The organism is Vibrio sp. AK197 (assembly GCF_053903115.1).
On sequence record NZ_CP096430.1, the window covers coordinates 2,362,521 to 2,420,191 of the forward strand.

General features: G+C 45.7%; 57 protein-coding genes (2 of these 57 cut by a window edge). 10 read left to right on the forward strand and 47 right to left on the reverse strand.

The window, feature by feature from the left end; genetic code table 11:
- The 20 genes from glnB to rpsB all read right to left on the reverse strand — a co-directional run.
- Positions 1-28 carry the start of a nitrogen regulatory protein P-II gene (gene glnB / locus M1D72_RS18020; RefSeq protein ID WP_390188947.1) on the reverse strand. The gene continues 311 nt to the left of window position 1, outside the view, so 28 of the gene's 339 nt are visible here — the first part of the coding sequence; the start codon lies at positions 26-28; the stop codon falls past the left edge of the window.
- Between the two features lie 101 nt (positions 29-129).
- The gene (locus tag M1D72_RS18025; protein WP_456296087.1) at positions 130-444 is read right to left on the reverse strand and encodes a c-type cytochrome; all 315 of its coding nucleotides are present in this window, start codon (positions 442-444) and stop codon (positions 130-132) included.
- A 40-nt stretch (positions 445-484) separates the two neighbouring features.
- Positions 485-1,816: a tRNA lysidine(34) synthetase TilS gene (tilS, locus tag M1D72_RS18030; protein ID WP_456296088.1), complete on the reverse strand. Its 1,332-nt coding sequence runs from the start codon at positions 1,814-1,816 to the stop codon at positions 485-487.
- A 139-nt stretch (positions 1,817-1,955) separates the two neighbouring features.
- Entirely contained in the window at positions 1,956-2,915 is a 960-nt protein-coding gene (gene accA, locus M1D72_RS18035) for an acetyl-CoA carboxylase carboxyl transferase subunit alpha (protein ID WP_390188944.1), read from the reverse strand.
- A 43-nt stretch (positions 2,916-2,958) separates the two neighbouring features.
- Positions 2,959-6,435, reverse strand: a complete 3,477-nt coding sequence (dnaE, locus tag M1D72_RS18040) for a DNA polymerase III subunit alpha (protein WP_456296089.1) — start codon at positions 6,433-6,435, stop codon at positions 2,959-2,961.
- 79 nt (positions 6,436-6,514) lie between these two features.
- Positions 6,515-7,132 carry a ribonuclease HII gene (gene rnhB, locus M1D72_RS18045; protein WP_456296090.1) on the reverse strand — a complete coding sequence of 206 codons (618 nt, stop codon included), beginning with the start codon at positions 7,130-7,132 and terminating at the stop codon, positions 6,515-6,517.
- Positions 7,133-7,142: 10 nt separating this feature from the next.
- Complete coding sequence (lpxB, locus tag M1D72_RS18050; protein WP_456296091.1) at positions 7,143-8,285, reverse strand: lipid-A-disaccharide synthase; 1,143 nt, start codon at positions 8,283-8,285, stop codon at positions 7,143-7,145.
- A gap of 109 nt (positions 8,286-8,394) precedes the next feature.
- Entirely contained in the window at positions 8,395-9,183 is a 789-nt protein-coding gene (gene lpxA, locus M1D72_RS18055) for an acyl-ACP--UDP-N-acetylglucosamine O-acyltransferase (RefSeq protein ID WP_456296092.1), read from the reverse strand.
- 1 nt (position 9,184) lies between these two features.
- The gene (fabZ, locus tag M1D72_RS18060; protein WP_390188938.1) at positions 9,185-9,637 is read right to left on the reverse strand and encodes a 3-hydroxyacyl-ACP dehydratase FabZ; all 453 of its coding nucleotides are present in this window, start codon (positions 9,635-9,637) and stop codon (positions 9,185-9,187) included.
- 104 nt (positions 9,638-9,741) lie between these two features.
- Positions 9,742-10,767, reverse strand: coding sequence for a UDP-3-O-(3-hydroxymyristoyl)glucosamine N-acyltransferase (gene lpxD, locus M1D72_RS18065; RefSeq protein WP_390188937.1), 1,026 nt, complete (start codon positions 10,765-10,767; stop codon positions 9,742-9,744).
- Positions 10,768-10,770: 3 nt separating this feature from the next.
- Positions 10,771-11,280: an OmpH family outer membrane protein gene (locus M1D72_RS18070; protein WP_456296093.1), complete on the reverse strand. Its 510-nt coding sequence runs from the start codon at positions 11,278-11,280 to the stop codon at positions 10,771-10,773.
- 14 nt (positions 11,281-11,294) lie between these two features.
- Entirely contained in the window at positions 11,295-13,706 is a 2,412-nt protein-coding gene (bamA, locus tag M1D72_RS18075) for an outer membrane protein assembly factor BamA (protein WP_456296094.1), read from the reverse strand.
- 39 nt (positions 13,707-13,745) lie between these two features.
- Positions 13,746-15,104: a sigma E protease regulator RseP gene (gene rseP / locus M1D72_RS18080; protein ID WP_456296095.1), complete on the reverse strand. Its 1,359-nt coding sequence runs from the start codon at positions 15,102-15,104 to the stop codon at positions 13,746-13,748.
- The gene (gene ispC, locus M1D72_RS18085) at positions 15,101-16,309 is read right to left on the reverse strand and encodes a 1-deoxy-D-xylulose-5-phosphate reductoisomerase (protein ID WP_390188932.1); all 1,209 of its coding nucleotides are present in this window, start codon (positions 16,307-16,309) and stop codon (positions 15,101-15,103) included. Before ispC ends, rseP begins: the two co-directional genes overlap by 4 nt.
- Before the next feature lie 51 nt (positions 16,310-16,360).
- Positions 16,361-17,203 carry a phosphatidate cytidylyltransferase gene (locus M1D72_RS18090; protein WP_390188931.1) on the reverse strand — a complete coding sequence of 281 codons (843 nt, stop codon included), beginning with the start codon at positions 17,201-17,203 and terminating at the stop codon, positions 16,361-16,363.
- Between the two features lie 16 nt (positions 17,204-17,219).
- Entirely contained in the window at positions 17,220-17,972 is a 753-nt protein-coding gene (locus M1D72_RS18095; protein WP_390188930.1) for an isoprenyl transferase, read from the reverse strand.
- A 99-nt stretch (positions 17,973-18,071) separates the two neighbouring features.
- Positions 18,072-18,629: a ribosome recycling factor gene (frr, locus tag M1D72_RS18100; RefSeq protein WP_390188929.1), complete on the reverse strand. Its 558-nt coding sequence runs from the start codon at positions 18,627-18,629 to the stop codon at positions 18,072-18,074.
- 97 nt (positions 18,630-18,726) lie between these two features.
- Complete coding sequence (pyrH, locus tag M1D72_RS18105; RefSeq protein WP_390188928.1) at positions 18,727-19,458, reverse strand: UMP kinase; 732 nt, start codon at positions 19,456-19,458, stop codon at positions 18,727-18,729.
- A gap of 201 nt (positions 19,459-19,659) precedes the next feature.
- The gene (gene tsf, locus M1D72_RS18110; RefSeq protein ID WP_456296096.1) at positions 19,660-20,502 is read right to left on the reverse strand and encodes a translation elongation factor Ts; all 843 of its coding nucleotides are present in this window, start codon (positions 20,500-20,502) and stop codon (positions 19,660-19,662) included.
- 131 nt (positions 20,503-20,633) lie between these two features.
- Positions 20,634-21,362, reverse strand: a complete 729-nt coding sequence (rpsB, locus tag M1D72_RS18115) for a 30S ribosomal protein S2 (protein WP_390188926.1) — start codon at positions 21,360-21,362, stop codon at positions 20,634-20,636.
- A 364-nt stretch (positions 21,363-21,726) separates the two neighbouring features.
- Between rpsB and map the strand changes: the two genes are divergently transcribed.
- From map to M1D72_RS18130, 3 genes are all read left to right on the forward strand, one after another.
- Positions 21,727-22,605, forward strand: coding sequence for a type I methionyl aminopeptidase (gene map / locus M1D72_RS18120; protein WP_456296097.1), 879 nt, complete (start codon positions 21,727-21,729; stop codon positions 22,603-22,605).
- A 107-nt stretch (positions 22,606-22,712) separates the two neighbouring features.
- Positions 22,713-25,337 (forward strand): bifunctional uridylyltransferase/uridylyl-removing protein GlnD, encoded by a 2,625-nt coding sequence (gene glnD / locus M1D72_RS18125; protein ID WP_456297427.1) that lies wholly within the window; start codon positions 22,713-22,715, stop codon positions 25,335-25,337.
- A gap of 118 nt (positions 25,338-25,455) precedes the next feature.
- Positions 25,456-25,839, forward strand: a complete 384-nt coding sequence (locus tag M1D72_RS18130) for a DUF3461 family protein (RefSeq protein WP_390188924.1) — start codon at positions 25,456-25,458, stop codon at positions 25,837-25,839.
- A 71-nt stretch (positions 25,840-25,910) separates the two neighbouring features.
- Here the strand turns inward: M1D72_RS18130 and pgpA are convergent, their stop codons facing one another.
- The 14 genes from pgpA to M1D72_RS18200 form a co-directional block, all read right to left on the reverse strand.
- Positions 25,911-26,426: a phosphatidylglycerophosphatase A gene (pgpA, locus tag M1D72_RS18135; protein WP_456296098.1), complete on the reverse strand. Its 516-nt coding sequence runs from the start codon at positions 26,424-26,426 to the stop codon at positions 25,911-25,913.
- 8 nt (positions 26,427-26,434) lie between these two features.
- Entirely contained in the window at positions 26,435-27,403 is a 969-nt protein-coding gene (gene thiL / locus M1D72_RS18140; protein ID WP_390188922.1) for a thiamine-phosphate kinase, read from the reverse strand.
- A 108-nt stretch (positions 27,404-27,511) separates the two neighbouring features.
- Entirely contained in the window at positions 27,512-27,979 is a 468-nt protein-coding gene (gene nusB / locus M1D72_RS18145) for a transcription antitermination factor NusB (RefSeq protein ID WP_456296099.1), read from the reverse strand.
- Positions 27,979-28,449 carry a 6,7-dimethyl-8-ribityllumazine synthase gene (gene ribH, locus M1D72_RS18150; protein WP_390188920.1) on the reverse strand — a complete coding sequence of 157 codons (471 nt, stop codon included), beginning with the start codon at positions 28,447-28,449 and terminating at the stop codon, positions 27,979-27,981. Before ribH ends, nusB begins: the two co-directional genes overlap by 1 nt.
- Positions 28,450-28,597: 148 nt before the next feature.
- Positions 28,598-29,710, reverse strand: a complete 1,113-nt coding sequence (gene ribBA, locus M1D72_RS18155) for a bifunctional 3,4-dihydroxy-2-butanone-4-phosphate synthase/GTP cyclohydrolase II (RefSeq protein ID WP_456296100.1) — start codon at positions 29,708-29,710, stop codon at positions 28,598-28,600.
- A gap of 61 nt (positions 29,711-29,771) precedes the next feature.
- Positions 29,772-30,428, reverse strand: coding sequence for a riboflavin synthase (locus M1D72_RS18160; protein ID WP_456296101.1), 657 nt, complete (start codon positions 30,426-30,428; stop codon positions 29,772-29,774).
- Between the two features lie 7 nt (positions 30,429-30,435).
- Positions 30,436-31,530 (reverse strand): bifunctional diaminohydroxyphosphoribosylaminopyrimidine deaminase/5-amino-6-(5-phosphoribosylamino)uracil reductase RibD, encoded by a 1,095-nt coding sequence (gene ribD / locus M1D72_RS18165; RefSeq protein ID WP_456296102.1) that lies wholly within the window; start codon positions 31,528-31,530, stop codon positions 30,436-30,438.
- Between the two features lie 10 nt (positions 31,531-31,540).
- Entirely contained in the window at positions 31,541-31,990 is a 450-nt protein-coding gene (nrdR, locus tag M1D72_RS18170; RefSeq protein WP_390188916.1) for a transcriptional regulator NrdR, read from the reverse strand.
- Between the two features lie 125 nt (positions 31,991-32,115).
- On the reverse strand, positions 32,116-33,366 hold the full coding sequence (locus M1D72_RS18175) for a glutamate-5-semialdehyde dehydrogenase (RefSeq protein ID WP_456296103.1): 1,251 nt from the start codon (positions 33,364-33,366) through the stop codon (positions 32,116-32,118).
- 20 nt (positions 33,367-33,386) lie between these two features.
- Positions 33,387-34,520 (reverse strand): glutamate 5-kinase, encoded by a 1,134-nt coding sequence (gene proB / locus M1D72_RS18180; RefSeq protein WP_390188914.1) that lies wholly within the window; start codon positions 34,518-34,520, stop codon positions 33,387-33,389.
- A gap of 133 nt (positions 34,521-34,653) precedes the next feature.
- Positions 34,654-35,043 (reverse strand): sigma factor-binding protein Crl, encoded by a 390-nt coding sequence (crl, locus tag M1D72_RS18185; protein WP_390188912.1) that lies wholly within the window; start codon positions 35,041-35,043, stop codon positions 34,654-34,656.
- A gap of 102 nt (positions 35,044-35,145) precedes the next feature.
- Complete coding sequence (gene frsA / locus M1D72_RS18190; RefSeq protein ID WP_456296104.1) at positions 35,146-36,393, reverse strand: esterase FrsA; 1,248 nt, start codon at positions 36,391-36,393, stop codon at positions 35,146-35,148.
- Between the two features lie 103 nt (positions 36,394-36,496).
- On the reverse strand, positions 36,497-36,961 hold the full coding sequence (gene gpt / locus M1D72_RS18195; protein ID WP_390188910.1) for a xanthine phosphoribosyltransferase: 465 nt from the start codon (positions 36,959-36,961) through the stop codon (positions 36,497-36,499).
- A 60-nt stretch (positions 36,962-37,021) separates the two neighbouring features.
- The gene (locus M1D72_RS18200) at positions 37,022-38,311 is read right to left on the reverse strand and encodes an NCS2 family permease (protein ID WP_390188909.1); all 1,290 of its coding nucleotides are present in this window, start codon (positions 38,309-38,311) and stop codon (positions 37,022-37,024) included.
- Positions 38,312-39,320: 1,009 nt separating this feature from the next.
- Here M1D72_RS18200 and M1D72_RS18205 point away from each other — a divergent pair.
- From M1D72_RS18205 to M1D72_RS18220, 4 genes are all read left to right on the forward strand, one after another.
- Positions 39,321-40,793 carry an aminoacyl-histidine dipeptidase gene (locus tag M1D72_RS18205; protein ID WP_456296105.1) on the forward strand — a complete coding sequence of 491 codons (1,473 nt, stop codon included), beginning with the start codon at positions 39,321-39,323 and terminating at the stop codon, positions 40,791-40,793.
- A gap of 227 nt (positions 40,794-41,020) precedes the next feature.
- The gene (locus M1D72_RS18210) at positions 41,021-41,464 is read left to right on the forward strand and encodes an ATP-dependent zinc protease family protein (RefSeq protein ID WP_390188907.1); all 444 of its coding nucleotides are present in this window, start codon (positions 41,021-41,023) and stop codon (positions 41,462-41,464) included.
- The gene (gene rimK / locus M1D72_RS18215; protein ID WP_456296106.1) at positions 41,461-42,366 is read left to right on the forward strand and encodes a 30S ribosomal protein S6--L-glutamate ligase; all 906 of its coding nucleotides are present in this window, start codon (positions 41,461-41,463) and stop codon (positions 42,364-42,366) included. The genes M1D72_RS18210 and rimK overlap by 4 nt, the downstream gene beginning before the upstream one ends.
- On the forward strand, positions 42,326-43,420 hold the full coding sequence (locus tag M1D72_RS18220) for a succinylglutamate desuccinylase/aspartoacylase family protein (RefSeq protein ID WP_456296107.1): 1,095 nt from the start codon (positions 42,326-42,328) through the stop codon (positions 43,418-43,420). Before rimK ends, M1D72_RS18220 begins: the two co-directional genes overlap by 41 nt.
- 46 nt (positions 43,421-43,466) lie before the next feature.
- Here M1D72_RS18220 and M1D72_RS18225 read toward each other — a convergent pair whose 3' ends face one another.
- The 13 genes from M1D72_RS18225 to bolA all read right to left on the reverse strand — a co-directional run bounded on the left by M1D72_RS18225 (position 43,467) and on the right by bolA (position 55,558).
- Positions 43,467-44,828 carry a sodium-dependent transporter gene (locus M1D72_RS18225; protein WP_456296108.1) on the reverse strand — a complete coding sequence of 454 codons (1,362 nt, stop codon included), beginning with the start codon at positions 44,826-44,828 and terminating at the stop codon, positions 43,467-43,469.
- A gap of 208 nt (positions 44,829-45,036) precedes the next feature.
- The gene (locus M1D72_RS18230; RefSeq protein WP_456297428.1) at positions 45,037-45,783 is read right to left on the reverse strand and encodes a YggN family protein; all 747 of its coding nucleotides are present in this window, start codon (positions 45,781-45,783) and stop codon (positions 45,037-45,039) included.
- A gap of 86 nt (positions 45,784-45,869) precedes the next feature.
- Positions 45,870-46,361 (reverse strand): transcription elongation factor, encoded by a 492-nt coding sequence (locus M1D72_RS18235; protein WP_456296109.1) that lies wholly within the window; start codon positions 46,359-46,361, stop codon positions 45,870-45,872.
- Positions 46,358-47,395, reverse strand: coding sequence for a DNA polymerase IV (dinB, locus tag M1D72_RS18240; protein ID WP_456296110.1), 1,038 nt, complete (start codon positions 47,393-47,395; stop codon positions 46,358-46,360). The genes M1D72_RS18235 and dinB overlap by 4 nt, the downstream gene beginning before the upstream one ends.
- 196 nt (positions 47,396-47,591) lie before the next feature.
- Positions 47,592-47,825, reverse strand: coding sequence for a (Na+)-NQR maturation NqrM (gene nqrM, locus M1D72_RS18245; protein ID WP_390188902.1), 234 nt, complete (start codon positions 47,823-47,825; stop codon positions 47,592-47,594).
- Between the two features lie 24 nt (positions 47,826-47,849).
- Positions 47,850-48,854 carry an FAD:protein FMN transferase gene (locus M1D72_RS18250; RefSeq protein WP_456296111.1) on the reverse strand — a complete coding sequence of 335 codons (1,005 nt, stop codon included), beginning with the start codon at positions 48,852-48,854 and terminating at the stop codon, positions 47,850-47,852.
- A 138-nt stretch (positions 48,855-48,992) separates the two neighbouring features.
- A complete protein-coding gene (gene nqrF / locus M1D72_RS18255) occupies positions 48,993-50,216 on the reverse strand; it encodes an NADH:ubiquinone reductase (Na(+)-transporting) subunit F (RefSeq protein ID WP_390188900.1) in 1,224 nt (407 codons plus the stop codon).
- Between the two features lie 33 nt (positions 50,217-50,249).
- On the reverse strand, positions 50,250-50,846 hold the full coding sequence (gene nqrE / locus M1D72_RS18260) for an NADH:ubiquinone reductase (Na(+)-transporting) subunit E (protein WP_390188899.1): 597 nt from the start codon (positions 50,844-50,846) through the stop codon (positions 50,250-50,252).
- Positions 50,847-50,854: 8 nt separating this feature from the next.
- On the reverse strand, positions 50,855-51,487 hold the full coding sequence (locus M1D72_RS18265; protein WP_390188898.1) for an NADH:ubiquinone reductase (Na(+)-transporting) subunit D: 633 nt from the start codon (positions 51,485-51,487) through the stop codon (positions 50,855-50,857).
- Positions 51,487-52,272: a Na(+)-translocating NADH-quinone reductase subunit C gene (locus tag M1D72_RS18270; RefSeq protein WP_456296112.1), complete on the reverse strand. Its 786-nt coding sequence runs from the start codon at positions 52,270-52,272 to the stop codon at positions 51,487-51,489. Before M1D72_RS18270 ends, M1D72_RS18265 begins: the two co-directional genes overlap by 1 nt.
- Positions 52,262-53,506: an NADH:ubiquinone reductase (Na(+)-transporting) subunit B gene (locus tag M1D72_RS18275; RefSeq protein WP_390188896.1), complete on the reverse strand. Its 1,245-nt coding sequence runs from the start codon at positions 53,504-53,506 to the stop codon at positions 52,262-52,264. Before M1D72_RS18275 ends, M1D72_RS18270 begins: the two co-directional genes overlap by 11 nt.
- A 4-nt stretch (positions 53,507-53,510) precedes the next feature.
- On the reverse strand, positions 53,511-54,851 hold the full coding sequence (locus M1D72_RS18280; protein ID WP_390188895.1) for a Na(+)-translocating NADH-quinone reductase subunit A: 1,341 nt from the start codon (positions 54,849-54,851) through the stop codon (positions 53,511-53,513).
- Positions 54,852-55,240: 389 nt separating this feature from the next.
- The gene (bolA, locus tag M1D72_RS18285) at positions 55,241-55,558 is read right to left on the reverse strand and encodes a transcriptional regulator BolA (RefSeq protein WP_456296113.1); all 318 of its coding nucleotides are present in this window, start codon (positions 55,556-55,558) and stop codon (positions 55,241-55,243) included.
- 140 nt (positions 55,559-55,698) lie between these two features.
- Between bolA and M1D72_RS18290 the strand changes: the two genes are divergently transcribed.
- The 3 genes from M1D72_RS18290 to M1D72_RS18300 form a co-directional block, all read left to right on the forward strand.
- The gene (locus M1D72_RS18290; RefSeq protein ID WP_456296114.1) at positions 55,699-56,826 is read left to right on the forward strand and encodes a methyltransferase; all 1,128 of its coding nucleotides are present in this window, start codon (positions 55,699-55,701) and stop codon (positions 56,824-56,826) included.
- Between the two features lie 68 nt (positions 56,827-56,894).
- Complete coding sequence (locus M1D72_RS18295; protein WP_390188892.1) at positions 56,895-57,464, forward strand: YajG family lipoprotein; 570 nt, start codon at positions 56,895-56,897, stop codon at positions 57,462-57,464.
- On the forward strand, positions 57,464-57,671 hold the start of the coding sequence (locus M1D72_RS18300) for a peptidylprolyl isomerase (RefSeq protein WP_456296115.1). 338 nt of this gene lie beyond the right edge of the window; only the first 208 of its 546 coding nucleotides appear in the window; it begins with the start codon at positions 57,464-57,466; its stop codon lies off the right edge, out of view. Before M1D72_RS18295 ends, M1D72_RS18300 begins: the two co-directional genes overlap by 1 nt.

Sequence of the window (57,671 nt, forward strand, 5' to 3'; positions counted from 1 at the left end):
GTTTGATAATGGCTTCAATCTTTTTCATGTTCATCCCTTACACTTCAATCAATTACGCTATTATCGAACAGCTACTTTCAACAATCAAATAAAAGCCTGAGAGCCACACCAAGTTTATCAAATTCAGACTTATTTTAAACTTGCGTAGTAAGCAGCAAGATTTTCGATATCTTGATCGTTTAGCATTCCTGCTTGAGCCTGCATCACCGCGGCGAGACCACCGGTACGTTTACCACTCTTATAAGCTTTGAGTGCAGAAACCAAGTATTGTTCATTCTGCCCTCGCAAATTTGGATAACCAGGGATGGTTGCCATTCCGTTTGCACCATGACAAGCCGCACATACCGCTGCTTTGGTTTTTCCAGCGTCAACATCCCCAGCGGCAAAAGCATTTGTTGCCAACATTACTCCACCAAGTACGATTCCAATCATTGCTGCTTTCATTGCTTTCCCTTCTCATCCTCATCAATAATGAGTCTTTATTCTAAGATTGTGGCACAAATACGCGATTTTTGTGCCACACAAAATCATATTGTTGTCCGGCAAATGTTCGATCGACAAACAGTCCTGCTACCGCAGCAACTTGCCCATTACACAGTAAAATAGGCGTACGACGCCTTAACCAGCTTGGCACACCATATTCTTGAAACAGTTTTTTTAATTGCCGGCTATGTCCGCGTTGTACTGGGTGAGCCGTCAACCCTTGTGGATTAAAAATCACATCTAAATGCGCATCTGGAGGAATCGCTAATGCTCCCTGTGCCGATGGTTTGATGATCACTTCCCCCAGATTATCTGGTAACACTTGCGGCAAATTTAAGGTTAACGTCGCGCGCCAGTCGCTCACATCCGCAAAAGTAGGTAGCCAATATAACCCATCTCCATAGCGGCGAATTTGACCTTGGTTAAGCATCAGTTCGGGGTTAGCGTCGTGTTTTGCGAGTGCAACTTGATTCCAGAGCTGGGAAAGCTGGGCTTCACTTGGCATCCTTGCTTTGTGATTGTCTAACCACATGCGTAACAACCGAAACCGTGTCAGCTCAGTTTGTGTCGTCAAGTACGAGATTTGGATGCTGCCATCAAAACGTGTTGCATTTTTTAAATGCGGCGTGAGTAACTCATCCAGCAGTGCTTCTTGCTCCGCACATAAACGTGCACTGCGCGCCACCGAGCGATCAAGAGACGGCCATCGTGCAAGAAGTAGTGGTAAAATTTCCTGACGCAAAAAATTACGATCATAGCGGCGGTCTTGGTTACTCTCATCTTCAACCCAGCTTAACCTTTGCTGCTTGGCGTAATCTTCTATCTCACTTTGTTCAACACTTAACAGCGGCCGTGCCAACCAGCCTTTAGCAAATGGCATTATGGATGCCATCGCAGACAACCCTTTGGGGCCACTGCCTCGGCGTAATGCTAGCAAGAAAGTTTCGAGCTGATCATGGCGATGTTGCCCGGTGATCAACACATCGCCCTCTGTCATATGTGCTGACAGCGCTTGATAGCGCGCATCGCGTGCTTTTTCTTCGACACTTTCACCATCCAGTTCATTCAGTGTGATGTGCTCAATACGCAGAGGAATTTGGTATTGCTGGCACCAAGTTTGACAGCGTTCAGCCCACCTATCCGCATGGGGACTCAAACCATGATGGACATGAATTGCCATACAGCGTTCACCGCTGATGTTTTGATGATGGTGCATTAAATCAAGTAGCACTCGTGAGTCTACGCCACCGCTCAAAGCGATAATCCAACGATTAGGCGTAAAACTGACTGTGTGTCTCAGTAAGGTGGAAAAGCGATGGTCTAAGCTCGTCATAAGGCTTGGCTAGAAGGGTCGAAAGCTCAACCCATTGATAAACAAATATCCTTAAGTGTAACTCGAATTGGTCATTGTGTGCCAACAACAAAAAAGGCTAACCAAAATGGTTAGCCTTTCAATTGTCGTCAACGGTAACTTAGCAGTAACCGTAGCTCATCAGACGCTGGTATCGACGCTCACGAAGTTCGTCAGTAGAGAGAGGCTCGAGATCAGCAAGTTGCTTCTTCAATACCGCTTTCATGTTCTCCGCCATTGCCGGATAATCACGATGCGCACCACCCAGTGGTTCTTCGATGATTTCATCGATAAGCTCGAGTTCTTTCAAGCGTGGGGCAATCAAGCCCATCGCTTCAGCGGCTTGCGGTGCCTTATCAGAATCACGCCACAAGATAGAGGCACAGCCCTCTGGAGAAATAACCGAGTAAGTGGAGTATTGCAGCATATTGACGTAGTCACCAACACCAATGGCCAATGCACCACCAGACCCCCCTTCGCCAACCACATTACAGATGACGGGCACTTTCAAACCTGCCATAACTTTTAAGTTAGTCGCAATCGCTTCAGATTGGCCGCGTTCTTCTGCACCCACACCAGGATAAGCACCTGCAGTATCGATAAAGGTAATCACGGGCATATTGAAACGCTCAGCCATACGCATTAAGCGCAGTGCTTTACGATAACCTTCAGGCTTTGGCATACCAAAGTTACGACGCACTTTTTCCTTCGTTTCACGGCCTTTTTGGTGACCAATTACCATCACTGGCTGATCATCCAGACGCGCAATGCCGCCGACGATCGCTTTATCATCAGCAAAAGCGCGATCGCCTGCCAATTCATCAAATTCAGTAAATACATGTTCGATGTAGTCAAGGGTGTACGGGCGTAACGGGTGACGAGCAAGTTGCGCCGTTTCCCAAGCACCTAAGTTACTAAACGTACGTTTCTTAAGCTCTACACTCTTCTTTTCAAGCTGTTCAATCTCTTTGTCTAGATCGACTCCTGAATTGCCGCCGTGGCGAGAAACGTCACGTAACGCTTCAATTTTAGCTTCAAGTTCTGCAATCGGTTTTTCAAATTCTAGAAAATTCAGGCTCATCTATGGATCCTTTTTTACTCGGCTATCTTTAATTGCGCCGAATTTAGTTAAATTCGAGTTCTACCTGGCTCTTACCAAGTAATTGCTTCAATTCGTCTAATAATGTATCGCTTGGCGTTACACGCCATTCGGTACCAAGCGTCAACCGCGCTCGCGCGTCGTTACGCTGATAATATACATTGACAGGTATAGTCCCTGCTTTATGAGGCTCCAATATTTGGCTAAAGCGCTCAAAAAATTGGTCATTTATCTGAGATTGATGGATAGAAACGGATAAACCTCTTGCGTATTTTTCTCGAGCATTGCCGAGATCCATCACCTCGCGGGCGGTCATTTTAAGACCGCCATTGAAATCATCAAAGCTGACCTGTCCAGAAACGACTAAAATTCTGTCTTTTTCAAGTAATTCTGCGTACCTATCTAAGGAATCGGAGAATAACATCACTTCCATACGACCACTGCGGTCATCTAATGTCATGATCCCAATGCGACTGCCTCGCTTGGTGGTCATGACACGTGCTGCAATCACTAAACCCGCCACCGTGACAGATTGATCGCGCCGAGTTGGCGTTGCGTCTTTTAGTCGACAACTGGTGTATTTAGTTAGTTCCTTGAGGTAAGCATTAATTGGGTGCCCCGTCAAATATAGCCCTAAAGTATCGCGCTCTCCTTCCAACCATACTTTTTCGGGCCATGGATCAACTTTGGTGTATTTGTTTTCAACTTCTTCCGGCGCTTCCGTCAACACACCAAACAAGTCGGTTTGACCAAAGGCTTCTGCTTGGTGGTGTTGGCTGGCAGCTTTGACGGCATCATCTAGTGAGGCCATCATCGCGGCGCGATGTGGGCCTAAACGGTCCAGCGCGCCAGCATAAATCAGCTTCTCGATAACTCGCTTATTGACTTTCTTAAGGTCAAGTCGCGCACAGAAATCAAACAAGTCTTTAAAGTGGCCATCTTTACGCGCTTCAAGGATGGCTTCGATAGGACCTTCACCCACCCCTTTGATCGCTCCGATGCCATAAACAATGGCTCCATTTTCATCCACATTAAAGCGATAGAGCCCCGAGTTAATATCCGGTGGTAAAACCGTGAGCTTCATGCGAATACACTCATCGACTAAGCCAACCACCTTCTCGGTGTTGTCCATATCCGCGGTCATCACGGCCGCCATGAACTCGGCCGGATAATGCGTTTTTAACCACAATGTTTGGTAAGAGACCAGAGCGTAAGCCGCCGAGTGCGATTTGTTAAATCCATAACCGGCAAATTTCTCTACCAAGTCAAAGATTTTGATCGCCAGTTCACCATCAATACCGTTCTTGATCGCGCCCTCTTCAAACGTCGCCCGCTGCTTGGCCATCTCTTCGGGCTTTTTCTTACCCATGGCACGACGTAACATATCCGCGCCGCCAAGCGTATACCCAGATAATACCTGAGCAATCTGCATCACCTGCTCTTGATAGAGGATGATGCCGTAAGTCGGATCCAATATCTCTTTCAACGACTCATGTTGCCATTTTTCATCTGGATAAGACACCGCTTCACGGCCGTGCTTACGGTCGATAAAGTTATCTACCATGCCCGATTGCAACGGGCCGGGACGAAACAGCGCTACCAACGCGATGATGTCTTCAAAACAGTCAGGTTGCAGACGCTTAATCAGCTCTTTCATGCCACGCGATTCGAGCTGGAATACCGCCGTCGTCTCCGAGTTTTGCAGAATGTTAAACGAGGCTTTATCGGCTAAGTCAATCGCTTCAATGCGAACGGGCTCTTTACCTTCTCGCTCTAAACGCGGGTTAATTAACCCTAGAGCCCAGTCGATAATGGTCAGCGTACGCAGCCCCAAGAAGTCAAATTTAACCAAACCCGCGGTTTCGACATCGTTTTTGTCAAACTGCGTTACGGGGAAATGGCCTTCTGCATCGGCGTAAATTGGCGCAAAATCGGTAATGGTTGTCGGTGAAATCACGACCCCGCCGGCGTGTTTACCAGCATTTCGAGTACAACCTTCAAGAATACGGCACATGTCGATAAGCTCTTTGACTTCTTCATCGGCGTCATAGAGCTCAGGGAGTGCTGGTTCGGCTTTAAACGCTTTTTCAAGCGTCATGCCCGGATCGGGTGGCACCAATTTCGAAATGCGGTCAACAAAGCCAAATGGATGCCCCAGCACGCGGCCAACATCGCGAATTACCGCTTTGGCCGCCATGGTACCAAAAGTAATGATCTGCGATACCGCATCACGGCCGTACATTTCTGCTACGTGATCAATCACTCGGTCACGCTTATCCATACAGAAGTCGACGTCGAAATCGGGCATCGAAACCCGCTCTGGGTTCAGAAAACGTTCGAACAGCAGATCGTATTCCAACGGATCAAGGTCGGTGATTTTAAGCGCATAAGCCACCAGCGAACCTGCACCAGACCCTCGTCCTGGACCAACAGGAATGTCGTTATCTTTAGACCACTGGATAAACTCCATTACGATCAAGAAATAACCGGGAAAGCCCATGTTATTGATCACTTCGAGCTCAACTTGCAAACGCTCATCGTATTCAGGGCGCTTTTGCGCTCTGACTTCTGGGTCTGGGAATAAAAATTCTAAACGCTCTTCGAGTCCTTCCAGTGACTTCTTGACTAAGAATTCGGTTTCTTCCATCCCTTCGGTTGGGAATGCAGGCAAAAAGTATTCGCCAAGACGTACAGTGACGTTACAGCGCTTAGCGATTTCTACACTGTTTTGCAGCGCTTCTGGAATGTCTTCAAACAGCCCGCACATTTCTTCTTCACTGCGAAGATACTGCTGAGGGCTGTAGTTTTTAGGACGACGAGGATCTTCTAATGTGTACCCGTCATGAATAGCAACGCGAATTTCATGGGCATCAAATAATTCTTGATTCAAGAACACAACTTCGTTCGTGGCCACAACAGGTAGACCAACTTCCTGCGCCAATTCCAAAGCAAAATGAAGGTAAGTTTCTTCATCACTACGCCCGGTTCGCACCAACTCTAAATAATAACGGTCGGCAAAATGCGTTTGATAGAACTCAACACATTGTTCCACTAACCGCTGATTGCCTTTTAATAAAGCTCGCCCAACATCCCCATTTTTGGCACCAGAGAGTAATATCAGCCCTTGCGCATGCTCAATTAGCCAGGATTTATCGATCACGGGCTGATGCTGAATATGCCCGCGTAAATAGGCTTTTGAAATTAATAAAGTGAGGTTTTTATAGCCTTCATTATCAGCAGCTAAAATCGTCAGTCGAGTCAGTTCATCACCAAACTCTTCTGACTGAACAGCAAAGTCAGCGCCAATAATCGGCTTAATACCCTGTTTATGCGCATTGTCATAAAACTTCACCAAACCGCATAAGTTTGTAAAATCTGTCAATGCCATCGCGGGCATATTCAATTCAGCCACTTTACTCACCAAGGGCGGCACTTTGGATAGGCCGTCAACCATGGAAAAGTCACTGTGAATGCGAAGGTGGACAAACTTTGGGTCAGACATGGATAGGTTCCAAGTTAAGGAAATTAAAAACCAGCAAGGGCACTATTTTACGGAATTCGAGAAGGGAATAAAGGGCTGTTTAGTCCAGCCCTAATGCACGACGTACTGGTTTGAAGCTTTTGCGGTGCTGGTCAATCACGCCATGCTGCTCAATCGCTGCAAAATGCGCTTTGGTTGGGTAACCTTTATGTTGTGCAAAGCCAAATTGCGGATACAACGCATCCAATTCGTCCATTTCACTGTCACGAACCACTTTGGCGATAATGGAAGCAGCACTGATCTCCGCCACTCGCAGATCACCTTTGACCACGGCCAGACCTGGAATTTCAAGCTCTGGTACACGGTTCCCATCAATTAAAGCAAAGTCCGGCTGAACATGAAGCCCGGCGAGTGCGCGCTGCATCGCCACCATGGTCGCCTGCAAAATATTCCATTGATCAATTTCTGCGGGAGAGCAACGTCCGACTGACCAAGCTAAAGCCTTTTGCTGAATTTCAGGAAACAACGCTAAGCGCTTTTTCTCAGACAACTTTTTAGAGTCGTTTAAACCTTCAATCGGCTGGGTTGGATCTAAAATAACCGCCGCCGTAACCACATCACCAACTAAGGGTCCGCGTCCCACTTCATCAACGCCAGCAAATAAGCGGTAGCCTAGTGGGTATTCAAATGGCGGTAGAACGAGTTTTTCTTTCGGCATGACACTCTCTTTATCGTTTGTCTATCAACGCAAGTACGGCTTTTGCAGCTTGTTTGTCAGCGTCCTTTCGAATCCAATGATGCATCTCAGTGAACTTGCTGAGCATGGTTTGGTTGTCAGAATCAAGCAACTGGCTGACTTCGCGAAACAGGTTTTCAACGGTGCAGTCTTCTTGAAGCAGCTCTTTGACCAATTCACTGTCTGACAAAATATTGGGTAAGGATACATATTTGGTTTTTAGCATTCGACGCGCTAAGAAGGCGGTAACGGCGTTGACCCGATACCCAACGACCATTGGGCGTTTCAGAAGCATACACTCTAAAGCGACCGTTCCGGAGGCCAACATCACAGCATCTGATGCAGTAATCACATTGCGTGCAGTGTCATTCACCAATTCAAACTCAAGCTCAGGTGCAAACTCTTTCCAAGCTTGCTCAAACTGTTCGCGGCGTTTTTCATTCACCAAAGCGACCACAAAACCTAAGTCTGGATAGCGCTGTTTGAGCTGCTGGCAAGTTTCGATAAATGGCTGAGCCAACATTTTAAGTTCAGCGCCGCGGCTTCCCGGCAGTACGGCTAACCAACGTTTTTGACTATCCAACCCAAGGTGTTCACAGGCCTGCGCTTTATCTGACTGTAAAGGAATGGCATCAGCCAAGGTATGACCAACAAACTCACAAGGTACATTGAATTTGTCGTAAAACGCTTTTTCAAAGGGCAAAAACGCAAGCACCAAATTTGTCGCCGCTGCAATCTTATGGATTCGCTTTTGACGCCATGCCCATACTGATGGGCTAACGTAGTGAACCGTTTTGATTCCGGCTTGCTTGAGATCTTTTTCCACGCGCAGGTTAAAGTCTGGCGCATCAATCCCCACGAACACATCCGGTGGGTTAGCGGTGAAATAATCCACCAACTCAGCCTTGACTTTCAGTAAGCGAGGAAGGCGACCAAGCACTTCGACTAAGCCCATCACCGCGAGCTCTTCCATATCAAACAGGCTTTGACAGCCTTGGGCAATCATTTTAGGCCCACCAATGCCCACAAATTCAGCGTCTGGGTGAACTTGCTTAATCGCTCTGATAAAACCTTCACCTAAGGTGTCACCGGATAATTCTCCAGCAATAATACCGATGCGCAGTGGCTTATCCATAATAATCCTTGGTTGACATGAGCGTTGTCGCTCACAATAAAATCGCTACATTAGATACAAAAAGATCGCCGCAATAGCGGCGATCTTCATCGCGAATCATTCCCGTTAATTAACGAATAATGCCGCGCTCTGTCGTCTCAAGCATGTGAATAATACGCTCAATCGACGCATGCTCTTTGGCCATTTCTTGAAGCGCTGGGATGGCTTCTGGCAGCGTTTTGCCTGAACGATAAATTTCTTTATACGCTTTCATCAAAGCGCGCAATTCCGCTTTCTCAAAGCCATTACGTTGCAAACCAACTTTGTTCAAACCAAATGGTGCCGCATGGTTACCTTGAGCCAATACATAAGGCAGCACATCCTGAACCACCGCAGAACAGCCACCAATATAGGCATAAGCCCCAACAGTACAAAATGGATGAATGGCTGACAGCGCCATCACACCGGCATAGTCATCTACAGTTACGTGACCACCCAAAATCGAATTGTTGCCGATATGCGTATGATTACCGACAATCACATCATGCGCGATGTGAGCATTCACACACAGCAAGTTATCATCACCAACCACGGTTTCACCACGGTCTTGAATTGTGCCGCGATGAATTTGTACGGCTTCACGGATGACGTTGCGATCACCAATCACCACCGTCGTATCTTCACCGCCGTATTTCTTATCTTGGTTCTCTTCACCAATAACGGCATGAGGAAAAATTCGGTTATCTTTACCTATCGTGGTGTGACCTTTGATCACCACGTGAGACATCACTTCAGTCCCCTCACCAATTTCAACGTTTGATGTGATATAGGTAAATGGTCCAACGGTTACATTAGCACCAATCTTAGCGCCATCTTCAACCACCGCTGCTGGGTGGATTTGAGCGGTTTCATGAATCATATTAAAACTCTCGGCGTGCACATTTTAATTCAGCAGAACAAACCACGTCACCATCGACTTTGGCTACGCAGCTAAACGCAGCGATGCCGCGACGCTCTTTAATAAATTGTACTTCAATAACCAGTTGATCACCTGGCGTGACTGGCTTACGGAATTTTGCGCCGTCAACACTGGCAAAATAGTAAAGCTCCTTACCAGAAGGCGCACCAAATGATTTAAATGCCAGTAGGCCCGTCGCTTGAGCCATAGCTTCAAGGATTAATACACCAGGAAAAACAGGTAACTGAGGGAAGTGGCCTGTAAATTGAGGCTCATTCACTGAAACGTTCTTAATCGCGTGAAGGTACTGTTCTTCTTGAAAATCAGTCACACGGTCAATCAGCAAAAATGGATAACGGTGAGGGAGGAGTTCCTGGATTTCAGAGATATCCATTGTTCTTTTTTCAGTAGTCAAAGTCGTAATCCTATATGAAAATTTAAAAACTTTGTAATGGCAGGCATTATAGACGAAAAAGGCCCGCGTTTCGCGAGCCTTTTAAAACAGAAATTGAATAAAGATTACGTTTTCTGTCCTAGCTGCTTTTCGATAGCCTTCAAGCGTTTATTCATTTCATCAATTCGATGAACGCGAGTGGCTGTCTTGCGCCACTCTTTATTCGGTTGAAGAGGAATACCCGATGAGTATACGCCTTTCTCTTCGATACTGCGCATCACCATACCCATACCGGTAATGGTTACGCCATCCGCAATCTCGATATGACCGTTAATCACCGATGCTCCACCGATAATGCAGTACTTACCTATGGTCGTACTACCAGCAACAATGGTACCACCAGCCATCGCGGTACCATATCCGATGTGCACGTTATGGGCGATTTGCATCTGGTTATCAAGAATCACGTTGTCTTCAATCACTGTATCATCAAGTGCGCCACGATCGATGGTGGTAGAAGCACCAATTTCCACGCGGTTACCAATGCGAACACTACCAAGCTGAGGAATTTTAATCCACTCACCACGTTCATTCGCATAACCAAACCCGTCAGAACCGATGACACTCCCCGCTTGTACTAAGCAGTCATCACCAATAATAACTTGATGGTAGATACTGACATTGGCCCAAAGTTTGGTGTTGTTTCCCAACTTGGCGCCTTTGCCGATAAAACAACCCGCACCGATAATGACGTTATCACCAAGCACGGCACCAGATTCGATCACCGCATTCGCGCCTACCGATACATTTGTACCGAGCGTGGCATCATCCGCAATCACGGCTGATGGCGAAATGCCCGTCGCTGGATTCGGTGTCGTATCTAAAGCTTGTGCGACGCGTGCAAAGGCAACATAGGGATCAGCAACAACCAGTACGTTACCGCTGAATTGCTCTTTTTGAGCTTCTTTAACCATTACGACGGTAGCTTGGCACTGTTCAAGATGCTTTGCGTATTTAGGATTAGACAAAAAGGTCACATGACCTTTTTGCGCTTTATCCATTGGAGCGACCATGGAAACTTCTGCATTTTTGTCACCATGCAGCGTTCCCCCGGTAATTGTTGCCAGTTCGGCTAATGTCAATGTTGCCATAAGTTATTTTAATTCTTTGATTACTTTCTCGGAAAGGTTGTCTTCAGACTTGCCGTATTGCATGGTCTGAATGTCGATCACCATATCATAACCGTCACGTTCTGCGACAGTTTTCACGGCTTTTTGAATCACTTGGAATAACTTGCCTTTCTCTTCAGCTTCGCGGCGTTTTGATGCTTGATCCAACGCTTGCGCTTTTACTTTGTACTTGCTATCCAGCTGACCGATTTCGATACGCAGTTTTTCAACTTGATCGTCATTCATCAACTCGCCATCACGCTTAAGCTTTTCGATCTTTGTTTTCGCTTGAGCTTGGATGGATTTTAGCTCATCAGCACGATCTTTGAATTCGCTTTGCATCTTTTGCAAAACCGCTTCGCGCTGCGGCAATGCCTGAAAAACTTGAGCTGTATTGATGTAACCAATTTTTTGAGCAGCGCTCGCAACATTAGCAAACAACATAGAACTCAAGACAACAAGGCTAACACCAGCCGCTTTGACGATTTTTTTCAAAATTAATTCCTCTTTTAGAAGGTTTTACCGATAGTGAAAGTGAAGAATTCCTCATCGTCACCTTTATATTTCTTGATAGGTCTTGCAATGGAGAAGACCAAAGGCCCCATTGGAGACATCCATTGCAATGCTGCACCATAGGATGCACGATAATTCATCGGATCGGAGTAATCATCGTAGTATTCATTACCATACGCAGCACTACCTTGATAATCAAATTCCGTATCCCAAACACTGGCAGCGTCTAAGAACACACTGGTACGAATTTGACTTCTTGCTTCATCCGATGCAAATGGCGTTGGAACAATCAGCTCCATACTTGCCAATGCGATGGCATTACCACCCACGGAATCATCCGTCGCTGACACACAGCCGTTGTTACCACAGCCGCCACTGCGCGTCGTGTAGACGGCACGCGGGCCCGCACTGTTGGAGCTAAAGCCTCGTAGCGACGAGAAACCACCAGCGTAGTAGTTTTCATAGAACGGGAACAGGTTATCACTGTCACCAGATGTTCCATATCCATTACCGTAACCAACACGACCACGCATCAACAAGGTAAACTCATGGCCCTTAGTTAACGGGAAGTACTGACGTACATCATATTGCAATTTAAAGTACTGAGCATCAGAGCCCGGTACGGTCATTTTCGCAGAAGCGCGTTGGTAGTTACCAGCAGTTGGGAAATACCCTTTATTGAGGTTGTTTCGGGTCCATGACAGGTTAATATCGAAATCACTGGTAAGAATTTCGTTTTCATCGCCTTGGCCAATACTGATGGCAAACTGACGAGCCTGATCATAAGTTGGCACATTACCGATTCGGTTATGGGTATAACCAAGACCAAATTCTAAACGGTTAAGTTCATCAAACGGGAAACCCCACGTTAAATCTGCGCCATAGCTTTCATTGGTATAGTCGATGATACCCGCTTCGGATGCTTCGAATTCATTGTAGAAAATCTTGCCACCAAGGCTCACACCATCAAGGTTCCAGTATGGGTCACGATATTCTAAGCTGATGTTCTTTTGATAATCGTTGGTCATCGCGTTAATGCCAACTCGATTACCCGTTCCCATAAAGTTATCTTGTTGAAGGCCAACTTGGAAACTCACCCCAGATTCCGTGCCGTAACCAACACCGAAGTTAATGCTACCTGAGTTTGCTTCTTTAACACTGTATACCAAATCAACCTGGTCATCGCTGCCTGGCACACGCACAGTTTGTACATCAACGGTTTCGAAAAAACCGAGACGGTTAAGGCGGTTTTTACCAGTATCAATCGCTTTTGAATTCAACCAGCTGCCTTCCATTTGGCGCATTTCACGGCGCAAGACTTCATCTTTTGTGACCGTGTTACCGACAAAACGAATGTCGCGAACGTAAATACGTTTTCCGGCTTCGACGTTGACCACCAAAGAAACCTCTTTGGTCTCTTCGTCAAATTCCGGCATGGTGCGAACTTGAGGGTAAGCGTAGCCGGCCTCCCCAAGAATGCGCTTTACGCCCTCTTCAAGATTGGTGACTTGTGAGCCATTGTAGGTATCGCCTTCTTCAAACGGCACCAAAGCTTCAAACTCATCGTTCTTACCGATCAATTCACCACGGAACTTGACGTCTTTAACTTTGTATTGCTCCCCTTCTTCCAGACCAAGCGTAATATAAACGCCCTTCTTGTCTGGTGAGATAGCAACTTGCGTAGAATCAACTTTAAATTTCAGGTAACCGCGATCCAGATAATACGATTTCAGCGCTTCAATATCGCCCGCAAGCACTTGCTTTTGATACTTGTCGTCAGACAGGAAGTTCCACCATGCGACATCAACATTAAGATTGAAACGGCTTAGTAGTTCGTCATCACTGAAGACTTCATTACCGATAAAGTTGATCTGTTGAATTTTAGCGGAAACACCTTCAGTGAACACAAACTTCAAATCAGCTCGGTTACGTGGAAGTGGGGTGACAACGGCTTTCACAGTCGCATTGTATTTACCCACGCTATAGTAGAAGTCTTCTAGCCCTTTTTCGATATTGGTCAAGGTGGTGCGATCAAGTGCCTCACCAACGCGAACACCCGAGGCATCAAGGTTTTCTTGCAACTGCTCTTCTTTGATCGCCTTATTGCCAGAGAACGAAACACTGGCAATGGTTGGACGCTCTTTAACCTGAACCACTAAGGTGTTGTTATCACGCAATACTTTAATATCTTCAAAGTTGCCTGAGTCATACAGCGCTTTAATGATTTCTGATACGTCGTTGTTATCTACCGTATCGCCCACACGTACGGGCATTTTTAGAAGCGCGGCGCCAAGAGCGACACGCTGCAAACCTTCAATTTTAATGTCTTGAACTACGAAGTCCTCGGCACCATGTGCTGATACACTGGTTGCTAGAAGCGTCGCAAGCAGAAGTTTTTTCATCGCCATATTTGTTTTAGTTATTCCTTACTACAACCTATGCCCTGCTTACAGGCGTGCAAAATCATTGAATATCGCAATTATCATCAGAGAAAAAATAATTGCACCACCTAAACGGTAACCCATCTCCTGCACCTTTTCGGAAACAGGACGTCGAATAACAGCCTCGACAGCGAAAAACAACAAATGACCGCCGTCTAGCATAGGTAATGGAACCAAATTGATAATACCGAGGTTCACACTGATTAAAGCGAGAAAACCTAGAAAATAAACCAACCCATAATCAGCCGTCGCTCCCGCGCCCTTGGCAATCGAGATAGGACCGCTGAGATTGTTCAGCCCAACATCCCCAACGACCAGCTTTTTCAACATGCTGACAGTTAAACCGATAATTTGACCGGTTTTATCTACCGCTTTGCCGACAGACTCAAGAACACCGTATTGCAGTTCAAAACGGTAATTCTCGGGCCACTCTGCCACCTCGGGAGCAATACCGGCAAAGCCGATAGATTCACCGTTTTTACCTGCCTTCTCAGCGGGCGTAAAGGTGATACTGCGTTGTTGACCATCGCGCTCAATCACCGTTTCTATCGGTGTGCTCGCGCTGGCTTGAATTTTTTGTACCACTTGTGGCCACGAAGTGATGGCAACGCCATCCATCTCGAGCAAAGTGTCGCCCGTTCGCAGCCCGGATTGGTAACCAGCCCCTTGCTCAGAAACCATCGCTAACTGCGTGGAAACTTCTGGCGTATAAGGTTTAAACCCCAACGCCTCCATAGCAGACTCGTTTTCTGGGTCAAAGTTCCAATCATGAAGATCGAGAACTTTGGTTTCTTCAACGCCAATCCCATCAACAGGCACCACGGTTAACGTCATACGGTCATCACCAATATGCGAAATAAGCTCCATATTGACTGATTCCCAATCCGAGGTTTTGACGCCAGAGACGGCTTTAAGTTCCATACCTGATGAGATTCCTGCTTGAGCAGAAATAGACGACGGCGCCACCTCACCGACAACGGGTTTGACCGCAGGGACACCGATTAGAAACACCAGCCAGTACGCAACAATGGCAAATAGAAAGTTAAAGATAGGCCCGGCGGACACAATCGCCGTTCTCTTCCACAAAGGTTTTTTATCAAAGGCAAATTGCTGCTGTTCAGGAGTAACATCATCCACTCGCCCATCAAGCATTTTGACAAAACCACCCAACGGAATCATCGAGATACTGTATTCAGTGCCATCCGCTGCGACTCGGCTCCAGAGCGATTTACCAAAACCGATGGAAAACTTCTCGACTTTCACGCCACATTTGCGTGCTACCCAGAAATGACCAAATTCATGAACAGCAACCAAAATGCTCAATGCGACAATAAAAGAAGCCAGGTTCCATAGAATGCCTGTCATAGTTTTCGTCCACTTATAATGTTACCCGCAATTAATCGAGCCATTCTATCCAGCTCAATTAAGCTTTCCAAGTCATGGTTTTGTAACTGAGTGTTCTGAGCGACAATTTGTGACATTACCTGCTCATTCACCACCGCAATATCGGTAAATCCAAGCTCGCGGTTAAGGAAAGCCGCAACCGCCACCTCATTGGCTGCGTTCAGCGCTGTAGTTGCATGTTGCCCTTCATAACACGCCTCTATGGCTAATTTAAGACAAGGATAACGGTTAAAATCCGGCTCAAGGAAAGTTAACTCACCAACTCGAGTGAAATCTAAGGGCTTTACGCCTGCCTCAACCCGCTGGGGATAAGCCATGGTTTGAGCGATCGGCGTTGCCATGTCGGGTTCCCCCATCTGCGCGATGACCGAACCATCTTTATACTGCACCATCGAGTGAATAACAGATTGAGGATGAATCAGCACTTTCAACTGCGACTGCGCGGCATTGAACAGCCATTTAGCTTCAATAAATTCGAGGCCTTTATTCATCATTGTCGCTGAGTCGACCGATATTTTCGGTCCCATCGACCAGTTCGGGTGGGCAATCGCCTGCTCAGGCGTAACACTGGCAAGCGTTTGAATATCTGTGTAACGAAATGGACCGCCAGAGCCCGTTAATAAGATATGGTTAATCCCATGAGCACGTAAATCACAACGGCCAAGCTGAGTTTGAATTTCACTAGGTAGGCATTGGAAGATGGCATTGTGCTCACTATCGACGGGCAGCAGTTCAGCTCCGTACTGCTCAACCGCATCAATGAACAGTTGCCCAGACATGACCAGCGCTTCTTTATTCGCAAGTAACACACGCTTACCCGCTTTTACGGCGGCCATGGTTGGCAGTAATCCAGCCGCGCCGACAATTGCGGCCATGACTGAATCGACTTCGTCTAGAGCAGCAACGTGGCACATGGCGTCAACGCCATAACTGACTTCGGTATGAATACCTAGATTGCGCAGCTTTAATGTCAGTTGCTGCGCCGCTTCTGCGCTTGACATCACCGCATATTGAGGCGACCAACGCTGACACAATTGCGCCATCTTCTCGACATTTTTCCCTGCCACTAATGCAACAACCGAAAAGGATTCTGGGTTTTGAGCAACGACTTTAAGCGTGCTTTCGCCTATCGACCCTGTCGCCCCAAGAATTGTTAACTTACGCATATAATATCAAACCGCTGATGTAATGGGCCTGTATGCTACAGGCCCATTACGTTAGAAACTAAAATACAGAAGAGTAAAGATAGGAAATGCTGCCGTAAGGCTATCGATACGATCTAATACGCCACCATGGCCAGGAATAATATTGCTGCTGTCTTTGATACCCGACACACGCTTAAACATACTTTCGACAAGATCCCCCAGTACTGAGATGATCACGGTCAATAAGGTAGTCACTAGCAACGCACCAAAGCTCGCAAACTGAATATCAAAATATTGAGCCGCAGCCCAACCGGCAATAAGCGCGGTGGCCATGCCGCCAAGCAACCCTTCAATGGTTTTATTCGGGCTAACATTGGGTGCCATTTTGTGCTTGCCGAAACTCTTTCCAGCAAAATAAGCGCCGCTATCTGCAGCCCAAACAATTAAGCAAACAAACAGCACTAATTTGGCACCGTGATAAACGTCGCCGCTCATGTTCTCTGCACGAAGAAGAATAACACTCCAAAAAAACGGCAGTAAGGTCAAAATGCCAAAGGCATGACGTAATAGAGAGGAATGATTCCAAAGAGACGATGAACGCGGGTAAGTCACCGCGAGCACACTGGCGATAATCCACCAGATCGTTCCCAACCATAGCATCACAAAATGTGAGTGAGTTACGGCGTCTAGGCTAATGCTGTCAAAAGGGATGAAATAAAGGCTTAGCGCACTAACCACGACACCCGGAATCAACGTCATCACGCGAGACGCATCTCCGACAAACTGAGTCCATTCCCAGAAACCAATTAAGGTAATAATCGCCAAAGCGGCAATGAACAGAGGAAGAGGCAACATAAAAATGCCAGCAATAACTAAAGGCGCCAGGATAACGGCGGTTATTATTCTTTGCTTCAAATGATGAGGTCCTTGTTTAATATTCCATCAACGCCTTGACTTGCTCACCTGTACAGCCAAATCGACGCTCGCGATTCACATACCAGGTCACTGCTTCAATCAAACAGCTTTCATCAAATTCAGGCCAAAATACTGGGGTAAAATACATTTCAGCATAGGCCATCTGCCACAACATAAAGTTGCTGATTCGGCACTCCCCACTAGTACGAATTAATAAATCAACGTCTGGTAAATCAGCCATAGTTAAGTACTGAGATAACGTCTCTTCGTTAATATCTTCTGGTTCAATTTGACCAAGCTTGACGCTTTCGGCAACGCGTTTTGCGGCCTGAGTAATGTCCCACTTTCCACCGTAGTTCGCAGCGATATTAATCACCATTCCGGTATTATTCGCGGTCATCTCCTCCGCATGAGCGATTTTTTCTTGTAAACGTCGGCTAAATCGAGATTTATCGCCGATGATACGCAGCCTTAAATTATTTTTGTGTAGTTTCTTTACCTCTGTTGATAGCACAGAAATAAATAACTCCATCAATACGCCAACTTCATCCTCCGGACGTCGCCAGTTTTCACTGCTAAATGCAAATAAAGTAACGGCTTTGATTCCTAACTTCGCTGAAGAAGAGATGGTTTTACGAACCGCGCTCACGCCATTTTTATGACCAAACACTCTTGGCTTTCCACGAGCTTTCGCCCAGCGGCCATTGCCATCCATAATTATCGCGATATGTTGTGGTAATTGTTCAGGTGAGAGTTGTGAGTTATGCATAAGAGGTTAGTCTGAGTAACAGCAAGGGACAAAGCGTAGCATAAAAAAACGCTGGGCTGCGAGCACAGCGTTTTTCATATTGAGGGAGTGTATGAAATATTAAACTTCCATCAACTCTTTTTCTTTCGCGGCTAGAGCTTCATCCACTTTTTTGATCGCCAAGTCGGTGATTTTTTGGATTTCGTCTTGCGCTTTACGATCTTCATCTTCTGAAATTTCTTTCTCTTTCAGTAGTCCTTTCAGATCGCTGTTCGAATCACGGCGAATATTACGGATAGCCACACGACCACCTTCAGCTTCGCCACGAACGATTTTCACAAGGTCTTTACGACGCTCTTCTGTCAGCGGTGGAAGTGGTACACGAATAACCGTGCCCGCTGACATTGGGTTAAGACCTAAGTCAGACTGCATGATCGCTTTCTCAACTTTTTGAGTAAGCTCTTTATCAAATACAGTGATCGCCAGTGTACGTGCATCTTCAGCGACAACGTTAGCAACTTGGTTTAGAGGCGTTGGCGCACCGTAGTACTCAACATTGATACCTGATAAAAGGCTTGGATGAGCACGGCCCGTACGGACTTTAGAAAGGTTATTTTTCAGTGCTTCAACACTTTTATCCATGCGCTCTTGAGCACTTTTTTTAATCTCGTTAATCACAATATCACCTTAATGTATGATTTTATTAGGCTTTAGCCTAGCGGGCTGAAAAGAATAGCCTGATATTCTGCTCTAAAAACAGCAGGCTAAACAGTGATTAGTCGTCTGAACTGATCAACGTTCCTTCCACTTCACCCATTACCACGCGACGCAATGCGCCTGGCTTATTCATATTAAATACGCGAATCGGCATTTTATGGTCACGGGCCAGAGTAAACGCCGCTAAATCCATTACTTTAAGCTCTTTATCAAGAACTGCATTGTAAGACAGCTTATCATACAGCTCTGCATCTGGATTGGCTACCGGGTCTGCACTAAATACACCATCAACTTTGGTCGCTTTGAGCACAACATCAGCTTCAATTTCGATACCGCGCAAACATGCAGCAGAATCGGTGGTGAAGAATGGGTTCCCTGTCCCTGCAGAGAAGATGACCACGCGTCCTTGGCGCAGCTCGCGAATCGCATCTGCCCAATTGTAATCATCACAAACACTTTGCAATGGAATCGCCGACATAACGCGCGCATTCACGTAAGCACGGTGCAGTGCATCGCGCATCGCCAAACCGTTCATTACGGTTGCTAACATCCCCATGTGGTCACCAACAACGCGGTTCATTCCTGCTTCCGCAAGACCAGCACCACGGAAAAGGTTACCACCGCCAATCACGACACCAACCTGAACCCCTAATTCAACCAGTTCTTTTACTTCTTGAGCCATACGGTCGAGAACCGCGGGATCGATACCAAAACCTTCAGAGCCTTGTAGCGCCTCGCCACTCAGTTTTAACAGAATACGTTGATACGCTGGTTTAGGGTTCGTAGTCATGGAGCTTACCTTCCAAAGTGAATTGTTTATTAACAGTCAAGAATAACGGCTTAGACTCTATCGCCTTTTTTGTCTCAAAGGTGCATCAACAAGCAGGAAATGAGCCATTATTCGTCACGGCTAAGCAAATTTTTATTTCTCTATTCACAAAAAGACCGTAGCCATGGCCACGGTCTAATTGTTGTACAACGACGCTAAAGATTAACCTTTTTGCGCTGCTGCAACTTCTTCAGCGAAGCTCATTTCTTCTTTCTTCTCGATACCTTCACCTACTTCTAGGCGAACGAAAGTAGAAACAGAAGCGCCACGCTCTTTAAGAATTTCGCCAACAGATTTCTTAGGTTCCATTACGAATGGTTGACCTGTTAGAGAAATCTCGCCAGTGAATTTCTTCATACGACCGACAACCATTTTCTCTGCGATCTCAGCAGGTTTGCCTTCGTTCATTGCGATTTCAACTTGAACCGCTTTTTCTTTTTCTACAACGTCAGCAGGAACATCTTCTGGGTTCACGAACTCTGGCTTAGAAGCAGCAACGTGCATTGCTACGTGTTTTAGAGTTTCTGCGTCGCCTTCACCAGAAACAACCACACCGATTTTCTCACCGTGACGGTAAGAAGCAAGTGCAGAACCAGAAACATAAGATACGCGACGAATAGTCACGTTCTCACCAATTTTTGCAACTAGAGCAACGCGAGTTTCTTCGAATTGAGCTTGTAGCTCTTCAACTGTTGCTTTAGAAGCGAGAGCCGCGTCAGCAACTTGGTCTGCGAATGCAGTGAAGTTCGCGTCTTTTGCAACGAAGTCAGTTTGGCAGTTTACTTCAAGAAGAACTGCAACACCGTCAGCGTCTTTGATGATGATTGCGCCTTCAGCCGCTACGTTACCTGCTTTCTTAGCAGCTTTAGCAGCACCTGATTTACGCATGTTCTCGATTGCAAGTTCGATGTCGCCGTCAGTTTCAACAAGCGCTTTCTTACATTCCATCATACCTGCGCCAGTACGTTCGCGCAGTTCTTTTACTAGAGCAGCAGTAACAGCCATTCTCTATTCCTCAGTTTATTCTGTACGGGGTAAAAATCAGGGGCCTTAAGATTTGGCCCCTGATGCTAACTATACTTAGTTTATGCTACAACTCGGTTTCACACAGACTAAGCTTGGACACAGAGCCGCTATTATTCAGCTTCTACGAAACCGTCTTTTTCAGCAACTTCAGCAACGTCGTTGTTACGTCCTTCATTTACTGCTTCAGCAGCAGCGTTCAGGTATAGCTGAACTGCACGGATCGCATCGTCGTTACCTGGGATGATGTAGTCAACGCCGTCTGGGTTAGAGTTAGTATCTACCACAGCGAAAACTGGGATACCTAGGTTGTTCGCTTCTTTGATCGCGATGTGTTCGTGATCAGCATCGATAACGAATAGAGCGTCAGGTAGACCACCCATATCTTTGATACCACCAAGAGATTTCTCTAGCTTCTCCATTTCACGAGTACGCATTAGAGCTTCTTTCTTAGTAAGTTTATCAAAAGTACCGTCTTGAGACTGAGCTTCAAGGTCTTTTAGACGCTTGATAGACTGACGAACAGTTTTGTAGTTAGTCAGCATACCACCCAACCAACGGTTGTTTACGTAGTATTGGTTGCTTGCGATAGCAGCTTCTTTAACAGCTTCAGATGCAGCGCGCTTAGTACCTACGAAAAGAACTTTACCTTTCTTGTCGCCAATTTTGCTTAGCTCAGCAAGTGCTTCGTTAAACATTGGTACAGTTTTTTCTAGGTTAACGATATGAACACGGTTACGAGCGCCAAAGATGAATGGCTTCATTTTTGGGTTCCAGTAACGAGTCTGGTGACCGAAGTGAACACCAGCTTTTAGCATATCGCGCATTGATACAGTTGCCATTTTAAATTCCTCTATGGGGTTAGGCCTCCACATTCCCCATAACTCCGACTAGGCTTCTGCCCAGCACCCCGGAATATGTGTCGGAATGTGTGTGATTTAAAGATAAAAGTTAATGGAATTGACCCGCATCGCCCTTTCGGAAGAAAAACGGTCCAAGTTCCGGCGCGCTTTATATCATAATTCTACCCTTAGTGGCTAGAAAAAATTGTTTTGCGCACTGTTTACCCTAGCCGATTGTGGCGCATTTTCCTAAACGATTTGCCACACTTGACATAAACAAGACAAATACACTTTTTTCCCGCTTCCTGATAGAATGCGCGCAATCACACAATTGTCGTGCAATAGAATTAATAGAGAAAGTCATATGTCCATTAAAATCAAGACTCCAGAAGAAATCGAACGCATGCGTATCGCTTGTGCGCTCGCCGCCGATACGCTTGAAATGATCGAGCCTTACATCAAAGAAGGTGTAACGACAGAAGAACTCAACCAAATCTGTCACGATTATGCATTGGAGAGAGGTGCGTATTCGGCTCCGCTTGATTACCACGGCTTTCCAAAGTCAATTTGTACCTCAATTAACCATATCGTTTGTCACGGCATTCCAGCGTCACAAGATGAAGTGGGCGCGAATGGTCAAATCAAACCTGCAGTATTGAAAAGTGGTGATATCGTTAACCTCGATATTACGGTCATTGTACCGAATGACCCTGATGCTGATCTTAGTGTGCGCCCTGAAGGCTACCACGGTGACACCTCTAAGATGTTCTTAGTCGGTGATGTGTCTCCTGCGGATAAGCGTCTGTGCATGGTGACTCAAGAAGCCCTTTATGTGGGTATGCGTACAGTCAAACCCGGCTCAACCGTTAGTGATATCGGCACGGCTATCGAAAAATACATCAAAGAAAACAACAAAAAGAACCCACGACATAAGTTTTCTATCGTCAAAGACTTCTGCGGACACGGTATTGGCGCTGAGTTCCACGATGAGCCACAAGTCGTTCACTACCGCAACTCAGACCGCCGCGTACTAAAAGAAGGGATGATTTTTACCATTGAGCCGATGATCAACGCTGGCAAGTTCGGTGTTACCGTTGATGCGGAAGACGATTGGACGGTCTATACCGGTGATGGCAAAAACTCAGCGCAATATGAACACACGATTGTCGTCACCAAAGAGGGCTGTGAAGTCCTCACCTTACGTAAAGAGGAAAGTATTCCTCGCTTTATGAACAACGCCTAGCATTTTGTATCCCCGCATCGCGGGGATATTTTTTTATCTCAACCAATTTGCTAGAGTGTGAAATATTGCATTACAACGGAAGTAAACGCATGGACGACAGTCGTATTATGCCATATCAAGCACCACTCACCTTTTCACAGCAGCAGCTCACGATTGGCGAGCTAAAATCGCAACTTGAACAGTTTTCTGAGTATCAAAAAGACGCGTTTCTTCAGCATCAACCCGTCGCTGACTTAGTCTATGGGCGTGCAGAGTATATCGACATGTTACTCAATCGACTTTGGGACTCTTTTGGCTTCAACCAGCACCCTTACCTCAGCCTTGTCGCCGTTGGAGGGTATGGTCGTAGCGAACTTCATCCACTGTCAGATATTGATATTTTGGTGGTCTCGCGTAACCGCTTATCGGATGCGGTTGCGGCTAAAATTAGCGAATTCATCACTCTTCTTTGGGATTTGCGCTTAGAAGTTGGTCATGCAGTGCGTACGGTGAAAGAGTGTGCCGAAATTGGTCGTGACGATCTGACTGTCGCCACCAACTTGCAAGAGGCACGATTACTGTGTGGCTGTGAAGAAACCTTCCATCAGTTAAAATTGCTCATCCACTCTGAATCATTTTGGCCAAGTGAAACCTTTTATAAAGCCAAAGTGCAAGAACAAGTGGAACGCCACGCACGCTATCACGACACCACTTATAATCTTGAGCCGGATATCAAGTCCACTCCTGGTGGGTTGCGTGATATTCACACTCTGAGCTGGATTGCTCGCCGCCATTTTGGTGCCACCTCATTATTTGAAATGAGCCGCTTTGGCTTTTTGACGGATGCCGAATACCGAGAACTGGGTGAATGTCAGGACTTTCTATGGCGCGTGCGCTTTGCGCTGCACATTGAATTAAAACGTTACGACAACCGGTTAACCTTTGAACATCAAGCACAGGTCGCAGAACACCTAGGGTTCAGTGGTGAAGGTAATCACGGCGTTGAAATGATGATGAAAGAGTTCTACCGCACATTACGCCGCGTTGCAGAACTCAACAAAATGCTGATTAAACTGTTTGATCAAGCCATTTTGGACAATTACATCGACGAAGAACCGGAAGAGTTAAGCGCCGACTTCCTTCGACGCGGGCACCTTATCGAAGCACGAAAACCGGTACTGTTCCAAGCGCGTCCAGAAACCATCTTGGATATGTTCATCCATATCGCTAATGACTCGACGATTGAGGGGGTTTCACCGGCGACATTGCGTCAATTGCGTACCGCGCGCCGTCGGTTGAATAAGTTTTTGCATACCATCCCTGCAGCGCGAGAAAAATTCATGGCGCTGTGCAGCCATCCCAATGCGCTCAATCGTGCATTTGGGTTGATGCATAACCTCGGGGTACTCGCCGCCTATTTGCCTCAATGGAGCCAGATTGTCGGTCAAATGCAATTTGACCTGTTCCATGTATACACTGTTGATGAACACAGTATTCGCCTGCTTAAGCATATCAACATGTTTAGCTACGAAGAAAATCATGAACGTCATCCGATTTGCTGCGATATCTATCCGAAAATGCAGAAAAAAGAGCTGCTGATTTTGGCTGCCATTTTCCATGACATTGGTAAAGGCCGAGGGGGCGATCACTCAGAAATCGGTGCAGAAGAAGCTTATGACTTTTGCCTTGAACATGGATTGTCCAAACCTGAAGCCAAGTTAGTTTCATGGTTGGTTCGCCATCACCTCTTGATGTCCGTGACCGCACAGCGCCGAGATATTTACGATCCTGAGGTCATTACCGAATTTGCCAAACAAGTTCGTGATGAAGAGTACTTGGATTATCTCGTGTGTCTTACGGTGGCTGATATCTGTGCTACCAACCCGGAACTTTGGAACAGTTGGAAGCGTACACTGTTAGCCGAACTGTATTATTCCACCCAGCGAGCACTGCGTCGTGGGCTTGAAAACCCGGTTGATGTCCGTGACCGTATTCGTCACAACCAACAAATGGCCTCAGCACTATTGCGTAAAGAAGGCATCGCCGCTCAAGATATTGAACGCTTATGGAAACGCTTAAAAGCTGACTACTTCTTGCGCCACACTCATAAGCAAATCGCCTGGCACTGTAGCCACATTCTGGCACATGAAAACCCTGACCAGCCGATGATTTTGGTTAGCAAAAAAGCAACGCGTGGCGGCACTGAAGTGTTCGTCTATTGCAAAGACCAACATGCCTTATTTGCGACCGTCGTTGCCGAACTTGATCGACGAAACTTCAACGTTCACGACGCCCAAGTCATGACCAGCAAAGATGGGTTTGTACTCGATACGTTCCTCGTCCTTGATCAACAAGGAGACTCGATTGAAGAGAGCCGACATGAAGTGTTGATTAACCAGTTAATGGCAGCACTAAAACAAGGGCGTACTGAGGAACTGCGCACTCGGCGAATTCCTCGCCAACTGAAACACTTTAAAGTACGCACCCAAGTGGACTTTCTGCCAACGCGCAGCAAAAAACACAGCTTATTGGAATTTGTCGCGCTCGATACTCCAGGGTTACTCGCTACCGTTGGTGAAACCTTTGCTGATTTTGGCATTCATCTTCACGGTGCCAAAATCACAACAATGGGTGAGCGCGCGGAAGACTTGTTCATCATAACCAATGAAAGCGGATTAAAATTGGATGAAGACCAACAGCAGAGTTTACGTGAACGTTTGATTGAGAACGTGGCGGAGTTAGCACCAAATTAAGCGCGATCTTGCCCACAACTTGCTATGTTGCACGAAAAATCAGCTAGGTGAGGCGAATATAGGCTGCTAAAGTAAGGTTAAAGAAGATTATTTTAATCACTCAACGTTGAGGTAGCCTATGTTTCCACACCTCTCGGCTCTTGGGATACAAGATCCGCAACAAATTGAGCGTTATAGTCTACGCCAAGAAGCGCATAAGGATGTGTTGAAGATTTACTTTCTCAAACAAAAAGGGGAGTTCTTCGCAAAAAGCGTCAAGTTCAAGTTTCCACGTCAAATTAAAAATGTGCTGGTTGATGGAGGCAGTCACCAATACCGGGAAGTCACGGAAATCAGTCGTAACCTAACTTTAGTGATCGATGAATTAAATCAAATCACCAAGCCAGAAACGTTATCTGAAGAAGACATTAAACGTAAAATTCTCGCGGATTTAAGCCACTTGGAAAATGTGGTTTCCAACAAAATTGCCGAGATTGAAGCGGATCTTGAAAAACTGAAGTGATGCATAATGAACAAGATAAAGGCTCCTGTTAGGAGCCTTTTTATATTGCCATTTACCTGTCATCGTGGCCTCTATAGCCAGAAGTAAGCACCGACACCATAAAGGACAATACCAGAGACAATACCGGCTACAATGTCATCAACCATAATGCCAAAGCCACCGTGGATATTTTTATCAAACCAAGAGATAGGCCATGGCTTCACCATGTCAAAGAAACGGAAAATGATAAAACCCGCAATAGGCCAGCGCCAATCCTGTAATGGCACGCTCAGGAGCACAACAGGTAGCATGGTTAACCAAAAACCCACAAACTCATCCCAAACAATGGATCCATGGTCATGAACGCCCATGTCGTCAGAAGTTTTCTGACAAATTGTCACCCCAACAAACGAAGAAATGACCACCACGGCGAGGTATACAGTGATAGGCAAACTCGCGAGTATGAAATAAAACGGGACAGCAGCCAGTGTTCCCATCGTTCCTGGCACAACGGGCGACAGCCCACTGCCAAACCCAGTCGCTAACAGGTGCCAAGGATTACTCAAGCGAATTCGTTGCTTTGGGTTTTGTGATACTGAAAAATTCATCGCGTTCTTTATGCTTTAAAGTGGTCGAAACCGTCGAGTTGCCAATCCACGACTTGACCTTGGTTATGTAATTCAAATACGCCATAGGGACGAATCTGACCGATGCATGTGACCTTAACGCCGCAATGAGCCAATGCGCTTTCTATCATCCCTTTGTTTTCTTCAGGAACAGTGAAGCACAGCTCATATTCTTCTCCGCTGGTAAGCGCATACTGCTGCGCAGTGCTGCGGCTACCAACAAACTGCAGCAATTCGGAAGACAAGGGTAACAGGCTAACATCTATCGTCGCGCCAACTTGTGAACGCGTTAATATATGCTGTAAGTCGGCAATTAAACCATCGGAAATATCAATCGCCGAATTGGCCAAGCCGAGTAATGCCTGCCCGACTAACACTCGAGGTGTGGCGCGATAGTGACGCTGCTCTAGCACTTGAGCATAGGGTTTATCAGCCAATGACTTATCAAGAATGACATCTAACCCCGCTTTACTGTCGCCGAGTTGTCCCGTCACGTAAAGCCAATCACCATTTTTAGCTTGAGAACGCGTGAGCGACTTACCCTCTGGTAGCGTTCCTTGAACGGTTAGCGTAATACTTAATGGGCCTTTGGTGGTATCCCCACCAATAAGCTGAATACCAAAGTAATCCGCAAGCTGAAAAAACGCCTCACTAAAAGCTTCAAGCCAAGTTTCATCAACAGAGGGTAAAGTTAAAGCGAGCGATGCCCAAGTGGGTGTTGCTCCCATGGCAGCAAGATCACTAATGTTCGCTGCTAGCGCCTTATGAGCGACCCAAGCCGGATTTGCATCAGCAACAAAATGGGTACCACACACTAAGGTATCCGTCGTGATAGCAATCGCAACGTTGTCGCCAGGTTTCACTAACGCACAATCATCCCCTGCAGCCAGCAGTACATCTTTACGATTGGTTTGGCGACCGACGAAATATTTGTCGATCAGAGTAAATTCACCAGACATGTTAAAGTCTCAAAAAAGATCTTAAGCGAATACGTTGTCTGATGCCGATATCGGCATCAAGCCACATAAAAAAGGTCAGCAGTTGCTGACCTTTTTCTTCATCTTCAATTATTTTTTGCGCACATGCGGTGCGGCTTTATCCAGCACACCATTGATGAACTTGTGGCTTTCTTCAGCAGCAAACACCTTTGCCAACTCTATGGCTTCGTTAATCACCACTTTGTATGGAACATCATCTCGACGTGTCATTTCATACATGGCTAAACGTAGCAATGCCAGTTCCATCATATCCAAATCTTGCATTGGACGAGAGGTATATGGACGAATTTTGCTATCGAGCTGAGTGTGACTAAGCACTACGCCTGTTAGCAGATCACGGAAGTAAGCGACATCTGTATCGGGTGCAGAAAGTGCAGGTTCAGAAGCATGATTTTCTTCTTCATCATACTTATCACCGGATAAGAATTGCTCTTCGATTGTGGCAACATTTTCGTTGGTAATCTGCCAAGAATAGATTGCTTGTAAAGCGAATCGACGTGCGTTACGACGTGCGGCTGGTTTCACACAGGCCCCCATTAGGAATCAATTTCTGAAAGAACATTAATCATTTCAAGTGCGCTTAGTGCAGCCTCTGCACCTTTATTACCAGCCTTGGTTCCTGCGCGCTCGATAGCTTGATCGATAGTATCAACAGTCAAAACACCAAATGCGACTGGAAGACTAAATTCCAATGACACTTGCGCAAGACCTTTATTCATTTCACTACAAACATAATCAAAGTGTGGAGTACCACCGCGGATCACACTCCCTAAAGAGACAATCGCATCATATTTTTGTGTTTTCGCAACACGCTGAGCTACCAAAGGCAATTCAACCGCACCCGGGCAACGAACGACGGTAATGTTATCATCGCTAACTTGACCGTGACGCTTTAAAGTATCGATTGCACCAGACAATAGACTTTCGTTAATAAAACTGTTGAAACGAGAAATAACGATAGCAATTTTTGCATTTGGCGCTGGGAAGCCACCCTCGACCACTTTCATAAGCCTTCCTTTAACTATGTTCATCAAGTGAGAATCGCCGGATTCTAGCACAATTTTGTGAGCAATATCTAATGATATTTCGCATTGGAAACCGCTTTAAATCAGGCGTGACAATAAATGGAGAAGGAAGCAAAGAGCTTCCTTAACCTTATTCGCAGATGTATTCCACGACATTCAAACCAAAGCCACCCAGAGCGTGGTACTTTTTATTCGTCGATGATAATAAGCGCATATCACTGATGCCTAAATCCGCCAAAATTTGCGAACCCACACCAACACGGCGCGAGGTGCCTTGCTTTTTGGCTAAAGTCGGCGCTTCACCTTTGTCTTGCGCTTGGAACATCTTAACGCGATGAATAAGAAGCTCTGGAGACTCTTCGTTACCCAGGACAATAAGCACACCGCCTTCCTCACCAATACGTTTCATGGCTTTTTCCAGTGTCCAACTGCGTTCGGCATTGCGGTCACTGCGTAGCAAGTCAGTAAATGTATCTTGAAGGTGGACACGAACCAATGGCGCCGGATCAGAAGAAACATCACCTTTACACATCGCATAGTGAACTTGGTTATCAATAACATCACGGTAGGTCACTAATTTAAACTCACCAAATTCGGTGGGGAGAAGACACTCGGCAACGCGCTCGATGGTGGTTTCTGTGTTGTTGCGATATTCAATCAAATCAGCAATGGTGCCTAACTTCACATCGTGCTGCTGGGAGAACACTTCAAGGTCAGAACGGCGCGCCATCGAGCCATCAGCGTTCAAAATTTCAACAATCACCCCAGCAGGTTCAAATCCAGCCATACGCGCTAAGTCACAGCCGGCTTCGGTGTGTCCAGCACGAACTAATACACCACCATCTTGCGCGGCCAGTGGGAAGATATGCCCGGGTTGAACCAAATCAGACGCTTGGGCATCTTTGGCCACTGCAGCTTGTACCGTACGCGAACGGTCAGCCGCAGAGATACCAGTGGTCACGCCCTCAGCCGCCTCAATTGAAACCGTAAAATTGGTGGTGAACTGTGCATTGTTATCTTGAACCATCGGAGGAAGTCCAAGACGTTCACAGCGCTCTTTGGTCATGGTCAAACAAATCAAACCTCGACCGTGAGTCGCCATAAAGTTGATCGCTTCTGGCGTAACGCACTCCGCCGCCATGATCAGATCACCTTCATTTTCTCTGTCTTCGTCATCCATCAGAATGACCATTTTTCCTAAGCGAATATCTTCAATAATTTCTTGTGGCGTACTAATTGGCATCGTGTTGTTCCTATTCGTGGAAAGTGGTCAATAAAGCCTGTTGTCGCGAATCAAAATGGGGTTAGGCAAAACCATTTTGTTGTAAAAATTCCATGGTGAGTGATGATTTAGGCTGCGACTCTTGCTGACGAGCCTCAAGCAAACGCTCCATATAACGAGCGAGAACATCCACTTCGAGATTCACAATACGCCCAACATGGAAATGGTCAATGGTCGTCTCCGCCGAAGTATGGGGGACGATGGTTAATTTAAACGCATTCTTGCGTAGGTCATTCACCGTTAGACTAATGCCATCAACGGTAATGGATCCTTTTTCGGCAATATAACGACTGATTTCTTCAGGCACGGCCACCCAGAACTCTATGGCACGCCCAACTTGATGACGCTCAATGATTTCACCGACCCCATCGACATGACCAGAGACAATGTGCCCACCAAAACGCGTGGTAGGCAACATCGCCTTCTCTAGATTTACGGCATCACCCACTCGGTAGTGCGTTAACCCGGTTTTTTTCATCGTTTCTAACGATAGATCCGCGCTGTAGCTGTTGTCGTCGAAATCAATCACGGTTAAGCACACGCCATTGGTAGCAATACTATCGCCAAGTTGGACATCAGACATATCCAAATGACTGGCGTCTACCGTGATCGTAATATCTTCGCCCTTTGCGGTGATCGCTTTTAGATGACCAACAGCTTCAATAATTCCTGTAAACATAGTGACTCTATCTTGTTTTCGGTGTAGCAATAATACGGATATCCGCACCGACTTGACGAACGTCTTGAAATTCCAGTTCAGGAACCTCAGTCATCTTAGTCAGACCTAACCCAGCAAATATACCTCGGCTATCGCCTCCCATGAGCTTCGGCGCTAAGTAAATAATTAACTCATCAACCAACTGCTCTTGGAGTAAACTGCTGGCAAGCGATGCGCCTGCTTCAACCCAAATATGCTGGATATTATGCGCTTTTGCCAACTCAGCGAAAAGAGCAGAGAGAGAAATTTGTCCATTGGGGCCCAGTGACGCCGATATATCCCCTTTTTCACCGACCACAAGAATCTCTCCTTGTGTCTGAAATAACTTAAGTTGCGGCGCAAGCTTTGCTTGCCGATCCAAAATAACACGAACGGGCTGACGTAAATCTTGCTGCTGGTATTGCGCTTGAATAGATTGGGGGAGCTCGTGCCAACGTACGGTCAACGAAGCATCATCATCACTAACGGTTTTTTGGGTCGATAAAATAGCGCCAGCCTGAGCACGAAACTGCTGTACATCACGTCTTGCCGGTGGGGAGGTGATCCACTGGCTTTGACCGTTAGCAAGCGCACTTTGCCCATCGAGACTGGCAGCCATTTTTAACTGCACAAACGGCATGCCGGTTTCCATACGTTTGAAGAAACCGCGATTGAGTTGATATGCCTCTTGCTCTAAAACACCGATTTCAACCTCAATCCCAGCTTGGCGCAGCATGTCAATGCCTTTTCCGGCAACCTGAGGGTTGGGGTCTCGCATCGCACACACCACTTTCGCCACTTTCGCATCAATTAAGCCGAGCGCACACGGTGGCGTGCGACCAAAATGCGAACAGGGCTCAAGAGTGACATAAGCCGTGGCTCCTTGTGCTCGCTCCCCTGCCATTCTTAGTGCATGCACTTCAGCGTGAGGCTCTCCTGCACGAAAATGAAACCCCTCGCCGACAATCTCCTCACCTTGGGCGATCACACAACCAACATTAGGATTTGGCGCCGTGGTAAAACGCCCCTTTTTAGCCAGCGTTATTGCTCGAGCCATCATTTGAAAATCGAAAGGCGTAGCCATGATGTTCCTGTTAGTCTTCGAGTTTAGCGATCTCTTCACCAAACTCTTTAATGTCTTCAAAGCTGCGATATACCGATGCGAAACGGATATACGCGACTTTATCTAATTCTTTTAATTGGTCCATAACTAGATTACCAATCATCTTACTCGGTACTTCTCGTTCTCCGGTTGCCCGTAACTGAGATTTAATCATGCTAATCGCAAGCTCTATGGCATCAGCACTGACTGGGCGTTTTTCAAGTGCCCGTTGAATGCCCCCAGCCATTTTGTCTTCATCAAAAGGCTCTCGGTTGCCATTTGACTTCACGACTTTTGGCATCACAAGTTCAGCCGTTTCAAAGGTAGTAAAACGCTCATTACACGCCAGACACTGACGCCTACGGCGCACTTGATGGCCATCAGCGACCAGACGAGAATCGATCACTTTGGTATCGTTTTCAGAACAAAAAGGACAATGCATATCACCTCCACATTATGCAACAGCTTGTTTTCACAAGTCGCTGGCTAGTTTACCGGAATTGAGAATGCGAAGAAAAGAAAAAGGGGCATTCCGCCCCTTTTTTGCTCACTGATGAAATGATTTTGTTAACTGCGCGACAAGTAATCCGCTTTGCCCACCCACTTATAACTGGTGAGCTCCTCCAATCCCATCGGCCCTCGAGCATGCAGTTTTTGAGTGGAAACAGCCACTTCTGCGCCAAGACCGAATTGTGCGCCATCGGTAAAACGCGTCGACGCATTGACATAAACCGCGGCAGAATCCACCGAGTTAATAAAGCGCTCAGCGCTATTAAGATCGTTGGTCATAATCGCGTCAGAATGGCTCGCGTTATGCACTCGCATGTGTTCAATGGCTTGGTCCAAATCCTCGACGACTTTCACTCCTAAGGTGTAACTCAGCCATTCGGTATCAAAGTCACCGGCTTGCGCCTCACGCCATTGCTTCGCACCAGTAATTAGAGCTTGAGCAGAGCTATCAGCCACAAACGTTACGCGATCTTGCAGTCGCGCCACCAGTTGCGGCAAAAATTGCTCAGCCACTTGGCGATGAACCAACAACGAATCGAGCGCATTACATGCAGAAGGGCGCTGAGTTTTAGCGTTATCGACGACATCAAGAGATTTGGCTAAGTCTGCGCTTTGGTCAACAAAAATATGACTGATACCAAAACCACCGATGATCACAGGAATCGTACTTTTTTCTTTACACATTTTGTGAAGACCAGCGCCGCCACGAGGAATAATCATGTCAACGTATTGGTCGAGCGTCAGTAGCTGAGAGACCAATTCACGATCAGGTTTTTCAATGTATTGTACACATGCTGCTGGTAGCTTGGCTTTGGCTAACGCGGTTTGAATCACACTCACCAACTCCATATTGGAATAGAATGTCTCTTTACCGCCTCGTAAGATACTGGCATTCCCAGTTTTTAAGCACAGAGCAGCAATATCAATCGTGACATTCGGGCGAGCTTCATATATCACGCCAACGACCCCAAGTGGGACTCGACGGCGAGCTAATGACATCCCGTTTTCAAGCACTTTATGGTCTATTTCACTGCCGACCGGATCATTCAAGCTGATGACGTTGCGCACATCGCTGGCGATAGCGTTCAGACGCTCTGTGTTGAGTAGCAAGCGATCAAGCAATGCCTCACTCAACCCGGCTTCACGGCCAAGTTCAATATCTTTACTGTTGGCCGCTAAAATCTGCTCTGAATTGGCTTGCAGTTCATCAGCAATGATCGCCAATGCTAGATTCTTTTGTTGTGTTGAGGCCGTTGCCAGAGCGAACGCCGCTTGTTTTGCGGCTTTGCCCATGTTGATTAAATCCACGATACGTTCCCTTATTTCGATTATTCTTGAATCACGACCAAATCATCACGGTGAATGACTTCTGAACCATAGTCATAACCTAAGATCGTCGAAATATCCTTGCTGTGTTTGCCGATGATTTTACTTAAATCTTGGCTTGAGTACGCCGAAATACCCCGAGCGATTAAATGCCCTTCGCCATCACAGACTCGAACAACTTCACCGCGACCAAACGAACCTCGGGTTTCAAACACACCTTTTGCCAATAAGCTACTGCCCTTAGCCACAACCGCCTTAACCGCTCCGGTATCAATTAAAATATCGCCCGAGGCCGATGGACCAGCGAGAATCCAACGTTTACGATTTTCTAGTGACTCTGTACATGGCAAGAATTTTGTGCCATTGGGCTTATCACTCAATGCATCGATGATGACATTCGGCGCACTGCCTGCAGCAATCATCACTTCGATTCCAGCTCGACGCGCGATATCCGCAGCTTGCAGTTTGGTCGCCATGCCGCCAGTACCGAGGTTGGTGCCACTGCCACCTGCAATTTCACGCAAGGTATCATCAATGGTTTTGACCTCTTTAATCAGCTCTGCGTTTGGGTCTTTTCGAGGATCAGCGGTGAACAAACCTTTTTGATCGGTCAATAACAAGAGTTTATCTGCGCCACACAAAATCCCCACTAGTGCGGACAAGTTATCGTTGTCACCAACCTTGATTTCATTGGTTGCAACGGCATCATTTTCGTTAACGACAGGAATAATACCGTTGTCGACCAATGCATTAACGCTGTCACGCGCATTTAAAAAGCGCTCACGGTCTTCAAGGTCGGCTCGAGTTAACAGCATTTGACCAATTTTGATTCCGTAAATCGCAAACAGTGACTCCCAAACTTGAATAAGTTGGCTTTGCCCAACTGCCGCCAACAATTGTTTGCTGGCGACGGAGTTGGGCAGTGCGGGGTAACCTAAGTGTTCACGGCCTGCGGCAATAGCGCCTGATGAGACCAAAACCACTGAGTGGCCTAATTTTTTTAACACAGCGCATTGGCGCGCAAGCTCAACCATATGAGCTTTATTAAGTGCCAATGTCCCACCGGTTAAAACACTGGTTCCTAACTTCACAACCACGGTTTGTGATTGGGAGTCTTTTCCGCTTTTTTTATTCATGTTGGTTTATAACTACACTGAGAAAAATAGATGGGTGAGAGCTGATGTTTTATCAATCCAATTGGAAATAAACAAGAAGAAAAGGTGCATAAATGCACCTTTTTAGTAATAAGGAAAAAATACGAGCGGTTATTTACACAAATTCGCAGGAATCGCTGTGAAGTTCTACTGTCATTTCAAACTTGTCGCTTAATGTATCGGTTAACTTGGTATGAAATGCTTCTTGCGTACGTTTGACCTCTTTCAAGGCCGCAGCAGAAATCTCACATGGAACCCAATCGCCTACATCGTTATATAAACCGATATGGTATTTAGCCACGCAGTGATGCTGGTTTTGTTCAAGTTCTAACCACCACCCCCAGAACTCACGCTCCTCTGGTGATTTCTTTTCATCGACACACACCGATAGACAATCAAATAGATAGAAGCCATCGCGACACTGCACCTCTCGCAAATAGGGCCCTACCGCGCGGAGTGTGGATAGCAAACGGTAATGTGTTGGTAACTTGGTCACTTCTGACATATTGACTCTCCATTTCAAATGTTAAGAATGACAATTATTATTATTTATCAGGAATTTATTATTATTCCGTATACATCACTGTTAACTAATTTAGGAGGTTTGTCATCTAAATAGCTCGTCTTCTAACCATTTTATGGCTAAATCGAGGGATTGCTCATATCCTTTTGTAATTGTTTGAGAACTGATTTTCTTCGCTTGACCATGGTGACTGAACAGTGCCACCAGCTTATTATCAGAGAACGGTGACACCGGATCCCCTTCCAAGCTCAAAGATAAAATCGGCACTTTCGTTCTTCGACCAGAAAGAAATCCCTGTACTTTCAGTGACCAAGCAACCAACTGTCCAGCAAGACTATCAATATCTACCCCATTTTTATTTAAGCGATTGGCCAAAATATCTAGATACATCTTACTCATGAGCTTCATTTTTGTCGGCGATGAGAAGATATCGTGAATCGGCGCACCCATTGAGACACACGCTTTAATCTTCTCTTGCTCTAAGAATGATAAGCGCACCATCGCATTGCCACCAAACCGAAAACCGATTAGGCCGACACGATGGTGATCAACCCAGGGCAATTTAGGCAGTTCATTGAGCACCGCTTGGTGCAAACAAGAGGTATCTTCAGACAGCGGCCATTGGCTACTATGCCCAAGTGCCGGCATATCAACCGTTAACATCGCAATATCACGTTCAGCCAAGTGATCACGAAACAGCCGCCACATATCGGTTTGTAAACTGTCGAGACCCGCACTGACAATAACCACGGGTTTGGGCTTATCGGTATTCGCCAGATGCAAATTGGCAGTAATGGTTTTATTTTTGTACGGAATCTCTATAGGTTTAATGACGTAGCGCGTATGCTTAGCGGCCTGTTGATATGCATTATTGGCTAAGGTTTGTGCTTGCAGAGCGAGATTATCATTTTTCAGGTGCGGGTAACCGGCAATGCTAAAACACAAAGACGCGCGAAACAGCTCATCGGCTGCCGCCTCACCGTCTAACTCATCAGCCTGCTTTTGATGCTGCATGCCAAGGCGTGTCCACTCGTAAGCCCAGTTTCCACCGTGATAGCCCATAACAGTATCAAGCAGTTCATCATTGGTACGTGAATGCGTTGAAGAGGCAATTTTTGCCAGTACCGCTTCTTGTTCTATGGGATCAATTCCCTGCCAGGCCCACTGCAATCTTCGTAGATTACGGTACCATTTGCGACCTTCTTGCTGCTGTTTTTGCTCAAGTACCGCAAGGCTACTTGGCATGTATTGGGTCAGTGCCGATGTTTCCTTCGCTTGTTTGTGTTTCGCAAACAAGGTTTCGGAAAGATTCTTACTGGTGGGTTCTGACATAGTATCGCCTTAGAAGATGGACCGAAGTGTTTATACTAATAAAAAAAATGACCCATGAAAGGGTCATTTTTAAAAAACTAAGCTTTTGAAAAAGCAAGATTGCTTATTTACGCTTACGGTTGATTGGCTCAGCAAACTGAACAACCATATCCCACGGTTGTTCAATCCATGTATCTTGAGCAATATCGACAATGTATTCGTCAACCAGCTCACGGCCTGCAGGTTTGGCGCAAACAGTAACAAATTTCGCTTTTGGATACATTTCGCGAATTTTACGGGCTGTATCACCACTATCAACTAGGTCATCTACGACTAAGAAACCTTCACCATCGTGGTCCGGTGCTTTAAGTACGCTCATATCACGTTGATGATCATGATCGTAACTTGAAATACACACAGTATCGACATATCGAATGCCCAGTTCACGCGCCAAAATAGCAGCAGGAACCAAACCACCACGACTTACACCAAGAATTCCTTTCCACTGTTCAGCTGGCATTTGTTTTTCAGCTAGCTGACGACAGTAAGTCTGCATATTGTCCCAAGTAATAACGAATTTGTTGCTCATTGAAGTAACCTAATTAAATACATTTAGGGCCTGAAAACTGTGTCCAGGCCCGTCGAGCGTTTACGCGAAAATCAGTTTCGCGACGAAAACAGCTGACATCACCCAAACGCTAAGTGAGATTTCACGGCCTTTACCACTCAATACTTTAATAGCAGTATAAGAGATAAAGCCAAGAACGATACCTTCAGCAATGGAATAAGTCAGCGGCATTAGCAAGCAAGTAACCACAACAGGAGCCGATTCTGTCAGATCACGCCAGTCAATGTTGACCAGGCCTGAAAGCATCAAGATCGCAACGTAAAATAACGCGCCTGCGGTTGCATATGCGGGGATCATACCAGCTAATGGTGAGAAAAACAGTGCGAGAAGGAACATTACGCCAACAACAACCGCCGTTAAGCCCGTACGTCCACCTGCGGCAACACCTGCCGTACTTTCTACGAATGAGGTGGTGTTTGACGTCCCCAATAACGCACCGACTGACGTCGCGGTTGAGTCAGCAAGCAGTGCCTTATTCAAGCGAGGGATTTTGCCATCTTTACCAATCAGATCGGCTTTTTGCGCGACACCAACCAGCGTGCCCGCTGTATCAAATAAATCCACGAATAAGAAGGCGAAAATGACTGAAATCATGCCAACTTCAAATACCGCAGAGAAATCAAGCTGAAGGAAAGTCGGAGCAATACTTGGTGGCATAGACACCACGCCATGCCATTCAACATCACCAAAAATCATTCCGAGAATAGAGGTAATTAGAATCGCAATCATAACCGCGCCACTGACACCGCGGTACACAAGTCCGATAGTAAGGAAGAAACCGACAGCCGCTAGAATCACAGGGACAGATGTAAAGTCACCGACAGAAACTAACGTGGCTGGGTTATCCACTACGATTTGTGCATTTTGTAGTGCGATAAAGGCAAGGAATAAACCAATACCTGCAGAGATACCGGTACGCAGAGACATCGGAATTGAGTTGATGATCCACTCGCGAATCTTAAACAAGCTCAAAAGAATAAACAGCACGCCTGACACAAAAACCGCCGCCAAAGCGACTTGCCATGTGTAGCCCATACCGAGTACAACTGAGTAGGTAAAGAAGGCATTTAGCCCCATACCTGGAGCTTGAGCAATGGGGTAGTTAGCAACAACACCCATAATAAAACAGCCAATTGCAGCGGCCAAACAAGTCGCAACAAATACTGCGCCTTGATCCATCCCCGTGGCTGATAAAATCGCCGGGTTAACAAAGATAATGTACGCCATTGTCAGGAAGGTAGTAATACCTGCAATGACCTCAGTTTTCACATTCGTGCTGTGTTCACTGAGTTTAAATAGCTTTTCAAGCATGATTTAAATCCTATAAATCCTGTAAAGAGAGAGTAAAACGGTTGCGTAATCGATTGGCGGCGATTATAAAGTTATCAAATTCTAAATTCCAGATAGAATTAAAGCTCTAACCCATTTTTCGTAGAAATCGCCATTAAATGAATGCGTCAGCGAGCGAATATTTTTAAATTAGTAAAAATAAAACAACAAGATAAGTACAAATATTAACACCTACCATACTGTTTAATTTTTCACCACCCCACCAAACTAATTAGTAAGAATGAGAGAAAAACCAAGCTCTAATTATGCTATTAAAGTCATAAAAATTAAGTTTTAGGTGCAAAACAAACGCACATTCAAAATGGTCAAAGGAGAGTAAAACGCAATCGGCAGGATAAAAAAACGCCACTCAATTTGAGTGGCGGCAGAATTATGTCAGCTTGGTAAGGCTGTAAAAAAATTCCAATTATAGGGGTGAACAAACTGCTCAATTAACGGCTTTGGTCAGGTTTCAGTAACCAAAACTCGTTGGGTATGCAAAATTACCGGTATAAACGGAACGATTAATCCAGAACACTGCACTTGGTAAACCTTTCATAACTATCACCTTCTCTATTAAAACATGTTAAACAGATGTCTCAGTTCCTTGGAGGCGATAAATCGGACTCATCCTTTGAGCGTTTTTACTCTCTTTTACGAGAAGCTGGTTATAAATATACCACTAAGAAATTTTATTACAATACACAAAGTGACTTAAATCACACAAAATTAGCTTTAGCTGCCAATTTTCGTAATTTAATTACAAAATCATTATCAGCATCACGTTTTGTTTAACCGCAAGTAGGGAAAAAGACTGAACGCAAGCTCTACTAAATTCCTTCGTCTACAGATGGGATGACTACTCTACTCTAGGAACTAGTGATATGCTTAGCCCATCATTTTTGGCCAGCCTATTGTTGTGGTATCGAGTTTTACTGGGACCACTTCAACCCCTATTTTCTCTGGCTTTTTGACAATAAAGGAGTCACTTGTGTCTGAGTTCCATTCTGAAATCAGCAACTTATCACCCACTCCAATTTGGCAGTTTTTTGATAAGATCTGTTCTATTCCTCACCCTTCCAAACATGAAGAGGCCCTAGCAAGCTACATAGTTGACTGGGCTACCCAACAAGACTTAAGTGTACGTCGCGATCCAACAGGCAATGTGATTATAAAAAAACCAGCCACAGCCGGTATGGAGCATAAGAAAGCCGTCGTCTTACAAGCACACATTGATATGGTGCCGCAAAAAAATGAAGACACGATCCACGACTTCACGACAGATCCTATTCAACCTTATATTGATGGCGAGTGGGTAACTGCTCAGGGAACAACTCTCGGCGCGGATAATGGCATGGGCATGGCTTCTTGCCTCGCCGTTTTGGCCTCAAATGACATCAAACATGGCCCGCTTGAGGTTCTACTCACTGTCGATGAAGAAGCAGGCATGTCTGGCGCATTTGGACTTGAAGCCGGCTGGTTAGAAGGAGAGATTCTTCTGAATACCGATTCCGAACAAGAAGGCGAAGTCTACATGGGCTGCGCTGGCGGCGTTGATGGCGAAATCACCTTCCCTATCGAGCGTGAAGCCAAACCAGAGCAATTCGAAACTCGTAAGCTGGTGATTAAAGGCCTGAAAGGTGGTCACTCTGGTGTTGATATCCACACCGGCCGCGCGAATGCCAACAAACTGATGGCTCGTTTTCTTGCTCAGCACGCGAAAGCGCTCGACCTTCGCCTTGTTGAATTCCGTGGTGGTACTTTGCGAAACGCGATCCCTCGAGAAGCTTTTGCCACCGTCGCGCTACCCGCAAAGAATCTTGAGCAGCTTAACAGTGTATTTGAAAGCTACACTGAACTGGTGAAAACTGAACTGGCGGCAATTGAAACCAACCTTGTGTCTTTTAATGAAGCAGTCGCCAGCCAAGAGCCTGTGTTTTCGTCGCCATCTCAGCAACGTTTTATCGCCGCACTCAACGCTTGTCCTAACGGCGTGATTCGTATGAGTGATGATATCGAAGGCGTGGTTGAAACGTCACTGAATGTCGGTGTTATCAGTACAGAAGAAAATGCCGTAAAAGTCTTATGTCTGGTTCGCTCTCTGATCGACTCTGGCCGTGACCAAGTAGAAGGCATTTTGAGTTCTGTTGCCGACTTAGCAGGCGCAAGCATTGCTTTCTCTGGTGCCTATCCAGGTTGGAAGCCAGACCCAGACTCCGAAATCATGCATATTTTCCGTGACATGTATGAAGGGATCTACGGTCATAAACCCAACATTATGGTGATCCACGCAGGCCTAGAGTGTGGGCTGTTTAAGAAACCTTATCCGAATATGGATATGGTCTCGTTTGGCCCAACCATTAAGTTCCCGCATTCACCTGATGAAAAAGTGGAGATCAGCAGCGTCGCTCTGTTTTGGGAACAAATGGTCGCCATCCTTGAAAACATTCCTGAGAAAGCCTAAACCTCAGTCAAAAAAGCCAGTAGTCATACTGGCTTTTTTTGTTTTTATCGATAAATAATTTTTGTCATTAAGAACAAAATTTATCGTTAGCCTCTCTTCCCTCATGCTGCTAGATTGCGCCAACTCTGGCACTTCAGACCACCGCTCATTCCCAGAAAAATCGAGCACAACCATCAGGATATCCTATCCTTGGATATCAAATACCCATACTTAATTTTGTGATTACAATGAAAAATAAGATGCTTGTTGGCTGGCGCGAAAACTTCAGCTTACCGACACTTGGGATTCAAAAAATCAAAGCCAAGATTGATACAGGTGCGAGAACCTCTTGCTTGCACGCGTTCAAAATTGAAACATTCGATAAAAACGGTCAATTGTGGGTGCGCTTTTGGATTCATCCCAGGCAACATGATATTGAGTTTGAAAAAGTATGTGAAGCCGAGGTGATCGATCAACGAAGTGTGCGTGATTCTGGCGGTCATGAAGAAATCCGTTACGTCATTAAAACCACACTAAAACTCGGGCCACAGGCGTGGGACGCTGAAATCACCCTGACTAACCGAGAGAATATGGCGTTTCGAATGCTACTAGGCCGAACCGCCATGCACGGTCGCATCATTGTTGACCCTATTGAATCGTATTTAATTCCCTTTGAGGAGCCCCAATCATGAAAATTGCTATTCTATCTCGCAACGCGAATCTTTATTCGACCAAACGTTTGATTGAAGCAAGTAAAAACCGAGGCCATGAGGTTAAAGTGGTCGACGCGTTGCGTTGTTATATGAATATCAATTCCGAAAAGCCAGAGATTCACTATAAAGGTGAACAATTGTCTGACTTTGATGCCGTCATTCCTCGTATTGGCGCTTCGGTAACTTTTTATGGTACAGCGGTGCTACGTCAATTTGAAATGATGGGCACCTACCCTGTGAATGAATCTGTGGCGATTACCCGCTCACGAGATAAGTTACGCTCAATGCAACTGTTATCTCGTAAAGGCATCGGCATGCCGATTACCGGTTTTGCCAGTAAGCCGGATGACGTCAAAGATCTACTGAACATGGTTGGTGGAGCCCCTGTCGTAATCAAACTGCTTGAAGGCACCCAAGGTATCGGTGTTGTTTTAGCCGAAACACGCAAAGCTGCTGAGAGCGTGATCGAAGCTTTTATGGGTTTAAAAGCAAACATCATGGTTCAAGAGTATATTAAAGAAGCCAATGGCGCGGATATTCGTTGCTTTGTTATTGGTGACCGTGTAATTGCAGCGATGAAGCGTCAAGGTGCTGAAGGGGAATTTCGCTCAAACTTGCACCGAGGCGGTTCGGCTTCCCTCGTTCGAATTACACCAGAGGAACGTCGCACTGCAGTCGCTGCGGCAAAAATCATGGGCCTAAATGTGGCGGGCGTTGACTTATTACGCTCCGCTCGCGGCCCTTTGGTGATGGAAGTGAACTCCTCACCTGGCCTTGAAGGTATCGAACTTGCCACCGGTAAAGATATTGCCGGTCTGATTGTGGAGTTTATTGAAAAGAATGCAGCCAGTAAAAACACCAAAACCCGCGGTAAGGGCTAAACCGAATCGCAGCTTTTCTTTCCTAGGAGAAGACGTGTTACCAGGAGAGCGTAAAGCGATTCAAATGGAAGCAGCGAAGCTCTATACCCACTCACCGCTGTCCATACCGATTGAAATTATTAATGGTGTCCATCAAGGGCCAGTGTTGATGGTCAATGCCGCCATTCACGGTGACGAGCTAAACGGTGTCGAGATTGTTCGCCAGTTAATCAATACCATTGACCCCAAAAAACTTAAAGGCACACTGATTGCTGTGCCTATTGTTAATGTCTTTGGGTTTATCCATAAATCACGCTACCTCCCAGATAGACGGGATCTCAACCGATGCTTTCCTGGCAGTGAAAATGGCTCCGTCGCTTCTCGTATGGCGCACACCTTTTTCTCGCAAGTGGCGTCAATGTGTGACTATATTATCGACTTACATACGGGCGCGATTCACCGTACTAACCTGCCACAGATTCGCGCCAATTTAAGCAATCCAGAAACATTACGAATTGCACAAGCCTTTGCAACGCCAGTAATCATCGACTCACCACTTCGTGAAGGTTCACTGCGCAGTGAGGCAGAAACACACAAAATTCCGGTTCTGACTTATGAAGCAGGAGAAGCTCTACGCTTTGAGCCTTTTTGTATCAATGCCGGGTTTATTGGCGTTAAACGAGTCATGCAAGCCATCGGTATGCTGAGACAAAGCCGCAAGAAGGTGCCAACCTCGGTGATTGCTAAGTCAACCTCATGGCTTCGCGCGGAAAGTGACGGAATTTTACGTACAATGGTGAACTTAGGTGACCGCGTGGTGAGAAACCAAGTGCTGGCTTACATTAGCTCGCCACTAGGTCACGGAGAGATCGCTTTAAAAGCTCGAAAAGGCGGGATTGTGATTGGCCAACAAACACTGCCCCTCGTCAATGAAGGCGACGCCGTGTTTCACCTCGCCTACTTCAAAGAAGACTATGAAGAGGTCGAGCAGATGGTTGGAGACTATATCGATGAAATCTCGGATATTGATGTTGAACCTTTAACCACCGGTCAAATAACAGCGCCATCCGCTTAAAACGAAAAAGCCCGCACAATGCGGGCTTTCAGTTATCGTGTGTTCATCAACCAAATGACGCCCAAATCACCGTAACCACCAGCAGAGGACAAACAAACTTCACGTAACTTGGCCACACTTTTCCAAACCAACCTAGTGAGAACTCCGCACAGCCTTGCTCTAACTCTTTAATCTTGGCTTGACGATTCCATACCCAACCGCCAAAAACACAAAACAGTAATGCCGCAGTTGGCTGTAAATATTGGGTTGCGACAGTCGCAACCAGACCAAATAGCTGAGCAAAATTAAAGATAATCGCAATGCTAAATAGCGCAATCAATCCTCCAAGCACCCAACTCGTCGTGCTTCGTTTGGTATCGAAACGTTCGCTCACTAATGCTACCGGGCATTCAAGCATCGAGATACTTGACGTCAACGCGGCAATCGTTAATAGCAAGAAGAAGATGACGGAAAACAGCTCTCCCCACCAGCCAAGACTGTCAAACATTAAGGGTAAAACGGTAAAGACGAGAGTATCAGAGCTGAGCAGCGAACCATCTTCGGCATAAATTTGCACGCCTTTTTGCATCGCAACAAACATTGCTGGCATCACAACAAGCCCAGCGATAAAGGCAACCGCCGTATCGACTAAAGTGACGTTCATCGCCATTTTAGGTAGATTCTCTTTTTTGCTGAGGTAAGAGCCATAAATCAGCATCGAGCACCCGCCAATCGTCAAAGAGAAAAAACCTTGGCCCATCGCGGCAAGAATTAACTTGCGGTCCCATATTTTCGAAAAATCAGGTAGTAAATAATGCTTTAGCCCTTCCATCGCGCCTTGCTGAGTAATGATATACACAAACAGCAGCGCGAACAGTACGAACAACGCAGGCATTAAGCGTGTTGACCATTTTTCGATGCCCTTTTTCACTCCGCCCTGAACGATCAAGATCGTAAATGCATAAAAAACAATCGCGCCAAATAAGTTTCGCTCAACACTAAACCCTTTAAACCATTCTGTGGCCTGCTCTAAACCGAGTAAGCTAGAGATAGCGCCGAGTAAAAAGCAAATCAGCCATCCACCGACAATACTGTAAAATGCTAACACGGCGCTCGGTACGCTAAGCCCAATCCAGCCGACTACACCACCCAGCTTTTTCGCTGCTGGGTTGCTGGTTAATGACTTCATGCTATCAACAGGATTAGCTTGGCCATAACGTCCAATCGCCATCTCCACGACCAGCATCGGGAATGCAACAATCAAAATCATAACCAGATAGACCAGCAAGAACGCGCCACCGCCATTGCTGGCAGCTTGGGTTGGGAATCCCCAAATATTACCAAGACCGACAGCTGCGCCCGCCGCCGCTAGAATAAAACCAAGGCGTGAGCCAAAGTGCTCACGGTTCGAATTTGTTTCAGATGCCATACAACTCACACGACAATAAACTAGTTAACTAGTACAATATTACACTATGTAACGTTTAAAACCCAATCAAAATATGGCAACTTGCGCAGAAACCAGTCATTTGTGTTCACGAATTGCTATTCAACTATCATTTTTATCTAGTAATTGCCGGTTAGATACAAAAAGAGCGCCCTAAAGCGCTCTTTCCTATCGTCATCCACACGACAAATTAAATCGTAAACACCGGATAACCTTTAAGCTCTGGGATTTTCTCATGCAGTGATTGCTCTTTATCCGCGATGTCATCAAGTGAGTCACAGAAGTCATCACCCTGCTGTTTCAATTCCTTGCCACGTTCCTGAATGCGTTTTTCGATGCGCGCTTTCAACTCCGCCATATTATCCGTCAATTCAGTGAGATTCAGACCGCCATCTTTTTGCATTTTTTCTGACATGGCAGAAAACGCGCTAGTGATAAACTCTTGATTGAAGATCTCTCGCGCATTCGCAAAATCCGCACTCCAATCGCGTTTCATTGTGCTGAAGGTATCGGCAGGCAGAATGAGGTCCCCGTCTTTGTAATAACGAGATTCGATATCTTGCCAAAAACTTTGCATTGATGCTTTGACGTTATCGAACGCATTTGGCGCGTCAATACTCTCAGCCACATCATCTATCAGATTATTGACGAACTCCAACCCATCATCTGCAAATTGTTTTACTTTCGGGACATACTCATTCAGCTCATCACGATAATCGCTAATCGCGGCACGCTGGTCGTTATCAAGTGGGATCGTCTCGCCATGGATGATCAGATTATCATGCGCGTCAACGATGGCGGTATCGCCATTTTTCTGGTGGATTTCTAACTGTTCACCCGTGAGGTGAACTTCATTTTTCAAATCCACTTTACATTGAGCAGCCCACGTTTGGCTACTGACCATAAGTAGAGCAGCAAAAACCGTCACTTTTTTCATCATTTCAAACCCCAAAAATAAGAGTTAGTGTTGTTCCTAGTTGTGCACACCTTAGCAAAGTTGAGACAAACTAAGTTAGCCTAGCGTCAATCTATTTGGTCTATTTCATAACAATATTGACGACCTTCAACGTCGTAAATCACTTCATCACCGACATTTCGGCCCTTCAATACGGCGCCAAGTGGTGATTGAATAGTGACTAACGTCACTTCGTCGTCACCAAAACGTATTTTCATTCCACCCGCACTCGGTGCAAAAAACACCCAGCGTCCAATACCAGATTCATCCAGCAGGCGAATCAGACAACCCACCATGACTTTCGTTGGGTTACGAACCTCTGACTGCGACTTAAATGCTTGAATATCTTGTTCACACTCTTGTAAGCGCTTCGCTTGTCCGTGGGCAAGGTAAGACGCTTCAAGCGCTAAGGTATCGTACTTATGCTCAGGCACAGTCTGTTCATTGGTCGCCGCATCAATCGCACTACGAACCGATTCGAGAGCGACTCGATGGTTGGCAGTGAGCATCTGTTGAATCTTATCAATAACCTCCGCTTTGCGGATCGCTTCGCTCATCATTGGGTATCAAAAAAGCTCAGTTGGCGACTATGTTCTTGAGGTTTTAGCATAACATTTAATCCAAGTAATCGAATTTCTCGTCCTTTTTGCCGTTTAAGTATCTCGCGCAATAAACTCTTAAAGTCTTCAAGCTCAAGCTGAGTATGACCGTGCTCAATGGTGGTAAGTTGAAAATCGGCAAACTTGACCTTAATCCCTTGTTTAATAATATCACGATCGCCATAAGCGCGTTGAAGGCGTGAAAAAAGCTCTGGATAAAGCTGCGTTTCAATCACCTGCCAACATTGCTCATAAGATTGAATATTTTGGCTAAACGTTCGCTCAACCCCCACCGATTTTCGCTCACGTTCCACTACCACTTGGCGTAAATCAATGCCATGACTGCGCTTCCACAGTGACTCACCTAAGCGGCCAAACCGGCGCAGTAACTCGATATAATCCGTGTTTTTAATATCTTCGCAGTAATAAAAACCGGCTTGGTGAAGCTTTTCAAGACTCACCTTGCCAACCCCTGGGATTTTTTCAAGCGGCAGTTTATCAACGACAGATTGCACTTGCTCAGGCGGGATCACACACAAACCATTCGGCTTATTAATATCAGAAGCGACTTTGGCTAAAAACTTAATCGGTGCGACACCAGCAGAAGCCGTCAGCTGTAACTCACGCCAAATATCTTGCCGTATCGCTTCAGCAATTAAGGTCGCTGAACCATGGTGTTGTTTGCAATCAGTAACATCAAGGTAAGCTTCATCTAAAGATAGCGGTTCTATTAAATGAGTGTAACGTGAAAAAATCTGTTGAATATGCGCGGATACGCTTTTATAGACTGACATTCTTCCGGGAATGACAACAAGGTTTGGACACAGCTGTAATGCTCGAGATGTCGGCATGGCACTGCGCACACCAAATTCGCGCGCTTTATAATTGCAGGTACTGATGACACCTCGCTGTTTTTCGCTACCACCAACCGCAAGCGCAACATCCCGATATTGGGGAAAGTCGCGCATCTCTACGGCCGCATAAAAACAGTCCATATCAATATGTATGAGTTTACGAATGACGTTTGAGTTCACGAGCACAGTTAAGCTGTATAAAAAAACAGTATAAACAATCCACACTCGAAGTGGTAGCTTTCGCTGCTATTATTCGCGTCAAGGTCGAAAATTCAGACAGACTCGCACAAAAAAGCTCGAACTGATGTTCGAGCTTTTCGTTATCGCATCTTAATGTTTAAGCGATACGATCTTTTTCCCATGCAGCAAGCTTTTCAGCCCTCGCCGCTTCACGAGCCTCTCGCTTCTTGCGAGCGTCACAGGGTTCAGGGCAATTACATACTTTTTCAATGCCTACCGCGCCAAGTCCACCACAGCTCCCTTTAACCACTTTTCGCTGAAAGATATAACCAACAGCCATCGCGGCGATCACTGCGACAAAAATGCCAAAGGTGATTAGAAATGTATTCATACGACACGCTCTTCTCTTGCTCTGTTACTTTTTAATATATGGCTTGTATGCTTCTGAGGCAATCTCTTGGAAGCCATCATCGGTTTTTACAATCATAAACACGGGGATATTGTGCTGATTAGCCACCTCAATACCTTTCACCTCACCGAGAACCATCAACCCTGTGGCTAAGCCATCTGCCGTCATGCATGATTTATCCAATACCGTCACTGACACGACTTTGTGACTGATTGGGTACCCTGTATCCGGGTCAATAATATGCGAGTAACGAATACCATCTCGCTCAAAGTAGTTACGGTAATCCCCAGAAGTCGCAATCGCCATGTCACCCGGCTCAATAATCTCTTGGATACTGCGCTCGTCAACGGATGGTTTTTCTATAGCGATACGCCAAGGCACACTTTCTTTGTTAATGCCTTTCAAGCGAATTTCCCCGCCAACTTCGACCATATAGTTATGAATACCTTGCGACTCAATGTAGTTGGCTACAACGTCAACGCCCCAGCCTTTCGCTATCGTTGACAAGTCCACATATAAGTGAGGCAAATCTTTAACTAATTTGTTCCCGTTAACGTGCAAGTGATTGATACCAATATTGGCTTTACGCTCTGCCAGTTCCTGCTCTGTGGGCACTACATCGCGACGAGCTTCAGGGCCAAACCCCCATAAATTGACTAACGGCCCAACCGTAACATCAAGTTTACCTAATGTCAGTTCGTTGAGGCGAATCGCTTCTTTGACAACCGTTGCGGTTTGCTCGGAGACATCAAATGCTTCCGTACCTTGATATTGATTAAAACGGCTGAGTTCTGAGTCTTCTCGGTAGGTCGACATTTGATCGTTCACTTGTTCAAGTAACCGGTCAATGCCTTGATGTAAGTCTTTCGAAGAAGGTGTACCTTCAGCAGTGAGATATTTTACGTTGTAGGTTGTACCCATGGTAGGGCCGCTGAGATGGACTTGTTCTGGAGCTTTTTCACAGCCCATGAGAATAAGCACAGAAGCAATTGCAACAAGCCATTTTTTCACTTGTTTGACTCCGATTAAAATTGAAACATGTATAGCGATAGCCATTCTTTCGGGCAAATCGCTATCGCTATCGCTATACAGGCTAAAAAAATATGGCTGGCCCAATGAGCCAGCCATGGTTTTTATCACTTTGCTGAATTAACCACCAAAGTCATCCAGTAGAATGTTTTCATCTTCTACACCGAGATCTTTTAGCATGCCGATAACCGCTGCGTTCATCATCGGTGGACCACACATGTAGTACTCACAATCTTCAGGCGCTTCATGGTCCTTGAGATAGTTTTCATACAATACATTGTGGATAAAGCCTGTGTAGCCATCCCAATTATCTTCCGGTAGCGGATCAGAAAGAGCACAGAACCATTGGAAGTTATCGTTCTCATTTTGAAGCATATCGAAATCTTCCACATAGAACATTTCACGCTTAGAACGAGCACCATACCAGAAAGACATCTTACGTTTTGACTTCAAGCGCTTAAGCTGGTCGAAGATATGAGAACGCATTGGCGCCATACCTGCACCACCACCAATGAAGACCATTTCGGCATCGGTATCTTTGGCGAAGAACTCACCAAATGGGCCAGAAATAGTACATTTATCACCTGGTTTCAAAGACCAAATGTACGATGACATTTGACCTGGCGGTACATCTGGATTGTTTGGCGGCGGCGTAGCGATACGCACGTTAAGCATGATGATGCCAAACTCTTCAGGGTAGTTCGCCATTGAATACGCACGGATGATATCTTCATCGACTTTAGACTCATAACGGAACAAGTTGAACTTATCCCAGTCTTCACGGAATTTTTCCGGAACGTCGTAATCGGCATATTTAATATGGTGAGCTGGCGCTTCAATCTGAATGTAACCACCCGCACGGAACGGTACTGATTCACCATCAGGAATTTGTAGCTTAAGCTCTTTAATGAAGGTTGCTTTGTTATCGTTCGAGATAACTTCACATTCCCACTTCTTAACACCGAAGATCTCTTCTGGCAATTCGATTTCCATGTCCGTTTTCATGGCAACTTGACATGAAAGACGTTCACCTTCTCGAGCTTCACCTTTTGTAATGTGGTCAAGCTCGGTAGGTAGAATGTCACCACCACCAGATTTAATTTTCACGCGGCATTGGCCACAAGAGCCACCACCACCACAAGCAGACGATACGAAAACACCTGCGCCCGCGAGAGCACCTAGAAGCTTACCGCCTGGTTGAGTCACGATCGCTTTATCAGGATCGCCATTGATAGATATTGTAATGTCACCTGTTGGAACTAGTTTAGATTTAGCGAATAGAATCACTAAAACTAACACTAGAACAATCAGAGTAAACATCACTACACCAAGAATAATGTCCATTGACTATTCCTTTATTGTTGCGGTTTACCCGACTTACAGTTGAACACCAGAGAAAGACATAAAGCCTAACGCCATTAAACCTGCAGTGATAAAGGTAATACCTAAACCACGAAGACCAGGAGGCACATCAGAGTACTTCATTTTCTCACGGATACCTGCAAGCGCTACAATCGCCAGCATCCACCCGATACCAGAACCGAAGCCGTAAACGATCGATTCTCCGAAGTTGTAATCACGTTGTACCATGAAAGATACACCGCCGAAGATCGCACAGTTTACGGTGATCAAAGGTAGGAAGATACCTAGAGCGTTGTACAGAGGTGGGAAGAAACGGTCTAAGATCATCTCTAGAATCTGTACGAGTGCCGCAATAACACCGATAAAGGTAATAAAGTTCAGGAAGCTTAAATCAACTTCTGGGCTAATAGCACCTGGTTTAAGAATCAGGTTGTAGACCAAGTTGTTGACTGGCACAGCAATAGTCAATACCACTGTAACCGCAATACCCAAACCAAATGAGGTTTTAACTTTCTTAGAAACCGCTAGGAATGTACACATACCTAGGAAGAAAGCGAGCGCCATGTTTTCGATAAAAATCGATCTGACGAGCAGACTAATATAATGTTCCATGACCGTTATTACTCCTTCGCTTCTACTTGTTCAGGCTTAATGGTACGGATAACCCAAATCAAGAAGCCAATTAGGAAGAACGCAGAAGGCGCCAATAGCATCAAGCCGTTAGGTTGGTACCAACCACCGTCTTTAACTAGAGGTAGAATCTCCATACCGAAAATTTTGCCAGAACCAAACAGCTCACGGAAAAAACCAACCGTAATCAAAACGAAACCATAACCTAAGCCATTGCCAATCCCGTCAATCAGAGACGGTACTGGTGATGATTTCATCGCAAACGCTTCAGCACGACCCATTACAATACAGTTAGTAATGATCAAGCCAACGAATACTGATAACTGCTTTGAAATTTCGTACAAGTAAGCTTTCAGTACCTGGTCTACCACGATAACCAGTGACGCGATAATCGCCATCTGAACGATGATACGTACGCTGCTTGGAATGTGGTTACGGATAGTGGAAACAAAGAAGTTAGACAATGCAGTAACAAAAGTTACCGCTAGGGTCATAACGAATGCTGTCTCTAATTTTGTTGTTACTGCAAGCGCAGAACATACACCAAGAACCTGTAGCGCGATTGGGTTGTTATCCAATACTGGCGCTAAAATGCTCTTTTTCACATTTTGTGCACTAGACATTAGTTCAGACCTCCGTCACGAACTTGAGCTAGGAATGGGCCGTAGCCAAGGTCGCCTAACCAAAAATCAAATTGGTGCTGTACGCCGTTACTTGTCAGTGTGGCACCAGAAAGTGCATCTACACCGTGCTCTGAGCCTGCCGGAGCGCCACCTTTAACCACTTTGATTGCGGGTTGATTGTTTTCGTCAAACAGCTTTTTGCCCTCAAATTGAGCGCGCCATTTCGGATTCTCAACTTCACCACCAAGTCCCGGAGTTTCACCTTGCTCGTAGTAAATGATGCCATCCACTGTGTTGCCGTCGGTTTCAACAGCGACAAATGCATACATCATAGACCACAAACCATTACCATGGATTGGTAGAATTAAACGCTCGACGTCATCGCCTTGCTTCACAAGGTAAACCAAACCGTAGTTCGCACGGTGAATGATTTTCGCCGGGTCATTTTCTGGATCTAAGCGAGTAGACTGGCTTGGATTGTTGGCTGCTTTACGCTGATCGTAATCAGACGCGGCAACGCCATCCGCCGTTTCATCGACCAATTTGCCTGTTGAGAAATCAACAAGCTTAGGTTCAATGTATTGATCATACAATTCTGGGATAGAATCTTGCGTCATATCGACACCAGACACTTGCAGAATTTTTGATTGCTTATCCAGCGCTGCGTTAGTGACTTGCTTACTACGCAGACCGACCGCCGCTGTTGACACGATAATTGAGCACACAAGGCTCAAAGCGATAACAACAAACAGCGTCTTTTTAATGCTATCGTTATTACTTGCCATAGCGTGATAGTCTCCGTTTGATGTTCTTCTCAACGACAATGTGGTCGAACAATGGTGCAAATAGGTTCGAGAATAGAATCGCCAGCATCATCCCTTCTGGGTAAGCCGGGTTCACGACACGAATCATGACACACATGCCGCCGATCAAAATGCCGTACCACCATTTACCACTATTGGTAAATGAAGCCGATACAGGATCAGTTGCCATAAAGAACATACCAAATGCGAAGCCACCTAGAACTAGGTGCCAGTGCCAAGGCATATTAAACATTGGGTTAGTATCAGAACCGATGAGATTAAACAGGGTTGATACTGCAATCATACCGATCATTACACCAGCAATAATGCGCCAAGACGCAATGCCCATGTAAACAATCAGTGCGGCGCCAATAAGTAACGCTAACGTTGAAACTTCACCAATCGAGCCAGGAATGTTACCAATAAAGGCATCCATCCAAGAAATTGGCGAACCTGTTACTGTGTTAACTAATGCGCCGTTACCACCTTGAGCCCATTGGCTCAATGCCGTTGCACCCGAGAAACCATCCGCTGCTGTCCAAACAACATCGCCAGAGATTTGAGCTGGGTAAGCAAAGAATAGGAAAGCACGACCCGCTAGTGCAGGGTTAAGGAAGTTACGTCCCGTACCACCAAAAATTTCTTTCGCAACTACAACACCAAACGTAATACCTAAAGCGGCTTGCCAAAGCGGCAATGTTGGTGGAACGATCAACGCAAAAAGAATGGAAGTGACAAAGAAACCTTCGTTAACTTCGTGCTTGCGCACCATACAGAACAGCACTTCCCAAAAACCACCAACGATGAATACCGTTGCGTAGATAGGTAAGAAGTAAGTCGCGCCCAGTAACATTTTACTGCCCCAACCCGCATCTGCGGAAATCGTCCCGCCGATGGCTTCAGTTAGCCAGTAATGCCAGTTACCCTCGATAACAGAGGTCAGCTCCGTGCCCGAGTACATATGTACGAGTGCTGCAATTGCTTGGCCGCCGGAGTTGTACATCCCCCAGAACATCGCAGGGAAGACCGCGAACCAAACCATAATCATGATACGTTTTAAATCAACGCTATCACGTACGTGTGAGCTTTTTTTCGTCACTAGACCCGGCGTGTATAAAACGGTCGCAACGGCTTCATACAATGCAAACCATTTTTCATGTTTGCCGCCTGGCTCAAAATGATGCTCGACATCTTCAAGAAACTTCTTAAGGCCCATGAAATTACCCTTCCTTCTCGATGGTATCCAAGCACTCACGTAGCAATGAGCCATATTCGTATTTGCCTGGACATACAAAGGTACATAGTGCTACATCATCTTCGTCTAGCTCTAGAACACCTAAACGTTGTGCGCTGTCTGAATCGCCAGCACATAGATCACGAAGCAGCAATGTTGGCTCGATATCAAGAGGCATAACGCGTTCATAGTTACCAATTGGCACCATAGAACGATCACTACCATTGGTAGAGGTTGTCATGTTAAACAACTGCCCTTTGAACAAGTGACCTAAGAATGCGCGAGTAACAGAGAATCTGTTTTTACCAGGCATCGCCCAGCCAAGCAGTTCTTTATCACGACCTTCACGCAACACAGACACTTGTTGATGATAACGACCAAGGTAGGCATGAGGACCCGTCGCATGAGTTCCGGTCAAAACAGAGCCAGAAATCACACGGACTTCACCTTGCATAAGCTCGTTGTCCGTCAACTCATCAAGGCTCGCACCAATCGTGGTACGTACGAGACGCGGATTGTTCACAACAGGGCCAGCAAGAGAAACGACGCGGTCAGTATAAAGCTCACCTGTCGTGAACAACTTACCGAAAGCAATAACGTCTTGATAGTTAATGCTCCAGGCAACATTGTCCATGTTTACCGGATAGAGAAAGTGCATGTGCGTACCCGCAAGACCTGCTGGGTGAGGGCCATTAAATACATGCTCTTCTACATTTGATTGGCTTGAGCGTGGCAGGCTGGAGCCTGATTTACAAACGTAAACCTTGCCACTGGTTAAAGCAGAAAGAATATCTAAACCCGCAATGAAAGCATCGGCTTGCTCATTGATCACCACTTCCGGGTTTGCCGCCAGAGGATTGGTGTCAATCGCCGTTACGAAGATTGCTTGAGTTGTAGAATCGATTGCTGGAACCTTGCTGAACGGTCGAGTACGTAAAGCGGTCCAAAGGCCAGATTCAATTAGCTGAGTTTTCACTACTTCGCGGTCAAGACCGGCTAGTTGATTAGCTTCAAACTTATCAAAAGTTACCTGTTCGTCGCCGTTCACTTCAATCACTACAGATTGGAGTACACGCTTCGCACCACGGTTAACTTCGATCACTTTACCATTCGCTGGCGAAGTAAACTTCACTCCTGGGTTCTTTTTATCTTCAAAAAGAATTTGAGCTTTTTTTACTTCGTCTCCTACGCGAACATGCATCGTAGGACGCATGCCAACGTACTCTTCGCCAAGCAAGGCGACTTTTTTGATGGTTTTACCATCATTAATCACCTGGGAAGGAGTTCCTGCGATAGGAAGATCCAATCCCTTCTTTATTGTAATCATACGCACTTGCACTACTTTATCGGGAAAAAGATTTTTTAATTGCGTAACTTTAAGACACGACATGAGTGTCCGGTTTTGCTGTTGTTTAAAAACACCAAAATCGCAACATCCTAGTAAAAACCTCGTCACTAAATTTTAGCGAGATTTATCAGGTGCGATAGTGTAGCATTTTTTCGGAAGTTGATGCCATGACCATTATACGGAATAGTGGTTATATTTCGGAAGTTACGTGTTTAAAAGGTTAAGAAAACACCATATTTTTGAGCTAACGCACAAAGATAATCTACCTGAAAGCACTCTGTTTCAAGCAACAATTTGCCTACAAAATACCAAAACTGTCATTCAGTGACGCAGTGATTTGTTTATAGGCTGTTAAAACATTTGGGTGATTACTGATCCGTTTTACTGCCACCCATACACATTGGACTATCTGGCGCTTGTTGATTTTCGCTCATCCATTCTTGTGGTGTATAAGTGTGCATTGAAAGCGCATGAATTTGCCCAGCTAACTCTTGAGCTAAAGTCTGGTTCACAGAGCGATGTCTTGCAAGTAAGCGTTTTCCATCAAAGTTCTCAGAGACAATGATCACTTTAAAATGACTCTCTGAGCCGGCTGGTACATTGTGCATGTAACTCTCATTGATCACCTCAAGATGCTGAGGTTCAAATGCAGCAAGAAGCTTTTGCTCTATAATCGGCTGAAGCATGCGAAATCATCCCATAGATATTATTTATCACGACAGCTCAGTCTAACGTGCTACCGAGATAATCGAAAGGTTTTGGTTTGCACTTCTCTAACCTTTTGCGACAATAGCGTGAGTTCCTTAACTAACAAGTCTTTCCAAAAATGCAAACTGAGCTTACGCTAAACGAGCGTCATTTATATCTGCACCGCTACCCAACCCGCCAAAATGAAACGCTTCAAGCTTGGGATGCGGGCGATGAATACTTAATCAACCACATCGAGCAACTCGGCTTACCCTCTGCTCAGAATATCGTTATCATCAATGACAGCTTTGGCGCGCTTTCGTGCTATTTATCCAAGCATCACAATGTGACTATGGTAAGCGATTCGTTTATCGCTCATCAAGGTGCGAAAGCAAATCTAAGCCGTAACCATTGCGTACCTATCACGCATTTAAATACCCTCAATGAGCTACCGTCAGATACCGACTTAGTCTTACTTAAAATCCCCAAAAGCAATCGCCATCTCAGCTGGATTTTAGACAAAATTCGTAACACTTTACCGGCAAATTGCAGGGTAGTTTCAGTCAATAAAGTACGAGAAATACACACTTCGACCTTAAAACTGTTTGAAAAGCATTTGGGAACCACAACCACTTCACTTGCATGGAAAAAACATCGCTTAGTATTTTCACAGTTAGATGCGTCGCCCCAGCCACTCTCTCCCTTTGTCGAATGGTCAGTCGATGGAGAGAACTATTCCTTAAAAAACTTGCCCAATGTCTATTCCGGAGAAAGCTTGGATCTTGGTGCACGGTTTTTATTGCCCTATTTACCGAAAGACGAACGTTTTAAACGGATTATCGATCTGGGCTGTGGCAACGGTGTCCTTTCTGTGAAACTCGGTCAACTCAATCCTAACGCTGAAATTATCGGTGTCGATGAGAGTTATATGGCGGTTGAATCCGCAACGCTGAATGTGAAAGCGGCTTTGGGACCCGAGTTCCAATTTGAAGCCAAGGTCAATAATTGCCTTGATGATTTTGCGCCACAGAGTGCAGACTTAATTGTCTGTAATCCCCCGTTTCATCAACAATTAGCCGTGACTGATCATATTGCTTGGCAAATGTTCTGTGATGCTAAGCAAGTTCTACGCGCAAAAGGTAAGTTATTGGTTATCGGTAACCGTCACCTCGGATACGATAACAAGCTTGCAAGGCTGTTTGGTAAAGCTCAGCTACGTCAAATCGCAGTCAATAAGAAATTTGTTATTTTACAAGCGACTAAATAATTCACTATTATCTGCTAAAACAGATACCACTCATCTCGAACAAGAGAAAGTAGAAAGGAACCATTAGCATGAGAAAATTCGTTCTGGCAGCCTCTATTGCTTTATTAACAGCATGTTCTGCCCCACAACAAGAACAGTTGAATTTGACACTTCAGCCGCAACTGAGCATGAACACCATAACTCAAGGCAAAGCCTTCTCTCTAACCAGTAAAGATGTTCGAGCTGCGCAATATGTCGCCCTTGTTGACAGTGGACGTTCTAACATTGAACCTCTGCATGCTAAGCAAAATGTACGCATTGCCTTAGAGAATGCCCTGTTGGAACAGTTTGAATCTCAAGGTTTCAAAAATACGGTAAATAGCGAAAACAATGTCGAGTTAGAAATCCAAGAAGCTTTGGTTTCCGTTAAGCATTCCGTACTAGAAAACCAAATGGATGCCAACTTGGTGCTCGAAGTGACCGCAGAAACACCAAAAGGTAAGCTGGTTAAGACGTATACCGGCACCGCAAGTCGCAACGGAATGATGAGTGCATCTAACGAAGAAATTCAAAGCGTGCTCAATGATGTGATGAACCTAGTGCTTGAAGAAATCGCCAATGATAATGAACTGCAAAACTACATGAAGGAACGTTTCTGATGTGGAAATCACTGGTTCTTGCCCTGACTTTGGTCAGTAGCTCCGTATTTGCAGGCCCCAAAGTAACGTTTGAGACCAATCTTGGCCCATTCACGGTTGAGTTGAACCAAGAAAAAGCGCCTATCAGTGTGGCTAACTTTATGAAATACGTGAATGACGGCAGTTATGTTGGCAGTCAATTTCACCGCGTGATTCCTAATTTCATGG

Coding starts and splice junctions, on each gene's coding strand:
- rpsB (WP_390188926.1), bottom strand. CDS start 21,362: ATGGCAACTGTATCAATGCGCGATATGCTAAAAGCTGGTGTTCACTTC.
- M1D72_RS18225 (WP_456296108.1), bottom strand. CDS start 44,828: ATGGCATCTGAAACAAATTCGAACCGTGAGCACTTTGGCTCACGCCTT.
- M1D72_RS18220 (WP_456296107.1), top strand. CDS start 42,326: ATGCAGCCAGTAAAAACACCAAAACCCGCGGTAAGGGCTAAACCGAAT.
- rseP (WP_456296095.1), bottom strand. CDS start 15,104: ATGACAGGCATTCTATGGAACCTGGCTTCTTTTATTGTCGCATTGAGC.
- M1D72_RS18200 (WP_390188909.1), bottom strand. CDS start 38,311: ATGCTTGAAAAGCTATTTAAACTCAGTGAACACAGCACGAATGTGAAA.
- M1D72_RS18210 (WP_390188907.1), top strand. CDS start 41,021: ATGAAAAATAAGATGCTTGTTGGCTGGCGCGAAAACTTCAGCTTACCG.
- M1D72_RS18130 (WP_390188924.1), top strand. CDS start 25,456: ATGTTTCCACACCTCTCGGCTCTTGGGATACAAGATCCGCAACAAATT.
- lpxA (WP_456296092.1), bottom strand. CDS start 9,183: ATGATTCATGAAACCGCTCAAATCCACCCAGCAGCGGTGGTTGAAGAT.
- dinB (WP_456296110.1), bottom strand. CDS start 47,395: ATGGACTGTTTTTATGCGGCCGTAGAGATGCGCGACTTTCCCCAATAT.
- accA (WP_390188944.1), bottom strand. CDS start 2,915: ATGAGCCTGAATTTTCTAGAATTTGAAAAACCGATTGCAGAACTTGAA.
- nusB (WP_456296099.1), bottom strand. CDS start 27,979: ATGGGGGCCTGTGTGAAACCAGCCGCACGTCGTAACGCACGTCGATTC.
- M1D72_RS18230 (WP_456297428.1), bottom strand. CDS start 45,783: ATGAAAAAAGTGACGGTTTTTGCTGCTCTACTTATGGTCAGTAGCCAA.
- nrdR (WP_390188916.1), bottom strand. CDS start 31,990: ATGCATTGTCCTTTTTGTTCTGAAAACGATACCAAAGTGATCGATTCT.
- ribD (WP_456296102.1), bottom strand. CDS start 31,530: ATGGCTACGCCTTTCGATTTTCAAATGATGGCTCGAGCAATAACGCTG.
- rnhB (WP_456296090.1), bottom strand. CDS start 7,132: ATGCCGAAAGAAAAACTCGTTCTACCGCCATTTGAATACCCACTAGGC.
- dnaE (WP_456296089.1), bottom strand. CDS start 6,435: ATGTCTGACCCAAAGTTTGTCCACCTTCGCATTCACAGTGACTTTTCC.
- gpt (WP_390188910.1), bottom strand. CDS start 36,961: ATGAGCAACAAATTCGTTATTACTTGGGACAATATGCAGACTTACTGT.
- proB (WP_390188914.1), bottom strand. CDS start 34,520: ATGAATAAAAAAAGCGGAAAAGACTCCCAATCACAAACCGTGGTTGTG.
- M1D72_RS18295 (WP_390188892.1), top strand. CDS start 56,895: ATGAGAAAATTCGTTCTGGCAGCCTCTATTGCTTTATTAACAGCATGT.
- M1D72_RS18275 (WP_390188896.1), bottom strand. CDS start 53,506: ATGGGCCTTAAGAAGTTTCTTGAAGATGTCGAGCATCATTTTGAGCCA.
- pyrH (WP_390188928.1), bottom strand. CDS start 19,458: ATGACTACGAACCCTAAACCAGCGTATCAACGTATTCTGTTAAAACTG.
- M1D72_RS18280 (WP_390188895.1), bottom strand. CDS start 54,851: ATGATTACAATAAAGAAGGGATTGGATCTTCCTATCGCAGGAACTCCT.
- rimK (WP_456296106.1), top strand. CDS start 41,461: ATGAAAATTGCTATTCTATCTCGCAACGCGAATCTTTATTCGACCAAA.
- M1D72_RS18095 (WP_390188930.1), bottom strand. CDS start 17,972: ATGCATAACTCACAACTCTCACCTGAACAATTACCACAACATATCGCG.
- lpxD (WP_390188937.1), bottom strand. CDS start 10,767: ATGGCAACATTGACATTAGCCGAACTGGCAACAATTACCGGGGGAACG.
- M1D72_RS18265 (WP_390188898.1), bottom strand. CDS start 51,487: ATGTCTAGTGCACAAAATGTGAAAAAGAGCATTTTAGCGCCAGTATTG.
- ribH (WP_390188920.1), bottom strand. CDS start 28,449: ATGAAAGTGGTCGAGGGTGGCTTCCCAGCGCCAAATGCAAAAATTGCT.
- M1D72_RS18270 (WP_456296112.1), bottom strand. CDS start 52,272: ATGGCAAGTAATAACGATAGCATTAAAAAGACGCTGTTTGTTGTTATC.
- M1D72_RS18290 (WP_456296114.1), top strand. CDS start 55,699: ATGCAAACTGAGCTTACGCTAAACGAGCGTCATTTATATCTGCACCGC.
- tsf (WP_456296096.1), bottom strand. CDS start 20,502: ATGGCTGTTACTGCTGCTCTAGTAAAAGAACTGCGCGAACGTACTGGC.
- bamA (WP_456296094.1), bottom strand. CDS start 13,706: ATGGCGATGAAAAAACTTCTGCTTGCGACGCTTCTAGCAACCAGTGTA.
- nqrF (WP_390188900.1), bottom strand. CDS start 50,216: ATGGACATTATTCTTGGTGTAGTGATGTTTACTCTGATTGTTCTAGTG.
- glnD (WP_456297427.1), top strand. CDS start 22,713: ATGCCATATCAAGCACCACTCACCTTTTCACAGCAGCAGCTCACGATT.
- M1D72_RS18235 (WP_456296109.1), bottom strand. CDS start 46,361: ATGATGAGCGAAGCGATCCGCAAAGCGGAGGTTATTGATAAGATTCAA.
- tilS (WP_456296088.1), bottom strand. CDS start 1,816: ATGACGAGCTTAGACCATCGCTTTTCCACCTTACTGAGACACACAGTC.
- nqrE (WP_390188899.1), bottom strand. CDS start 50,846: ATGGAACATTATATTAGTCTGCTCGTCAGATCGATTTTTATCGAAAAC.
- ispC (WP_390188932.1), bottom strand. CDS start 16,309: ATGCGTAAGTTAACAATTCTTGGGGCGACAGGGTCGATAGGCGAAAGC.
- lpxB (WP_456296091.1), bottom strand. CDS start 8,285: ATGGATAAGCCACTGCGCATCGGTATTATTGCTGGAGAATTATCCGGT.
- ribBA (WP_456296100.1), bottom strand. CDS start 29,710: ATGCCAATTAGTACGCCACAAGAAATTATTGAAGATATTCGCTTAGGA.
- map (WP_456296097.1), top strand. CDS start 21,727: ATGTCCATTAAAATCAAGACTCCAGAAGAAATCGAACGCATGCGTATC.
- pgpA (WP_456296098.1), bottom strand. CDS start 26,426: ATGAATTTTTCAGTATCACAAAACCCAAAGCAACGAATTCGCTTGAGT.
- frsA (WP_456296104.1), bottom strand. CDS start 36,393: ATGTCAGAACCCACCAGTAAGAATCTTTCCGAAACCTTGTTTGCGAAA.
- nqrM (WP_390188902.1), bottom strand. CDS start 47,825: ATGAATACATTTCTAATCACCTTTGGCATTTTTGTCGCAGTGATCGCC.
- crl (WP_390188912.1), bottom strand. CDS start 35,043: ATGTCAGAAGTGACCAAGTTACCAACACATTACCGTTTGCTATCCACA.
- M1D72_RS18025 (WP_456296087.1), bottom strand. CDS start 444: ATGAAAGCAGCAATGATTGGAATCGTACTTGGTGGAGTAATGTTGGCA.
- bolA (WP_456296113.1), bottom strand. CDS start 55,558: ATGCTTCAGCCGATTATAGAGCAAAAGCTTCTTGCTGCATTTGAACCT.
- M1D72_RS18160 (WP_456296101.1), bottom strand. CDS start 30,428: ATGTTTACAGGAATTATTGAAGCTGTTGGTCATCTAAAAGCGATCACC.
- thiL (WP_390188922.1), bottom strand. CDS start 27,403: ATGTCTGGTGAATTTACTCTGATCGACAAATATTTCGTCGGTCGCCAA.